This is a genomic window from Variovorax sp. FG153 (assembly GCF_057809595.1).
Genome location: NZ_JBMDKG010000026.1, coordinates 57672 through 113415 on the forward strand (window position 1 = coordinate 57672; position 55744 = coordinate 113415).

Annotated in this window: 50 protein-coding genes and 5 tRNA genes (1 of these 55 running past the window's edge); 15 read left to right on the plus strand and 40 right to left on the minus strand. The window is 68.8% G+C overall.

Annotated elements, in window-relative coordinates; genetic code table 11:
• The 3 genes from ACODT0_RS25145 to ACODT0_RS25155 form a co-directional block, all read left to right on the plus strand.
• A protein-coding gene (locus ACODT0_RS25145; protein ID WP_489042575.1) for a malto-oligosyltrehalose synthase crosses the window boundary here: on the plus strand, positions 1-727 show its 3' portion. Its footprint begins 4421 nt before the window's first position; the window shows 727 of its 5148 coding nt (coding positions 4422-5148); its start codon lies off the left edge, out of view; it ends in the stop codon at positions 725-727.
• A gap of 104 nt (positions 728-831) precedes the next feature.
• Positions 832-1284 carry a response regulator gene (locus tag ACODT0_RS25150; RefSeq protein WP_057593221.1) on the plus strand — a complete coding sequence of 151 codons (453 nt, stop codon included), beginning with the start codon at positions 832-834 and terminating at the stop codon, positions 1282-1284.
• Between the two features lie 124 nt (positions 1285-1408).
• A complete protein-coding gene (locus ACODT0_RS25155; protein WP_057593222.1) occupies positions 1409-2389 on the plus strand; it encodes a PA2169 family four-helix-bundle protein in 981 nt (326 codons plus the stop codon).
• A gap of 64 nt (positions 2390-2453) precedes the next feature.
• On the opposite strand, the gene ACODT0_RS25160 is transcribed toward ACODT0_RS25155, so the two are convergent.
• The gene (locus ACODT0_RS25160) at positions 2454-2894 is read right to left on the minus strand and encodes a beta/gamma crystallin domain-containing protein (RefSeq protein WP_057593223.1); all 441 of its coding nucleotides are present in this window, start codon (positions 2892-2894) and stop codon (positions 2454-2456) included.
• Between the two features lie 237 nt (positions 2895-3131).
• Between ACODT0_RS25160 and ACODT0_RS25165 the strand changes: the two genes are divergently transcribed.
• From ACODT0_RS25165 to ACODT0_RS25175, 3 genes are all read left to right on the plus strand, one after another.
• Positions 3132-3608, plus strand: coding sequence for a MarR family winged helix-turn-helix transcriptional regulator (locus ACODT0_RS25165; protein ID WP_261216417.1), 477 nt, complete (start codon positions 3132-3134; stop codon positions 3606-3608).
• Between the two features lie 132 nt (positions 3609-3740).
• Positions 3741-4721: an alpha/beta fold hydrolase gene (locus tag ACODT0_RS25170; RefSeq protein ID WP_489042576.1), complete on the plus strand. Its 981-nt coding sequence runs from the start codon at positions 3741-3743 to the stop codon at positions 4719-4721.
• Positions 4722-4810: 89 nt separating this feature from the next.
• Positions 4811-5239 (plus strand): DUF1810 domain-containing protein, encoded by a 429-nt coding sequence (locus tag ACODT0_RS25175; RefSeq protein ID WP_489042577.1) that lies wholly within the window; start codon positions 4811-4813, stop codon positions 5237-5239.
• Position 5240: 1 nt separating this feature from the next.
• Here the strand turns inward: ACODT0_RS25175 and chrA are convergent, their stop codons facing one another.
• Positions 5241-6485, minus strand: coding sequence for a chromate efflux transporter (gene chrA, locus ACODT0_RS25180; RefSeq protein WP_489042578.1), 1245 nt, complete (start codon positions 6483-6485; stop codon positions 5241-5243).
• Positions 6486-6750: 265 nt separating this feature from the next.
• On the opposite strand from chrA, the gene ACODT0_RS25185 reads away from it, so the two are divergent.
• The gene (locus ACODT0_RS25185; RefSeq protein ID WP_057593228.1) at positions 6751-7041 is read left to right on the plus strand and encodes a hypothetical protein; all 291 of its coding nucleotides are present in this window, start codon (positions 6751-6753) and stop codon (positions 7039-7041) included.
• A gap of 66 nt (positions 7042-7107) precedes the next feature.
• Here ACODT0_RS25185 and ACODT0_RS25190 read toward each other — a convergent pair.
• The 27 genes from ACODT0_RS25190 to trpE all read right to left on the minus strand — a co-directional run bounded on the left by ACODT0_RS25190 (position 7108) and on the right by trpE (position 34280).
• Positions 7108-7183 (minus strand) — tRNA-Phe (locus ACODT0_RS25190).
• Between the two features lie 83 nt (positions 7184-7266).
• Positions 7267-7968: a response regulator gene (locus tag ACODT0_RS25195; RefSeq protein ID WP_489042579.1), complete on the minus strand. Its 702-nt coding sequence runs from the start codon at positions 7966-7968 to the stop codon at positions 7267-7269.
• Between the two features lie 72 nt (positions 7969-8040).
• Positions 8041-10356, minus strand: a complete 2316-nt coding sequence (locus ACODT0_RS25200; RefSeq protein ID WP_296725601.1) for a sensor histidine kinase — start codon at positions 10354-10356, stop codon at positions 8041-8043.
• Complete coding sequence (locus tag ACODT0_RS25205; RefSeq protein WP_057596624.1) at positions 10353-10991, minus strand: DUF4390 domain-containing protein; 639 nt, start codon at positions 10989-10991, stop codon at positions 10353-10355. The genes ACODT0_RS25200 and ACODT0_RS25205 overlap by 4 nt, the downstream gene beginning before the upstream one ends.
• A complete protein-coding gene (gene rsmB / locus ACODT0_RS25210; RefSeq protein ID WP_489042580.1) occupies positions 10972-12342 on the minus strand; it encodes a 16S rRNA (cytosine(967)-C(5))-methyltransferase RsmB in 1371 nt (456 codons plus the stop codon). The genes ACODT0_RS25205 and rsmB overlap by 20 nt, the downstream gene beginning before the upstream one ends.
• Before the next feature lie 71 nt (positions 12343-12413).
• Positions 12414-13034 (minus strand): LemA family protein, encoded by a 621-nt coding sequence (locus ACODT0_RS25215; RefSeq protein ID WP_489042581.1) that lies wholly within the window; start codon positions 13032-13034, stop codon positions 12414-12416.
• Positions 13035-13170: 136 nt separating this feature from the next.
• Positions 13171-17400: a DNA-directed RNA polymerase subunit beta' gene (gene rpoC, locus ACODT0_RS25220; RefSeq protein ID WP_057596626.1), complete on the minus strand. Its 4230-nt coding sequence runs from the start codon at positions 17398-17400 to the stop codon at positions 13171-13173.
• A gap of 19 nt (positions 17401-17419) precedes the next feature.
• Positions 17420-21544: a DNA-directed RNA polymerase subunit beta gene (gene rpoB, locus ACODT0_RS25225; RefSeq protein ID WP_057596627.1), complete on the minus strand. Its 4125-nt coding sequence runs from the start codon at positions 21542-21544 to the stop codon at positions 17420-17422.
• Between the two features lie 301 nt (positions 21545-21845).
• A complete protein-coding gene (rplL, locus tag ACODT0_RS25230; RefSeq protein ID WP_057596628.1) occupies positions 21846-22223 on the minus strand; it encodes a 50S ribosomal protein L7/L12 in 378 nt (125 codons plus the stop codon).
• A 50-nt stretch (positions 22224-22273) separates the two neighbouring features.
• Entirely contained in the window at positions 22274-22807 is a 534-nt protein-coding gene (gene rplJ, locus ACODT0_RS25235; protein WP_057596629.1) for a 50S ribosomal protein L10, read from the minus strand.
• Between the two features lie 299 nt (positions 22808-23106).
• Positions 23107-23805, minus strand: coding sequence for a 50S ribosomal protein L1 (gene rplA, locus ACODT0_RS25240; RefSeq protein WP_057596630.1), 699 nt, complete (start codon positions 23803-23805; stop codon positions 23107-23109).
• A complete protein-coding gene (gene rplK, locus ACODT0_RS25245; protein WP_479671539.1) occupies positions 23806-24237 on the minus strand; it encodes a 50S ribosomal protein L11 in 432 nt (143 codons plus the stop codon).
• A 137-nt stretch (positions 24238-24374) separates the two neighbouring features.
• Complete coding sequence (gene nusG / locus ACODT0_RS25250) at positions 24375-24977, minus strand: transcription termination/antitermination protein NusG (protein WP_064262260.1); 603 nt, start codon at positions 24975-24977, stop codon at positions 24375-24377.
• Between the two features lie 6 nt (positions 24978-24983).
• Positions 24984-25367 (minus strand): preprotein translocase subunit SecE, encoded by a 384-nt coding sequence (secE, locus tag ACODT0_RS25255; RefSeq protein WP_057596631.1) that lies wholly within the window; start codon positions 25365-25367, stop codon positions 24984-24986.
• A gap of 135 nt (positions 25368-25502) precedes the next feature.
• Positions 25503-25578, minus strand: a tRNA-Trp gene (locus tag ACODT0_RS25260).
• Between the two features lie 18 nt (positions 25579-25596).
• Complete coding sequence (gene tuf / locus ACODT0_RS25265) at positions 25597-26790, minus strand: elongation factor Tu (RefSeq protein ID WP_093356177.1); 1194 nt, start codon at positions 26788-26790, stop codon at positions 25597-25599.
• A gap of 77 nt (positions 26791-26867) precedes the next feature.
• Positions 26868-26942, minus strand: a tRNA-Thr gene (locus ACODT0_RS25270).
• Between the two features lie 31 nt (positions 26943-26973).
• Positions 26974-27047: transfer RNA gene (locus ACODT0_RS25275), tRNA-Gly, on the minus strand.
• Positions 27048-27112: 65 nt separating this feature from the next.
• Positions 27113-27198, minus strand: a tRNA-Tyr gene (locus ACODT0_RS25280).
• Between the two features lie 110 nt (positions 27199-27308).
• Positions 27309-28016, minus strand: a complete 708-nt coding sequence (locus ACODT0_RS25285; protein ID WP_057597588.1) for a uracil-DNA glycosylase — start codon at positions 28014-28016, stop codon at positions 27309-27311.
• Positions 28013-28813, minus strand: a complete 801-nt coding sequence (gene trpC / locus ACODT0_RS25290; protein WP_057597585.1) for an indole-3-glycerol phosphate synthase TrpC — start codon at positions 28811-28813, stop codon at positions 28013-28015. Before trpC ends, ACODT0_RS25285 begins: the two co-directional genes overlap by 4 nt.
• A gap of 32 nt (positions 28814-28845) precedes the next feature.
• Positions 28846-29868 carry an anthranilate phosphoribosyltransferase gene (gene trpD / locus ACODT0_RS25295; RefSeq protein WP_261217018.1) on the minus strand — a complete coding sequence of 341 codons (1023 nt, stop codon included), beginning with the start codon at positions 29866-29868 and terminating at the stop codon, positions 28846-28848.
• A 22-nt stretch (positions 29869-29890) separates the two neighbouring features.
• Positions 29891-30550 carry a LysE family translocator gene (locus ACODT0_RS25300; protein ID WP_489042583.1) on the minus strand — a complete coding sequence of 220 codons (660 nt, stop codon included), beginning with the start codon at positions 30548-30550 and terminating at the stop codon, positions 29891-29893.
• 27 nt (positions 30551-30577) lie between these two features.
• Positions 30578-31636, minus strand: a complete 1059-nt coding sequence (ltaE, locus tag ACODT0_RS25305; RefSeq protein ID WP_296725665.1) for a low-specificity L-threonine aldolase — start codon at positions 31634-31636, stop codon at positions 30578-30580.
• Between the two features lie 4 nt (positions 31637-31640).
• Complete coding sequence (locus ACODT0_RS25310; protein WP_057597579.1) at positions 31641-32225, minus strand: anthranilate synthase component II; 585 nt, start codon at positions 32223-32225, stop codon at positions 31641-31643.
• A gap of 106 nt (positions 32226-32331) precedes the next feature.
• On the minus strand, positions 32332-32781 hold the full coding sequence (locus ACODT0_RS25315) for a GxxExxY protein (protein ID WP_082322075.1): 450 nt from the start codon (positions 32779-32781) through the stop codon (positions 32332-32334).
• Positions 32778-34280 carry an anthranilate synthase component I gene (trpE, locus tag ACODT0_RS25320; RefSeq protein ID WP_057597578.1) on the minus strand — a complete coding sequence of 501 codons (1503 nt, stop codon included), beginning with the start codon at positions 34278-34280 and terminating at the stop codon, positions 32778-32780. Before trpE ends, ACODT0_RS25315 begins: the two co-directional genes overlap by 4 nt.
• A gap of 370 nt (positions 34281-34650) precedes the next feature.
• On the opposite strand from trpE, the gene ACODT0_RS25325 reads away from it, so the two are divergent.
• Positions 34651-35250 carry a chalcone isomerase family protein gene (locus ACODT0_RS25325; protein WP_489042584.1) on the plus strand — a complete coding sequence of 200 codons (600 nt, stop codon included), beginning with the start codon at positions 34651-34653 and terminating at the stop codon, positions 35248-35250.
• Between the two features lie 15 nt (positions 35251-35265).
• On the opposite strand, the gene ACODT0_RS25330 is transcribed toward ACODT0_RS25325, so the two are convergent.
• Together ACODT0_RS25330 and ACODT0_RS25335 are read right to left on the minus strand one after the other, a co-directional pair.
• Positions 35266-35994 (minus strand): phosphoglycolate phosphatase, encoded by a 729-nt coding sequence (locus ACODT0_RS25330; protein WP_489042585.1) that lies wholly within the window; start codon positions 35992-35994, stop codon positions 35266-35268.
• Between the two features lie 55 nt (positions 35995-36049).
• On the minus strand, positions 36050-37039 hold the full coding sequence (locus tag ACODT0_RS25335; RefSeq protein ID WP_489042586.1) for an ornithine cyclodeaminase family protein: 990 nt from the start codon (positions 37037-37039) through the stop codon (positions 36050-36052).
• A 109-nt stretch (positions 37040-37148) separates the two neighbouring features.
• Between ACODT0_RS25335 and ACODT0_RS25340 the strand changes: the two genes are divergently transcribed.
• Complete coding sequence (locus tag ACODT0_RS25340) at positions 37149-38042, plus strand: LysR substrate-binding domain-containing protein (protein WP_261217053.1); 894 nt, start codon at positions 37149-37151, stop codon at positions 38040-38042.
• Between the two features lie 16 nt (positions 38043-38058).
• On the opposite strand, the gene ACODT0_RS25345 is transcribed toward ACODT0_RS25340, so the two are convergent.
• The 7 genes from ACODT0_RS25345 to ACODT0_RS25375 form a co-directional block, all read right to left on the minus strand.
• Entirely contained in the window at positions 38059-38835 is a 777-nt protein-coding gene (locus tag ACODT0_RS25345) for an enoyl-CoA hydratase/isomerase family protein (RefSeq protein ID WP_261217059.1), read from the minus strand.
• On the minus strand, positions 38832-40805 hold the full coding sequence (locus tag ACODT0_RS25350; protein ID WP_489042587.1) for an acetyl/propionyl/methylcrotonyl-CoA carboxylase subunit alpha: 1974 nt from the start codon (positions 40803-40805) through the stop codon (positions 38832-38834). Before ACODT0_RS25350 ends, ACODT0_RS25345 begins: the two co-directional genes overlap by 4 nt.
• A gap of 17 nt (positions 40806-40822) precedes the next feature.
• A complete protein-coding gene (locus ACODT0_RS25355) occupies positions 40823-42445 on the minus strand; it encodes an acyl-CoA carboxylase subunit beta (protein WP_057596801.1) in 1623 nt (540 codons plus the stop codon).
• 69 nt (positions 42446-42514) lie between these two features.
• The gene (locus ACODT0_RS25360) at positions 42515-43423 is read right to left on the minus strand and encodes an amidohydrolase family protein (RefSeq protein ID WP_489042588.1); all 909 of its coding nucleotides are present in this window, start codon (positions 43421-43423) and stop codon (positions 42515-42517) included.
• 67 nt (positions 43424-43490) lie between these two features.
• Positions 43491-44384, minus strand: a complete 894-nt coding sequence (locus tag ACODT0_RS25365; RefSeq protein ID WP_296725694.1) for a phosphatidylglycerol lysyltransferase domain-containing protein — start codon at positions 44382-44384, stop codon at positions 43491-43493.
• Positions 44381-45214, minus strand: a complete 834-nt coding sequence (locus ACODT0_RS25370) for a TIGR03084 family metal-binding protein (protein WP_489042589.1) — start codon at positions 45212-45214, stop codon at positions 44381-44383. Before ACODT0_RS25370 ends, ACODT0_RS25365 begins: the two co-directional genes overlap by 4 nt.
• 24 nt (positions 45215-45238) lie before the next feature.
• Positions 45239-46414: an acyl-CoA dehydrogenase family protein gene (locus ACODT0_RS25375; RefSeq protein WP_489042590.1), complete on the minus strand. Its 1176-nt coding sequence runs from the start codon at positions 46412-46414 to the stop codon at positions 45239-45241.
• 154 nt (positions 46415-46568) lie between these two features.
• Between ACODT0_RS25375 and ACODT0_RS25380 the strand changes: the two genes are divergently transcribed.
• Positions 46569-48380 (plus strand): acyclic terpene utilization AtuA family protein, encoded by a 1812-nt coding sequence (locus ACODT0_RS25380; RefSeq protein WP_489042591.1) that lies wholly within the window; start codon positions 46569-46571, stop codon positions 48378-48380.
• A gap of 36 nt (positions 48381-48416) precedes the next feature.
• Here the strand turns inward: ACODT0_RS25380 and ACODT0_RS25385 are convergent, their stop codons facing one another.
• On the minus strand, positions 48417-49106 hold the full coding sequence (locus ACODT0_RS25385) for a response regulator transcription factor (RefSeq protein ID WP_057596795.1): 690 nt from the start codon (positions 49104-49106) through the stop codon (positions 48417-48419).
• A 248-nt stretch (positions 49107-49354) separates the two neighbouring features.
• Here ACODT0_RS25385 and ACODT0_RS25390 point away from each other — a divergent pair, with 248 nt between their 5' ends.
• Positions 49355-50686 (plus strand): DotU family type IV/VI secretion system protein, encoded by a 1332-nt coding sequence (locus ACODT0_RS25390; RefSeq protein ID WP_489042592.1) that lies wholly within the window; start codon positions 49355-49357, stop codon positions 50684-50686.
• 16 nt (positions 50687-50702) lie between these two features.
• Entirely contained in the window at positions 50703-51899 is a 1197-nt protein-coding gene (locus ACODT0_RS25395) for a type VI secretion protein IcmF/TssM N-terminal domain-containing protein (RefSeq protein ID WP_296725711.1), read from the plus strand.
• 29 nt (positions 51900-51928) lie between these two features.
• Here ACODT0_RS25395 and tssJ read toward each other — a convergent pair whose 3' ends face one another.
• Positions 51929-52429 carry a type VI secretion system lipoprotein TssJ gene (gene tssJ / locus ACODT0_RS25400; RefSeq protein WP_261217082.1) on the minus strand — a complete coding sequence of 167 codons (501 nt, stop codon included), beginning with the start codon at positions 52427-52429 and terminating at the stop codon, positions 51929-51931.
• Positions 52430-52542: 113 nt separating this feature from the next.
• On the opposite strand from tssJ, the gene tssA reads away from it, so the two are divergent.
• From tssA to tssC, 3 genes are all read left to right on the plus strand, one after another.
• Positions 52543-53577 (plus strand): type VI secretion system protein TssA, encoded by a 1035-nt coding sequence (tssA, locus tag ACODT0_RS25405; protein ID WP_057596791.1) that lies wholly within the window; start codon positions 52543-52545, stop codon positions 53575-53577.
• Between the two features lie 83 nt (positions 53578-53660).
• Positions 53661-54179, plus strand: coding sequence for a type VI secretion system contractile sheath small subunit (gene tssB / locus ACODT0_RS25410; RefSeq protein ID WP_489042593.1), 519 nt, complete (start codon positions 53661-53663; stop codon positions 54177-54179).
• Between the two features lie 50 nt (positions 54180-54229).
• A complete protein-coding gene (tssC, locus tag ACODT0_RS25415; RefSeq protein WP_057596789.1) occupies positions 54230-55723 on the plus strand; it encodes a type VI secretion system contractile sheath large subunit in 1494 nt (497 codons plus the stop codon).
• Positions 55724-55744: the final 21 nt, after the last annotated feature.

Sequence of the window (55744 nt, forward strand, 5' to 3'; positions counted from 1 at the left end):
GCGGCGCTTCGTGGCGCTGACGCTGGATGCGGCGCAGCCGGCCGCCTGGTGGGCGGACCTGCGGGCCTTCGCGTCGCGCATCGCGCTGTTCGGGGCCTGGAACAGCCTCTCGCTGACCTTGCTGAAGTTCGCCTCGCCGGGCGTGCCCGATGTCTACCAGGGCACCGAGCTGATGCCGCTGACGCTGGTGGACCCCGACAACCGGCGGCCCGTGGACTATGGGTGCCGCGAAGACCTGCTCGAGGACTTCGAGCAGCGCGCGGCGGGCGCGCGGTCCGCCGAGAGCGTGGACGCGTTCGCGCGCGCACCGCACGACGGCCGCGCCAAGCTCTGGTTCGCCTGGCGGCTGCTGGCGCTGCGCCGCGCGCAGGACGCGTTCTTCCGCGATGCCGGCTACCGCGGGCTGCGCGTGGAAGGACCGCTCGCGCGCCACGTGGTCGCGTTCGAGCGGCGCCACGAGGGACGCACGCTGGTGATGGTGGCCACGCGCTTCTTCGCGGGGCTGTGCGGCGGCATGGCCGACGAGGCCGCGCCGGAGCTGCCGGTGGGCGAGGCCTGGCGCGGCACGCGGGTGTGGCTGTCCGATGAAGGCGCGGCCGATGCGGGCGCGGGCTTCACCGAGCTGCTGACCGATGCGCCGTTCGACTCGGACAGCGAGGTCGACCTCGCGCTGCTGTTCGCGCGCCTGCCATGGGCCGCGCTGTGGCGCGGCGCACCGGGCGACTGAGGCGCGCGCGGCGGCGCGGTCCTACGTGCTGTCGCGACGAAGGGCTTGTCGTTGCGCGGGGGCGCGGCCGCACAGTGCCATCACACCGCTCCACGCCCTTCGCCATGCCCACCGCACCCGATACGACTCGCCGCGCGCGCCCGCCGCGCGGCCCGATCTCCATCTTCATGGTGGAGGACGAGCCGCTGGTGCAGGACAGTCTGCGCGTGGTGCTCGGCGGTTTCCTCGGCGCCGAGGTGGTGGGGTCGGCGAACAGCGAGGCCGAGGCGATCTCGTGGCTGCAGGCGCACGACGATGCCTGGCGGCTCGCCGTGGTGGACCTGTTCCTGCAACAAGGCACCGGACTGGGCGTGCTGTCGTGGCTCGCGCCGCTGAAGAACGGCCGCACGGTGATCGCGCTGACCAACGCGGCCACGCGCGCGAACCGCGCGCAATGCCTGCAGCTCGGCGCCGACGCGGTGTTCGACAAGTCAGAAGAGATCAACGAGTTCCTGAGCTTCTGCGAGAACGCGTCGATGGGCTCGCCCGCGGCGCTGCCCGCGGCCAAACGCGCCTGAGCGGCGCGCGCCATCGCCTACAGCGATGCAGGTGGCGCACCGACGATGCGCGCCCGGTGCAGTCCCAGGATGAAGTTTCTTTCCCACTTCATCCACACACCTCACTCACCGAAAGGAGTCAGACATGGCCAAGGAAAAGCATCTGCTCGACACGAACAACAACCTGCACCGCGACCCGATCACCGGCGAGCCCGGCTCGCACCCGGTGGGCACCGGCGTCGGCGCCACCGGTGGCGCGCTGGCCGGCGCGGCGGTCGGTGCGGTCGGTGGCCCCGCGGGCGCGGCGGCCGGCCTGATCGCCGGCGCCGTGCTCGGCGGCATGGGCGGCAAGGCCGTCGCGGAACGCGTGAACCCGAGCGTCGAGCGCGCGCACTGGGCATCGGCCTATGAGCGCGAGCCCTACTACGAGGCGGGCCGCAGCTACGACGACTATGCGCCGGCCTACGAGCTGGGCTGGAGCGGGCGTGCCGCGGGCCACGACGAGTTCGCGTCCGTCGAGCCCACGCTCGCACGCGAATGGGAAGCGCGCCGCGGTGCTTCGACGCTCGACTGGACGCGTGCCCGGCCCGCGTCGCAGGCTGCCTGGGAACGCGCCGACCGCCTCTACTACAGCGACGAGGACAGCGCGATTCCCGCGGTGGACGGCCCGCCGCTGGCCAACGACGACGTGGTCGACGTGATCAACGACCTGCTCGAGACCAGCCGCGACGGCGAATACGGCTTCCGTGTCTGCGCCGAGGAGATCGAGGATGCGCAGCTCCAGCGGATGTTCGCGGCGCGCTCCGCCGAGTGCGCCAGCGCGGCGGCGCAACTGGTGCGCATCGTCGAGTCCTATGGCGGGCAACCGGCCGCCGGCGGCACGGCCAGCGGCGCGATGCATCGCGGCTGGGTGCATGTGAAGGGCGCGGTCGGCGCCAACAGCCGGCTCTCGATCCTCGAGGAAAGCGAGCGCGGCGAGGACACGGCCGTGGCGCGCTACCGCAAGGCGCTCAAGCAGATGTTGCCGGCCGGCGTGCGCGAGATCGTCGAGGCGCAGGCGCGCGGGGCGCAGCGCAACCATGACCAGATCCGCGACCTGCGCAACGCGGAGCGCGCGGCGCGTTGATCGCGGTGCCCTGAACGACGAAGAGCCCGGCATGCCGGGCTCTTTTTTTGCGACCGCGTGGCGGCTACTTGCAGTTGAGCTTCATCGCCTCGATGCGGCCGCCGAAGCCGAGCCGGCTGATCAGCCCGCCTTCGCGGCTGTTGGCCGGGAAGCTCACGGTGCGGTCGCGGAACATCGCGTGCTGGTAGACCTCGAGCGTGGCGCGCGGGCCCACGGTCACGCTGTCGATGTCGCGCTGCAGCTGGCGCGCCGTGCCCTTGTCGAGGCTCTGCAGGGTGGCGGGGCCGACCAGCGTCACGACATCGCCCTGGAAGTCGCGCTTCGAATAGAACTGGGCCCAGCAGCCGGAGCCGTGCGCCGGGTCCTCGACGCGCAGCGGCACGAGCAGCACGGTGGGCTCGGCCTGGTTGTCGACGGCCGAGACCTTGGGCGTGCCGGTGGAACAGGCGCCGAGCGCGAGCGCGGCGGCGAGGCCCAGGGGCCAGAGGGTGCGGGAAGTCTTCATGATGGATGCAAAGGCTGGGATCGGGGAATGGCGCCGGCGGGCGGATCGAGGATCCGCCTGGCTCGAAGGGCCGAAGGCCTGCGCCGCGAAGCTTCAAGATAGCGGCCGAGCGGCGCGATGCCGTAGGAGAAAGGCGCGCGGCGCCGTCGCAGGCGGGCGTGCCTGTTCGTGGACTGCGTCGCACTCCGGCAAATAAAGCGCTTGCAATTGAATCGCATGCGATCTAATATTCTGCCCATGCCAGCCAAGAGAAGCACCTCCGCCCGAACCGTCGCCCCCAGTGCCGACCGGCTCACGCTGGACGAACAGCTGTGCTTCTCCGTCTACTCGACCATGCTGAGCCTCAACAAGGTCTACCGCGGCCTGCTGCGCGACCTCGATCTCACCTACCTGCAGTACCTCGTGATGCTGGTGCTGTGGGAGCGCGACGGCCTCAACGTGTCCGAGATCTGCACCCGCCTCTCGCTCGAGACCACCACGCTCACGCCGCTGCTCAAGCGGCTCGAGGCCCGCGGGCTCATCGCGCGTGCACGCTCGGCCCTCGACGAGCGCCAGGTCATCGTGTCGCTCACGGCCGAAGGGCGCGCGCTGCGCGCCAAGGCCAAGGCCATACCGGCCTGCGTCGCGCAGGCGATGGAGCTGTCGGGCGACGAGATCGACGGCCTGCGCGAACAACTGCAGACGCTGCGTGCCAGCCTCGACAGGAACGCATGACCTCCACCGTCTCTCGCGAGGCAGTCGTTGCCGGCTGCCTTTTTTCAAGGCATTTATATCGCATGCGATATTCATTCATACGCTAGTTCTCCCGTCCACCCGTTCCCTCCCCTCCAGCCAAAGGAAATCACCATGTCCTCGAACCAGACCCCCTCTTCTTCCACCACGCGCCGCGGCCTGCTGACCGGCAGCGCCGCCACGCTCGCGACCGGTGCCCTCGCCGGCGCGGGCCTCGCGCGCAGCGCCGAGGCCGCGCCCGCGCGCGCGGCCAAGGGCCAGCGCAGCTCGGGCAACACCATCGTCACCAAGGACGGCACGCAGCTCTACTTCAAGGACTGGGGCAGCGGGCAGCCCGTGGTCTTCAGCCATGGCTGGCCGCTGAATTCCGACAGCTGGGAATCGCAGATGCTGTTCCTCGCCTCGCAGGGCTTCCGCGCCGTGGCGCACGACCGCCGCGGCCATGGCCGCTCGAGCCAGCCGTGGAACGGCAACGACATGGACACCTATGCCGACGACCTCGCCACCGTCATCGAGACGCTGGACCTGAAGAACGTGGTGCTGGTCGGCTTCTCGACCGGCGGCGGCGAAGTCGCGCGCTACATCGGCCGCCATGGCACGAAGCGCGTGGCCAAGGCCGCGCTGATCTCGGCCGTGCCGCCGCTGATGCTCAAGACGGCCGCCAACCCCGGTGGCCTGCCGATCGAGGTGTTCGACGGCCTGCGCGCGGCGCAGCTCGCGAACCGTTCGCAGTTCTACAAGGACGTGCCCTCGGGTCCCTTCTTCGGCTTCAACCGGCCCGGTGCCAAGCCCTCGCAGGGCCTGATCGATTCGTGGTGGGCGCAGGGCATGCAAGGGGGCCACAAGAACACCTACGACTCGATCAAGGCCTTCTCGGAAACCGACTTCACCGAGGACCTGAAGAAGTTCGACGTGCCCACGCTGATCGTGCACGGCGACGACGACCAGATCGTGCCGATCGGCGCCGCCGGCCTGGCCTCGGCCAGCCTCGTGAAGAACAACAAGCTGATCGTCTATCCCGGCGCGCCGCACGGCCTGACCGACACGCACAAGGATCGCTTCAACGCGGACCTGCTCGCGTTCATCAAGTCCTGAGCGGGACATCCGGCGCGCGGGGTTGACGCGCGCGCCGGGCTTGCGTCTGATGCGGGCATGCACACGCCGCATCCACCAAGGACCTCGAGATGACATCGACCCCCTGGGACCTCGAACGCTTCGTGAGCGCGCAGGACCCGGTGTACGCCGAGGTCTGCGCCGAACTCGCCGCGGGGCGCAAGCGCAGCCACTGGATCTGGTTCGTGTTCCCGCAGCTCGCGGCGCTGGGCCGCAGTTCGACGGCGCGCTTCTTCGGGCTCGAGGGCATCGATGAGGCAGCGGCCTATTGGGCGCATCCGGTGCTCTCGCAACGGTTGCGACAGTGCACGCAGCTCGTGCTCGACGTGCAAGGCAAGAGCGCGCACCAGATCTTCGGCTCGCCCGACGATCTGAAGCTGTGTTCGTGCATGACGCTGTTCGAGATCGCCGCGCAGGACGAGCCGGTCTTCGGCGAGGTGCTGGCGCGCTACTACGGCGGGGTGCGCGACGAAGCGACGCTCGCGCTGCTCGGCGCCTGACTCAGAGCGCCATCAACCCGCCGGCGACAGCCGCCAGCACGACCACCAGCACCGGCGACATGCGCGCCCAGACCAGCAACCCGAAGGCCGCGAGCGCCAATCCGAAATCGGCGCGCGCGTGGATGGCGCTGGTCCACGCCGGATCGTAGAGCGCGGCCAGCAGCACGCCGACCACGGCCGCATTGACACCGGCCATCGCGCGCTGCACGCCCTCGCGCTGGCGCAGCGTCTCCCAGAACGGCAGCGCCCCCGCGACCAGCAGGAACGCGGGCAGGAAGATCGCGAGCAGCAAGGCCAGTCCGCCGAGCCAGCCGCCGAAGGGGGCGGGCATGACGGCGCCGAGGAATGCGGCGAAGGTGAACAAGGGCCCCGGCACCGCCTGCGCGGCGCCGTAGCCCGCGAGGAAGACATCGTTCGAGACCAGCCCGCTTGGCACCACCCCAGCCTGCAGCAGAGGGAGCACGACGTGCCCGCCGCCGAACACCAGAGCACCGGCCCGGTAGAAGTCGGCAACGACGGCAAGCCCTGGCAAGTGCCATGCGGCGGCCACGAAGGGCAGCACCACGAGCAGCACGACGAACAGCCCGAGCAGCACGGCACCGGTCGTCTTGCCCACGCCGTAATCGCGATGCCGGGCCGCGGGCAGAGGACCGAGCTGCAGCGCCCATCGGCCCACCACGCCACCCGCGACGATCGCCGCGATCTGCCCCCATGCCGAGGGCACCGCGAGCACCAGCAGCGCCGCGACGATCGCGACGCCCGCGCGCAAGCGATCGGGACACAAAGTCCTGGCCATCCCCCAGACGGCCTGCGCGACCACGGCCACCGCGACCACCTTGAGCCCATGCACGGCGCCCGACTGCGAGAGCGCGGACCATTGCGTGACGCCGGCCGCGAACAGCACGAGCGCCACGGCCGAAGGCAGCGTGAAGCCGATCCACGCCGCGATCGCCCCACCCCAGCCCGCGCGCCCCAGGCCCAGCGCGATGCCCACCTGGCTGCTCGCGGGCCCGGGCAGGAACTGGCACAGCGCCACCAGGTCCGAATAGCTCCTGTCGTCGAGCCAGCCACGGCGCTCGACGAAGGCCGCGCGGAAGTAGCCGAGATGGGCCACCGGGCCGCCGAAGGACGTGAGGCCGAGCTGGAGGAAGGCGAGAAAGACCTCGAGCACCGAGCCGCGTGCGCGGGCGGTGTCGTGGCCTTCGTCGGCGCGAAGGTCGGGGTCGGGTGGCTGCTGGGCGTTCATGGCGGCGCGGCAGTATCGGTCACGGCCGTGCAAGTTCGACGCGTCTCGCAACGACAAGATGTCTCCCAGATCGCCCGCCAGAATCCGCCTGCCCACCTCTCTCTCCTCCTCCCTCGGGGTGGGCTTTCCTCCCGGTCCGATGCGAGTACGGACCCTTCGGCCCGCCTCGTGCGGGCTTTTTTTTCGGCCCGCGCGCCCCTGCCGCCCCGGGGCCTGAAAGCGCGCGCGACAACGCCGACGGAATTCCGTAGGCAAAATCCGGGGCATGCGAAACGTAGAGGGACTGTCCGACCGCGAGCTCGAGGAGCTGGCCCGTGTCTGGCGCAAGCGCGCGCTGGAGGGCGAGCTGCACGCCAGGGGCACGGCCCATCTGCTCGAGACCGAGGCTCGGCGCCGCGTCGGCCTGGCGCGTTTCGATCCCGAAGCCCTGGACCTGCGTTCGCTGGCGGACCGGCAGTTTCTGCCGCACCAGGGGCTGGGCGCCCGACTGCTGAAGGCCGGCATGCTCGCCGCGGGGCTGACGCTGGTTCTGCTGCTGCTCGTGGCCTATCGCTGAACCACCTCGGGCGACGGCCCAAAGCAAAAGGCGCTGCAACCTGGAAAGTTGCAGCGCCTTGCAGTTTGGTGGCCTGGGGCGGAATCGAACCACCGACACGCGGATTTTCAATCCGCTGCTCTACCAACTGAGCTACCGGGCCTGGGATGGCACCTCACCGATTCACCGGAAGAACCTGGCCTTGAAGGCCTGTTCAACCACTGTGTTGCAGTGTGGAGCCTGCGATTATACAGCGCTTCTGCGGCCTCGCGAAAGATCCACACCAAGTTGTTTGAGCTTTCGGTACAGATGGGTGCGTTCGAGGCCGGTCTTCTCGGCCACGCGTGTCATCGAACCGTTCTCCATCGCGAGGTGGAACTCGAAGTAGGCCTTCTCGAAACCGTCGCGCGCATCGCGCAGCGGACGATCGAGATCGAAGCTCTGCGTGGACTGCGGGCCCTGGTCGGGCACGGGCACCGACGCGAGCGAGGCCATCAGCAGGCTGCCGCCCGTGGTGGTGATGGCGCTGGGCTGGCCATGGCCGGTGGGCGTGGGCACGACACCGGCCGCGGCGCGGCGTGCGCTCTCGCGCGCGAGGCCCTGCTCGACGGCCTTCAGCAGCTTCTGCAGGGTGATCGGCTTCTCGAGGAAGGCGAAGGCACCGATGCGCGTGGCATCGACGGCGGTGTCGATGGTGGCGTGGCCGCTCATCATGATGACGGGCATCGTGAGCAGGCCCGCGGTGGACCACTCCTTGAGCAGGGTCACGCCATCGGTGTCGGGCATCCAGATGTCGAGCAGCACGAGGTCGGGACGCGCACGCTGGCGCGCGGCACGTGCCTCGGCCGCGTTCTCCGCGAGTTCGACGTTGTGGCCTTCGTCATTGAGAATTTCGAAGAGCAGGTCCCTGATGCCCAGCTCGTCATCGACCACGAGAATGTTTGCCATGAGTGCTGCTTGTTGTGTGCGCTGGTGTGTTGGTGCGACGGCCTCTTTCGGTCGCGCCGCGCGGCGGAAGACTTACTTGGAATCTTCGGTGTGAGCGGCCGCTGCCTGCGGCTCGCCTGCCAGCGCGAATGATAGCGAGACTTGCGCCCCCGCTATAGCCCCGTCGACGACGCGGTTGGACAGCTCGATGCGCGCGCCATGCTCGTCGGCGATCTTCTTGACGACCGCGAGGCCCAAACCTGTACCTTTTGTTTTCGTCGTGACGTAGGGCTCGAACGCGCGCTTGAGAATGTTCTCGGCGAAGCCCGGTCCGCTGTCCTGCACGGTGAGCCGCACGCGCTGTCCCGAATCGCCGAGCCGCGTGCGGATCACGACCTCGCCGCGCTGCCCGGTGGCGCCGGCCGCGGCCTCGGCGGCATCCTGCGCGTTCTGCAGCAGGTTGTGGATGACCTGCCGCAGCTGCTGCGCGTCGCCACGGATCGGACGGCAGCGCTCGTCGGGCTCGAAGCGCAGCGCGATCGGCATGGTCTCGGCGTTGTAGAGATGGAGCACGTCGACCAGCAGCGCATTGAGATCGACGGGCTTGAGGTCGGCGGCCGGCAGCCGCGCGTAGTCGCGGAATTCGTTGACCAGCCGCTTCATCGCATCGACCTGGTCGACGATGGTCTTCACCGACTTGACCAGCACCGCCTGCTCGGGCGCGGCGACCTTGCCCGAAAGCTTCATCTCGAGCCGCTCGGCCGAGAGCTGGATCGGCGTGAGAGGGTTCTTGATCTCGTGCGCGAGGCGCCGCGCGACCTCGCCCCAGGCCTGCGCGCGCTGCGCCGAGACGATCTCGGAGATGTCGTCGAACACCAGCAGCCGCGCGGCCCCGGGCAGCTCGGCGCCGCGCGCCACGATGTTGATGGCGCCCTCCTGCTGCGGCAGGTCGGTGCCGGTGGCATGCAGCTCGAAGGCATGCTGCCAGTGGTCGAGGCCATGCTGCATGCGCTCGACGAGGAAGTCCTCGAACTGCTGCTGCACGGCCGCGCCGAAGTCGGCCAGGCCCGGGACCTCGGCGAGCGGCTGGCCTTCGTAGGCGGCCAGCGGCGCGCGCAGCACGCGCGTGGCGCCGGGGTTGGTCGACAGCACGGTGCCGGCCGCATCGAGCACGATCACGCCCGAGGTCAGGTTGTCGAGGATGGTCTGCAGGTTGGCGCGCGCGGCATCGAGCTGGCCCATGGTCTTCTCGACCGCGGTGCGCGCCTCGGCCAGCTGCTGCGTCATGACGGCGAACGAGCGCGTGAGGCCGCCGAGCTCGTCCTTGCCCTGCGACACGGCCGTGGGCCGCAGGTCGCCCGCGGCCACCTGGCGCACGCCGTCGGCCAGCACCAGCAGCGGCCGTGCGAGCTGGTTGCCGAACAGCACCGCGAGCAGCACGGCACCGAACACGGCGAGGAACAGGCTCAGCGTGAGCGTGCCGATGTACATGCGGCGCAGGCCCACGCGCCCGAGCGCGCGCTCCTGGTACTCGCGGTTGGCCTTGTCGACCGCGAGCGCGTTGGCCACCACGTTGGGCGGCAGCGGCCGCGTGACCTGCAGGAAGCGCGGCGCGGCATCGAGGTCGAAGCCCGGGCGCTGCACCATCGCGAGCGCGCGCACGGTGGCCGGCGGCAGCAGGATGCCCGGTGGCGGCTCGTCGAGTCCCTCGACATGGGCGATGGCGCGGTCGGCGCGCACCTGGCGCAGCTGCTGCGGCGTGGGCCGCTCGGGATTGAGCTGGAAGCGCGACGCGCCCGCGGTGGCGATGAGCTGGCCCGCGTTGGTCCACAGCACCACGTCGGTCGCCTCGAGCTGGTCGCGGATGCGTTCGAGCGCGAGGCCCGCGCTCGCATCGGACACCTGCGCGAGCTGGCCGCCGGCCGCGCGCGTCTTGGCCGCGAGATCGTCGGACAGCGCGTCGAGCGTGGCGCGCCCGAGGTTCAGGCCCGAGTTCAGCGCGCCCTCGACCTTGACGTCGAACCAGCTCTCGATCGAGCGCTCGACGAACTGGTAGGACACGACGTAGACCAGCGCGCCCGGCACCACGCCCACCAGCGCGAAGATGGCGGCGAGCTTGATCAGCAGGCGGCTGCCGAACTTGCCCTGCCGCAACCGGCGCAGCAGCCGGAACGCGACCCAGCCGATCACCAGCACCAGCACCACCGCCACCACGACGTTGATGCCGAACAGGCGCACGTAGTAGCGCTCGTAGAGCTCGCGGTTGTTGGTGGCCTGGGCCAGCAGGAACATCAGCACCAGGCCGATGGCGGTGACCAGCGCGGCGCCGACGCCCACGGCCCAGCGCATCGCGCGCGAGCGGCGCGCGGCGGGCGTGGCCGCGGCACCGCTGCGCGGCTTGGAACTCACCGCTGCTTCTCCACCGCCAGGCGCGCGCTGCGCTCGGCGGAGATGTTCCAGTCGGCCTGGCCGGCCACGCCGATCTGGAACGGCCGCGGCAGCTGCGAGGTGTCGAGCCGGAAGCGGAAGGTGACCTGGTGCAGCGGATCGTCGCCGATCTCGGCCGAGTCGCCCATGCGCAGCCGGCCCACGCGCCGCACGGCCTCGAGCGCATCGGCGAGGCTGTCGAAGTTCTGGTTCAGCGACAGGCTGAAGCTGGCCGAGCCCGACAGCGGCAGGGGCGAGACGTTGAGCCGCCAGCGGCGGGTCAGCGGCTGGTAGGCCAGCCGCATGTGGCGCGTGGCCTGCGCGACCTTGCGGTCGGTCCAGTACCAGCGCTCCTGGAACATCTCGGCCTCGGCCACGAAGTAGATCGCGATGCCCTTGTCGAGCACGTCCTCGACCAGCGCGGGCAGCTCGAACTGCACGGCGGCATTGAGGTAGACGGCATCGTCGGACTGCTCGAGCCGCATCTGGGTGACGGCGGCGGCATTGCGCGTCTGGGCCAGCACGGGCGGCGCCAGCACCGTGACGAGCAGCACGACCACCAGCGCCAGCAGCACCAGCCACCGGGGCTTGCGCGGTTCAACCCGGGTGCTTTTCAAGCAGGGCGTAGAAAAAGCCGTCGTGGTCACCCAGGGGATTGTCCTGGACGGCACGGGCATTCGCCCCGCTTTGAGGCAGCAAATGCCCCGGCGATGGCCGCAATCGGGCGTCGGTGTTGTGTGCAAGAAACGCATCGATCTGTTGCGAACCCTCTTCCCGAAACACCGAACAGGTGCAGTAAAGCAGCCGTCCGCCGGGCTGCACCAGGGGCCAGAGCGCCGCCAGCAGCGCGGCCTGCTGCAGCGCCAGCTGGGCGGTGTCGCTCTCGCGGCGCAGCCAGCGCACGTCCGGATGGCGGCGCACGATGCCCGAGGCGGTGCAGGGGGCATCGAGCAGGATGGCGTCGAACGGCGTCCGGTCCCACCAGTCGGCGGGCCGCGCCGCGTCGGCCACCACCACCTTGGCTCGCAGGTCGAGGCGCGTCAGGGTCTCGTCGATGCGGCGGCTGCGCACGGCGTCGACCTCGAGCGCGGTCAGCTCGAGGGCATCGGGGCCCGCGAACTCGAGCAGGTGGGCGGTCTTGCCGCCGGGCGCGGCGCAGGCGTCGAGCACGCGCAGCCGCCGGCCGGACGGCGCCGCGAGCCCGTCGAGCAGCAGCGGCGCCGCGAGCTGGGCGGCGGCGTCCTGCACCGAGCAGGCGCCATCGGCGAAACCGGGCAGTTGCTGCACCGGCCGCGCGCGCGCGAGCTGCAGCCCGTTGAGGGCGACCGGCGTGGCCGGCATGTCGAGCGCCGAAAGCTCGTTGCGATAGGGGCCGGCGGCGGTCTTGCGCACGTTCACGCGCAGGGTCATCGGCGCCTGGGCGTTGTCGGCCTGCAGCACGCGCTGCCAGTCGCGCGGATGGTCGCGCTTGAGCTTCTCGATCCACCAGCGCGGATGGTTCCAGTGCGCCACCGGTTCGGCGTCGGTGGCGGCCACGAGCTCGTCGCGCTCGCGCAGGAAGCGCCGCAGGCAGGCATTGATGAAGCTGGCCTGCGCGCGCGTGGCCGGGTTGCGCTTGGCGGCCTCCACGGTCTGGTCGACCAGCGTGAAAGGCTCGTAGGGCGACTGCGCCGCGTCCCAGGCCAGGCCGAGCGCGGTGCACAGCAGCGCATCGGGCAGCGGCGGCGGCGTGCGCTTGGCGAGATGGCGGCGCAGGGCTTCGGCGCGGCCGAGCCAGCGCAGCACCTGGAAGCCCAGCGCCTGGACGCCGGGACGCAACGCCGGCTCGACGGCCTCGAAAGCGACCGAGCCCGAGGTGCCGGCGCGGATCGACGCCAGCGCCCCCGCGGTCAATTGCAGTTGGCGCCAGAGCGGCGGTTGCAGCGGCGAAGCGCCGCCGTGCGAGGGGTCAGAAGGAAGAGCAGGCAATGCGGGCGATGTTAAAGGGCCCGGATGTCCGCCACCCGGGCAATATGAAGAACGAAACGGGCGGCCGAAGTTCAGTGCAGCGGCGCCGCGGGCCTCAGACGCACGGCCCATGCCACCAGCAGCGCCGGGAACTGGGCGATCGCCGCGTTGTAGCTGGCGACCGCGAGGTTGAACTGGGTGCGCGCGATCTCGGCGGCGGCCGACGGCTCGGGCCAGGCCATCGGCTCGACCGCGATCGCGCCCGCGGCCGCCACCGGCACCAGCGCGTTCGCCGTCGAGGCCTGCCCCGCGGGACGCGACAGCGTGCCGTCGGGATGGAAGGAGGTCACCGCATCCGGATGCCGGCGCTGCCAGGCGGTCAGCAGCACCTGCAGCGCGGTCGCGAGCGCCGACATGCTGCCGGCCTCGAGCGGGCGCTGCCGGGTCGCGCCGAGCAGGGTGGCCATCTGCGTGGTCGCGGCCTGCAGCGATGCGGCGCCCGCCGCAGTATCGGCCGATTCCTCGGCGGCCGACGGCGCGCTCAGGCTGGTCTGCACGAAGTCGAGCTGGCGCGCCAGCGCGGCGTCCAGCGTGGCATAGGCCTGCAGGACCGCGGCCCGCAGCCGCACCAGCCGGTTGTAAGCGCCGACAAACCAGAACAGCAGCACGGCCACGACGACCCAGCCGGCCAGCGAATCGGGCAACACGCTCATCGACGGCACTCCAGGAAAAGCGGAAACGAAGGACGGGAGGGCCGGCGGAAAACCGGCGCCCCCATGAAAAAACGCCTCCCGACCGCGAGGGCCGGGAGGCGTTCACGACCGGTCATGGCCGGGCGATGCTAACCAGTTATTCGGTCGCGGCGCCTTCGCTGGCGTCGGCCGTGGTGGTGGCATCGCTGGACGAACCAGCCAGTTCGGCGGCTTCGGACTCGGCGATGGCGCGGCGCTCGGCCTCGTCCATCTCGTCCTTGGCCTTGCGTGCCTGGTGGTACGCCATGCCGGTGCCCGCGGGAATCAGGCGGCCGACGATGACGTTTTCCTTCAGGCCGCGCAGCTCGTCGCGCTTGCCCATGATCGCGGCCTCGGTCAGCACGCGCGTCGTTTCCTGGAACGAAGCGGCGGAGATGAACGAGTCGGTCGACAGCGAGGCCTTCGTGATACCGAGCAGCAGGTTGGTGTACGTCGCGGGGATCTTGCCGTCGGCGCGCAGGGCGTCGTTGGTGTTGAGCATTTCGCTGCGTTCGACCTGTTCGCCCGAGATGTAGTTGGTGTCGCCGACGTTGTCGACCACGACGCGGCGCAGCATCTGGCGAACGATCACCTCGATGTGCTTGTCGTTGATCTTCACGCCCTGCAGGCGGTACACGTCCTGCACCTCGTCCACGATGTAGCGCGCGAGTTCTTCCGAACCCAGCAGGCGCAGGATGTCCTGCGGGTCCGCCGGACCGTCGACCACGCTCTCGCCCTTGTTCACCACCTGGCCTTCGTGCACCAGGATGTTCTTTTCCTTCGGCACGAGCTCTTCCCAGACCTTGCCTTCCGGGTCGGTGATCTGCAGGCGGATCTTGCCCTTCGTCTCCTTGCCGAACGACACGGTGCCGGTCATCTCGGCCAGCATGCCCTTGTCCTTCGGCGAACGGGCTTCGAACAGCTCGGCCACGCGCGGCAGACCGCCGGTGATGTCGCGGGTCTTCTGGCCTTCGACCGGAATACGCGCCAGCACTTCGCCGGGGCCCACGTCCTGGCCGTCGCGCACCTGGATCAGCGCGCCGATCGGGAAGCCGATCGTCACCGAGTGGTCGGTGCCGGGGATCTTCACCTCGGCGCCCGAGGCGTCGATCAGCTTGACCTGCGGACGCACGACCTTGGCGGCGCCGCGGCGCTTCGGGTCGATCACGACCAGGGTCGACAGACCGGTCACGTCGTCCACCTGCTTGGCGACCGTGAGGCCTTCCTCGACGTTCTCGAACTGGGTCTTGCCGGCGAATTCCGTGATGATCGGACGCGTCAGCGGGTCCCAGTTGGCGAGCACGTGGCCGGCCTTGATCTGCTGGTCGGCCTTGACCGTCAGCGTCGCACCGTACGGCACCTTGTGGCGCTCGCGCTCGCGGCCGTGCTCGTCATGGATGACGATCTCGCCCGAACGTGCGATCACCACCAGCTCGTTCTTGCTGTTGGTCACGTAGCGCATCGTGGCGTTGAAGCCGATCACGCCGTTGGACTTGGCCTCGACGCTCGAAGCGACAGCCGCGCGCGAAGCCGCACCACCGATGTGGAAGGTACGCATCGTGAGCTGCGTGCCCGGTTCGCCGATCGACTGCGCCGCTATCACGCCGACCGCTTCGCCGTTGTTCACCAGACCGCCGCGGCCGAGGTCGCGGCCGTAGCACTTGGCGCAGATGCCGAAGCGCGTGGCGCAGGTCAGCGCGGTGCGGACCTTGACTTCGTCCACGCCGTCGGCCTCGATGGCCTCGATCGTGTCCTCGTCGAGCATGTCGCCGGCCTTGACCAGCACGGCGCGCGTCTCGGGGTGCACCACGTCTTCGGCCGCGGTACGGCCGAGGATACGGTCGCGCAGCGATTCGATGACTTCACCGCCCTCGACGATCGCGCGCATCAGCGCGCCGTCGTGCGTGCCGCAGTCCTGCTCGATCACGACCAGATCCTGCGTCACGTCGACCAGACGGCGGGTCAGGTAGCCCGAGTTCGCCGTCTTCAGCGCCGTGTCGGCCAGACCCTTTCGGGCACCGTGGGTGGAGATGAAGTACTCCAGCACGTTCAGGCCTTCGCGGAAGTTCGCGGTGATGGGCGTCTCGATGATCGAGCCGTCCGGCTTGGCCATCAGGCCGCGCATGCCGGCCACCTGGCGGATCTGGGCCGCGGAACCGCGGGCACCCGAGTCGGCCATCATGTAGATCGAGTTGAAGGACTCCTGCTCGACTTCCTTGCCGTGGCGGTCGATGACCTTCTGCTTCGACAGCTTGGCCATCATCACCTTCGACACTTCGTCGCCGGCCTTGCCCCAGATGTCCACCACCTTGTTGTAGCGCTCGCCGGAGGTCACGAGACCGGAGACGTACTGCTGCTCGATCTCCTTCACTTCCTTGGCCGAGCGGTCGATGATGCCGTGCTTCTCGGCCGGCACCAGCATGTCGTCGATGGCGATCGAGATGCCGGCCTTGGTCGCGAGGCGGAAACCGTTCTGCAGCAGCTTGTCGGCGAAGACCACGGTCTCCTTCAGGCCGCACTTGCGGAAGCTCACGTTGATGAGCTTGGAGATTTCCTTCTTCTTCAGCGCCTTGTTGATGTTCGAGAACGGCAGGCCCTTGGGCAGGATCTCGGACAGCAGGGCACGGCCCACGGTGGTGTCCACGAGCGAGGTCGACGGCACGAATTCGCCGGTTTCCTTGTTCTTGGTGTACTCCGTGATGCGCACGGCGACCTTGGCGGTCAGCTCGACCACGTTGGCGTCGAGCGCGCGCTGCACTTCACCGATGTCCGAGAACATCAGGCCTTCGCCCTTGCCGTTGATGCGGTCGCGGGTCGTGTAGTACAGACCCAGCACCACGTCCTGCGAGGGAACGATCGAGGGTTCGCCCGAAGCGGGGAACAGCACGTTGTTGGAGGCCAGCATCAGCGTGCGGGCTTCCATCTGCGCTTCCACCGACAGCGGCACGTGGACGGCCATCTGGTCGCCGTCGAAGTCGGCGTTGAAGGCCGCGCAGACCAGCGGGTGCAGCTGGATCGCCTTGCCTTCGATCAGGATCGGCTCGAAGGCCTGGATGCCCAGGCGGTGCAGCGTCGGTGCGCGGTTCAGCATCACCGGGTGCTCCTTGATCACCTCTTCCAGGATGTCCCAGACCACCGGCGTGCCCGATTCGACTTCCTTCTTGGCAGCCTTGATCGTGGTCGCGATGCCCATGGCTTCGAGGCGCGAGAAGATGAAGGGCTTGAACAGCTCGAGCGCCATCAGCTTCGGCAGGCCGCACTGGTGCAGCTTGAGCGTCGGGCCCACCACGATGACCGAACGGCCCGAGTAGTCGACGCGCTTGCCCAGCAGGTTCTGGCGGAAGCGACCGCTCTTGCCCTTGATCATGTCGGCCAGCGACTTGAGCGCGCGCTTGTTGGCGCCCGTCATGGCCTTGCCGCGGCGGCCGTTGTCCAGCAGCGAGTCGACGGCTTCCTGCAGCATCCGCTTTTCGTTGCGCGCGATGATTTCCGGAGCCTTGAGCTCCAGCAGGCGGCGCAGACGCGAGTTGCGGTTGATGACGCGGCGGTACAGGTCGTTCAGGTCGGAGGTCGCGAAGCGGCCGCCGTCCAGCGGCACCAGCGGACGCAGGTCCGGCGGCAGCACGGGCAGCACGTCGAGCACCATCCAGTTGGGCTTGATGCCCGACTTGCGGAAGGCCTCGAGCACCTTCAGGCGCTTGGAGTTCTTCTTGACCTTGACTTCGGAACCGGTCAGGTCGCCGCGCAGCTTCTCGATCTCGCTGTCGAGCTCGATGCCCTCCAGCAGGTCCTTGATGCCTTCGGCGCCCATCTTGGCGATGAACTCGTCACCGTATTCCTTGCGCTTCGTGTCGTAGTCGTCCTCGGACATGATGCTGAACTTCTTCAGCGGGGTCATGCCGGGGTCGGTCACCACGTAGGCTTCGAAGTACAGCACGCGCTCGATGTCGCGCAGCGTCATGTCGAGCACCAGGCCCAGGCGCGACGGCAGCGACTTCAGGAACCAGATGTGCGCGCAGGGAGCGGCCAGGTCGATGTGACCCATGCGCTCGCGGCGAACCTTGGTCTGCGTGACTTCGACGCCGCACTTCTCGCAGATCACGCCGCGGTGCTTGAGGCGCTTGTACTTGCCGCACAGGCACTCGTAGTCCTTGATCGGGCCGAAGATCTTGGCGCAGAACAGGCCGTCGCGTTCGGGCTTGAACGTGCGGTAGTTGATCGTCTCGGGCTTCTTCACCTCGCCGAAAGACCACGAGCGGATCTTTTCGGGCGAAGCCATGCCGATCTTGATGGCATCGAAATGCTCATCCGGGGTGAACTGCTTGAACAGGTCGAGTAGCGATTTCATAAGACTCTATCCCCTTCGTTTACGAACGCTCGAGCTCGATGTCGAGACCCAGCGAACGGATTTCCTTGACCAGCACGTTGAACGATTCCGGCATGCCGGCTTCGATCGAGTGCTCGCCCTTGACGATGCTTTCGTAGACCTTGGTCCGGCCCTGCACGTCGTCGGACTTCACGGTCAGCATTTCCTGCAGGACGTAGGCAGCGCCGTAGGCTTCCAGCGCCCACACTTCCATTTCCCCGAAACGCTGGCCGCCGAATTGCGCCTTGCCGCCCAGCGGCTGCTGCGTGACCAGCGAGTACGGGCCGGTCGAGCGCGCGTGCATCTTGTCGTCCACCAGGTGATGCAGCTTCAGGAAGTGCATGTAGCCGACGGTGACGGGACGCTCGAACTGGTCGCCGGTGCGGCCGTCGAACAGATAGGCCTGCGTGCGGCTCTCGGTCAGGCCCTTGGCCTTGGCGATGTCGTCCGGGTAGGCGAGCTTCAGCATGCCGCGGATTTCCTCTTCCGAGGCCCCGTCGAACACGGGGGTCGCGAAGGTCGCGCCGTTCTGCAGGTTCGCCGCCATCTCGAGCACGTCGGCGTCGCTCAGCGAGGCGATGTTCTCCTCGCGGCCCGAGCCGTTGTACAGCTGCTCCATGAACTGGCGCAGCTCGGCCGCCTTGGCCTCCTGCTGCAGCAGGTCGCCGATGCGCTGGCCGATGCCCTTGCCGGCCCAGCCCAGATGCACCTCGAGCACCTGACCCACGTTCATCCGCGAGGGCACGCCCAGCGGGTTCAGGCAGATGTCGCACGGCGTGCCGTCGGCCATGTGCGGCATGTCCTCGATCGGAACGATCTTCGACACCACGCCCTTGTTGCCGTGGCGGCCGGCCATCTTGTCGCCGGGTTGCAGGCGGCGCTTGACGGCCAGGTAGACCTTGACCATCTTGAGCACGCCCGCGGGCAGCTCGTCGCCCTGCGTGAGCTTCTTGCGCTTTTCTTCGAACGCGAGGTCGAAGCTGTGGCGCGTCTGCTCGAGCGAGTTCTTGATCGACTCCAGCTGCGAGGCCACTTCCTCGTCGGCCGGACGGATGTCGAACCAGTGGAACTTCTCGACCGACGACAGGTAGGCCTTGTCGAGCTTGGTGCCCTTGGCGAGCTTGTTCGGGCCGCCGTTGGCGACCTTGCCGGTCAGCAGCTTCTCGATCCGGTCGAAGGCGTCGGCCTCGACGATGCGAAGCTGGTCGTTCAGGTCGAGGCGGAAGCGCTTGAGCTCGTCGTCGATGATCTGCTGGGCGCGCTTGTCGCGCTGGATGCCTTCGCGGGTGAACACCTGCACGTCGATCACGGTGCCTTGCGAGCCCTGGTCCACGCGCAGCGAGGTGTCCTTCACGTCCGAAGCCTTCTCGCCGAAGATGGCGCGCAGCAGCTTCTCTTCCGGCGTCAGCGTGGTCTCGCCCTTCGGCGTGACCTTGCCCACCAGCGTGTCGCCGGGCATGACTTCGGCACCCACGTAGATGATGCCGGACTCGTCGAGGCGGTTGAGCTGCTGTTCGGCCAGGTTCGGGATGTCGCGCGTGATTTCCTCGGCGCCGAGCTTGGTGTCGCGGGCCATCACCACCAGTTCCTCGATGTGGATCGAGGTGTAGCGGTCGTCGGCCACGATGCGTTCGGAGATCAGGATCGAGTCTTCGAAGTTGTAGCCGTTCCAGGGCATGAACGCGATCAGCATGTTCTGGCCCAGGGCCAGTTCGCCGAGGTCGGTCGATGCACCGTCGGCCACCACGTCGCCCTTGGCGATCTTGTCGCCGCGCTTGACGATCGGACGCTGGTGGATGTTGGTGTTCTGGTTCGAACGCTGATACTTGATCAGGTTGTAGATGTCCACGCCGACTTCGCCGGCCGCGGCCTCGTCGTCGTTCACGCGCACCACGACACGGGTCGCGTCGACGTAGTCGACGATACCGCCGCGGGTGGCCGTGACCACGGTGCCGGAGTCGACCGCGGAGACGCGCTCGATGCCGGTGCCGACCATCGGCTTCTCGGGACGCAGCACGGGCACGGCCTGGCGCTGCATGTTGGCGCCCATCAGCGCGCGGTTCGCGTCGTCGTGCTCGAGGAACGGAACCAGCGAAGCGGCCACCGACACGATCTGCGCGGGCGACACGTCCATGTACTGGATGCGCTCGGCGCCGACCAGGATCGATTCGCCGGCTTCACGCGCCGACACCAGGTCGCCGGTCAGCTTGCCATCCTTGTCCAGGGCCGCGTTGGCCTGGGCGATGACGTACTTGCCTTCCTCGATGGCCGACAGGTAGTCGATCTCGTTCGTGACCTTGCTGTCGACCACGCGGCGGTACGGCGTCTCGATGAAGCCGTACTCGTTGAGGCGGGCATACAGGGCCAGCGAGTTGATCAGGCCGATGTTCGGGCCTTCGGGCGTTTCGATCGGGCACACGCGGCCGTAATGGGTCACGTGCACGTCGCGCACTTCGAAGCCGGCACGCTCGCGCGTCAGACCGCCCGGGCCAAGGGCCGACACGCGGCGCTTGTGGGTGATCTCGGACAGCGGGTTCGTCTGGTCCATGAACTGCGACAGCTGCGAGGCGCCGAAGAACTCCTTCAGCGCGGCCGAGATCGGCTTGCTGTTGATCAGGTCGTGCGGCATCAGCGGCTCTTGCTCCGCCTGGCCCAGACGCTCCTTCACGGCCTTCTCGATACGGGCCAGGCCGGTGCGGTACTGGTTCTCGGCCAGTTCGCCGACGCAACGCACGCGGCGGTTGCCGAGGTGGTCGATGTCGTCGACTTCGCCGTTGCCGTTGCGCAGGTCCACCAGGATCTTGACGACCGCCAGGATGTCCTCGTTGGTCAGCACCATCGGGCCGGTCGACTCGTCGCGGCCGACCTTGGCGTTGAACTTCATGCGGCCCACACGCGACAGGTCGTACGTGTCCGGGTTGTAGAACAGGCGCTGGAACAGGGCCTGCACCGCGTCTTCCGTCGGCGGCTCGCCGGGGCGCATCATGCGGTAGATCGCCACGCGCGCGGCGAACTCGTCCACCGTCTCGTCGATGCGCAGGGTCTGCGAGATGTACGCGCCCTGGTCGAGTTCGTTGGTGTAGATGACCTGGATGTCCTGCACGCCGGCGCCGCGCAGCTTCTTCAGCAGCGATTCGGTCAGCTCGTCGTTGGCCTTCGACAGGATCTCGCCCGAGTCGGGGTCGACGATGTTGCGCGCGATCACGCGGCCGATCAGGAAGTCTTCCGGCACGCTGATGTGCGTGGTGCCGCCCTGCTCGAGTTCACGCGTGTGGCGCGCGGTGACCCGCTTGTCCTTGGCGACCACGACCTTGCCCGACTTGTCGGTGATGTCGAAGCGCGCGACTTCGCCGCGCAGGCGCTCGGAGACGAACTCCATCTGCGCGCCGCTGTCCATGAGGCGGAAGTTGTCGTTGACGAAGAAGTTCGCGAGGATCGATTCCGGGTTCAGGCCGATGGCCTTCAGCAGGATCGTGACCGGCATCTTGCGGCGACGGTCGACGCGGAAGTACAGCATGTCCTTCGGGTCGAACTCGAAGTCGAGCCACGAACCGCGGTAGGGAATCACGCGGGCCGAGAACAGCAGCTTGCCCGAGCTGTGCGTCTTGCCCTTGTCGTGTTCGAAGAACACGCCCGGCGAACGGTGCAGCTGCGAAACGATCACGCGTTCCGTGCCGTTGATGATGAACGAGCCCTTCTCGGTCATGAGCGGCACTTCGCCCATGTAGACCTCTTGCTCCTTCACTTCCTTGACCACCTTCGACTGCGAGGTCGACGACTCGCGGTCATAGATGATGAGCTGGACCTTGGCGCGCACCGCCGAGGCGAAGGTCAGACCACGGGTCTGGCACTCGCGCACGTCGAACGCCGGCTTCGCCAGGTTGTACTCGAGGAACTTCATCTCGACGAAACCGTTGTGCGAGACGATCGGGAAGGCGGCGTCGAACGCGGCCTGCAGGCCTTCGACAGTGCGTTTTTGCGGAGCGATGCCCGCTTGCAGGAACGCGGTGTACGCGTCCTTCTGCATCTGCAGCAGGTAGGGAATTTCGACGACGCTGTCGCGGCTGCCGAAACTTTTTCGGATGCGCTTGCGTTCGGTGTAACTGTACGCGGACGATTGGGCCATGAGAGCTCCGGTGCTTGAGATCTTCAGCGACTTGTCAGCAATGCCGGGACGAACGGCACCACTGCTTGGCGGCTGGCCACTACCAGCCGTTGGCGGACAGCGATGCGTTGCACATCGCCCGAACCAAGGGGTCTTCTGCAGTCGGGGTCAGAAGACACTCAAAAAACGTCTTGATCTGGCATTTCCCTCGACCTCCTGGTCTTCGGGAAAGCCGGCATCGAGCCGACTTTTGAGTGCGCTCTGAAAGCGGCAAAGGCTGGAGGGCCTTTTCAGGCACCTCCAGCCCTCGAGGGGGACCGAATTACTTCAGTTCCACCTTGGCGCCGGCTTCTTCCAGCTTCTTCTTGGCAGCGTCGGCGTCAGCCTTCGACAGGCCTTCCTTGACGGCCTTGGGAGCGGCTTCCACCAGGTCCTTGGCTTCCTTGAGGCCCAGGCCGGTGATTTCGCGCACGGCCTTGATGACCGACACCTTGTTCGCGCCGACGTCAGCCAGCACGACGTTGAATTCGGTCTTCTCTTCGACCGCAGCAGCGGCGGCACCGCCACCACCGGCAGCCGGAGCAGCCATTGCAGCGGCGCTCACGCCGAACTTCTCTTCGATGGCCTTGACCAGGTCGTTGAGCTCGAGGACCGTCATGCTGTCCAGCGCGGTCAGAAATGCGTCTTTATCGAATGCCATTTTGGTTTCCTAACAATTGGGTTGAATTTTTCAAACGCAAGGCTTGGCGATCAAGCCGCTTGCGCTTCTGCCGGTGCATCGGCGGGTGCAGCTTCGCCACCACCGCGCTTCTCGGCCAGCGCCGCGAGCACGCGGGCGGTACGAGAGATCGGCGATTGCATCAAGCCCAGCAGTTGCGCCAGCAGCACTTCCTTGGAAGGGATGTTGGCCAGTTGCTTCACGCCGTCGACGTCCAGGGCCTTGCCACCGAATGCGCCACCGCGAATCACCAGCTTGTCGTTGGTTTTCGCGAAATCGGCCACCACCTTCGCGGCGGCCACGGCGTCTTCGGAGAAGCCATAGATCAGCGGACCGGTCATCTGGTCGCCGACGATCTCAAACGCGCTGCCAGCCACAGCACGGCGGGCCAGGGTGTTCTTCAGAACACTCAGGCTCACACCCTTGCTGCGAGCTTCGCTGCGCAGTTTGGTCATGTCGGCCACCGTGATGCCACGGTATTCCGCCATCACGAGCGTTTGAGCTTTTGCGGCGAGGCTGGTCACTTCATTGATGACCGCTTCTTTCTCACTGCGATTCAGACTCAAGGTCTACTCCTTTTCAATGCGGTCTTCGGCTGTTTCATGAACCTCGGACCGCGCCTCATGCAGCGACCAACTGTTCGGAACCCATTCGTCGGAAAACTCGAATTCCTTGCAGCGGGATCGCCATCTGCGCTGGCTGCCCGGCGGGGGCCGGGCGATTAAGTGCAGGCGACCTGCACACCAGCGGTCTTGGATGGCCCGCGGCAACCGAAGCCGCCGCGACCCACCACATTCGCCCTGCCCCGTTCCTTGCGGAACCGGAGCCGGGCCAATCTACTTTTTGCCTTCGCTCCTGCCTGGGATCAGGCAGCGGCGATGGTCTGCGTGTCCACGCGGACACCCACGCCCATCGTCGACGACACGGCCACCTTGCGCAGGTAGACACCCTTGCTCGAGGCCGGCTTGGCCTTGACCAGGGCATCGATCAGCGCGGCGAGGTTGCCTTGCAGCTTGTCGCTGTCGAACGAACGGCGACCGATCGTGCCGTGCACGATACCGGCCTTGTCGACGCGGAACTGCACCTGGCCGGCCTTGGCGTTCTTCACGGCGGTCGCGACGTCGGGCGTCACGGTGCCGACCTTCGGGTTCGGCATCAGGCCGCGCGGGCCGAGGATCTGGCCGAGCGTACCGACCACGCGCATCGCGTCGGGAGCGGCGATCACGACGTCGAAGGGCATGTCGCCCGCCTTGACCATGGCAGCCAGGTCGTCCATGCCGACGATGTCGGCGCCGGCGGCCTTGGCTTCTTCAGCCTTGGCGCCTTGGGCGAACACGGCCACGCGCTTGGTCTTGCCGGTGCCGTTGGGCAGCACGACGGCGCCACGCACAACCTGGTCCGACTTCTTCGCGTCGATGCCGAGCTGCACGGCCACGTCGATCGATTCGTCGAACTTGGCGGTGGCGGCTTCCTTGACGATGGTGATCGCGTCAGTCAGCGGGTACAGCTTGGTGCTGTCGACCTTGCCTTCGAGCGACTTCTGCTTCTTGGTGATCTTGGCCATTTACACGCCCTCCACATTCACGCCCATGGAACGGGCCGTACCAGCGATGGTGCGAACCGCGGCGTCCATGTCGGCAGCGGTCAGGTCCTTCATCTTGGTCTTTGCGATCTCTTCGAGCTGGGCGCGCGTGATCTTGCCGACCTTCTCGGTGTTCGGGCGCTTGGAGCCCTTGTCGAGCTTGATGGCCTTCTTGATCAGCACGCCAGCGGGCGGCGACTTGATGATGAAGGTGAAGCTCTTGTCGGCGAAAGCGGTGATGACCACCGGCAGCGCCAGACCCGGCTCGTAGCTCTGCGTCTGGGCGTTGAACGCCTTGCAGAACTCCATGATGTTCAGACCGCGCTGACCGAGTGCGGGACCGATCGGCGGGGACGGGTTGGCCTTACCAGCTGGCACTTGCAGCTTGATGAAGCCGACGATTTTTTTCGCCATGCTTTGCTCCTTGCGGGTGATATCGCCGAGGCCTGTGGCCTGGGCTCCCCGGGGTGAACGACTCTTCGATCAAGGCCGCGCGCCGAGTCGGATAGCGCGCTGCCGGAATATGGCCCGATCCGAAGACCGGGCGGGCATCAGGTCTTTTCGACCTGGCTGAATTCGAGTTCCACCGGGGTGGCGCGGCCGAAGATCATGACCGAGACGCGCACCTTGCTCTTCTCGTAGTTGACTTCCTCGACCGAGCCGTTGAAGTCGGTGAACGGACCTTCCTTGACGCGCACGAGTTCGCCCACGGTGAACTCGACCTTGTGGCGCGGCTTCTCGGTGCCCTGCTGCATCTGGCTGACGATGTCCTCGACCTCTTTCTGCGAGATCGGGGCCGGACGGTTCTTGGCGCCGCCCACGAAGCCCGTCACCTTGTTGGTGTGCTTCACCAGGTGCCAGCTCTCGTCGTCCATGATCATTTCGACCAGCACGTAGCCCGGGAAGAAGCGGCGCTCGGTGGTGCGCTTCTGGCCGTTCTTGATCTCGACCACTTCCTCGGTCGGAACCAGGATGCGGCCGAACTTGTCCTGCATGCCGGCGCGGTTGATGCGCTCGGTGATGTTCCGCTCGACGGCCTTCTCCATGCCCGAATAGGCATGCACCACATACCAACGCAGATCGGGATTGGCAGCAGGCGCAAGGACGGAGGCGTTTTCCTCCGGCGGCGTGGTTTCAACAGCGTCGTCGGTCATTGGTTCTTACTTTTTCCAGCCCAGGATGAGGTCAAAAAACACCCATTCGAGCGTTTTGTCGGTGAGCCAGAGGAAGACGGACATGATCGCCACGAAGGCGAACACATAAGCCGTCATCTGCATCGCTTCCTTGCGGGTCGGCCAGACGACCTTCTTGACCTCGCGCCACGAATCGCGGCCGAAGGCCCAGAGCTGACGGCCGTTCTCGGAACTGCCGAAGGTCGCCACGGCGGCGGCCAGGCCCACGAGCAGCGCGGCCCACTGCACCAGCGAGCCCTGGCGCGCCAGCAGGTAGAACGCCACGATGGCGCCCACGGCCAGCAGCGCCGCCACGGCCAGCTTGGCCTTGTCGGCACCGGTGCTCACGGTTTCGATTTGAGAAGTGGCCATGTTCGGCTGATTTCCTGCGGCCCTTCGGCCTCAATTCATGTCGCCGCGTTGAGACGGCGAAGCCCGTCGGGTCTCGACGGGCTTTTTTGCCTTCCCGCCGGAGGCCGGCGGGTCGTTTTCGGAGGCCACCCTAGGTGGCAGGGGCAGTAGGAATCGAACCTACAACCTTCGGTTTTGGAGACCGACGCTCTGCCAATTGAGCTATACCCCTCCGCTACTCTTGCCCGACTTAGATGTCGAGGATCTTGGCCACGACGCCCGAACCCACGGTACGGCCGCCTTCGCGGATGGCGAAGCGCAGGCCTTCTTCCATCGCGATCGGGTTGATCAGCTTCACGGTGATGCTGACGTTGTCGCCAGGCATGACCATTTCCTTGTCCTTCGGCAGCTCGATCGCGCCGGTCACGTCCGTCGTGCGGAAGTAGAACTGCGGACGGTAGTTGTTGAAGAACGGCGTGTGACGGCCGCCTTCGTCCTTCGACAGCACGTACACCTCGGCGGTGAAGTGCGTGTGCGGCTTGATCGAACCGGGCTTGCACAGCACCTGGCCGCGCTCGACTTCTTCGCGCTTCGTGCCGCGCAGCAGCACGCCCACGTTGTCGCCGGCTTGACCCTGGTCCAGCAGCTTGCGGAACATTTCCACGCCGGTGCAGGTGGTCTTGACCGTCGGGCGGATGCCCACGATTTCGATTTCTTCACCGACCTTGATCACGCCGCGCTCGACGGCGCCGGTCACCACCGTGCCGCGACCCGAGATCGAGAACACGTCTTCCACGGGCATCAGGAACGTGCCGTCCACGGCGCGCTCGGGCGTCGGGATGTACGTGTCCAGCGCTTCGGCCAGCTTCATGATCGCGCCTTCGCCGAGCTCGCCCTTGTCGCCTTCCAGGGCCAGCTTCGCCGAGCCGTGGATGATCGGGGTGTCGTCGCCGGGGAATTCGTACTTGTCGAGGAGTTCGCGAACTTCCATCTCGACCAGCTCGAGCAGTTCCTTGTCGTCGACCATGTCGCACTTGTTCAGGAACACGATGATGTAGCCCACACCCACCTGGCGAGCCAGCAGGATGTGCTCGCGCGTCTGGGGCATCGGGCCGTCGGCGGCCGAGCACACCAGGATCGCGCCGTCCATCTGGGCGGCGCCGGTGATCATGTTCTTCACGTAGTCGGCGTGGCCGGGGCAGTCGACGTGTGCATAGTGGCGATTGGCCGTTTCGTACTCGACGTGCGCGGTGTTGATCGTGATGCCGCGGGCCTTTTCTTCGGGCGCAGCGTCGATCTGGTCGTAGGCCTTCGCTTCGCCGCCGAACTTCGACGACAGCACCGTCGCGATCGCGGCCGTCAGCGTCGTCTTGCCATGGTCAACGTGACCGATCGTGCCCACGTTCACGTGCGGCTTCGTGCGGGTGAATTTACCTTTTGCCATTTTTCGACTCCGAAAAAAACGATATCAACGTACGCAGATAAGGTCGCAACGCTGCTCTTGCAACCCCTGGGAAAAACTGGTGCCCTTTGCGGGAATCGGACCCGCGACCTCTCCCTTACCAAGGGAGTGCTCTACCACTGAGCCAAAAGGGCATTTGCCATAACCTGCATCAAACTCGGTCTCTGGAGCGGGAGACGGGAATCGAACCCGCGTCATCAGCTTGGAAGGCTGGGGTTCTACCATTGAACTACTCCCGCATCGGGGGCACTTCAAGGCACCCAAAGCGCTAGATCCAATCGCTCTTAGAAACCAAATTCATCGCTGGTGGAGAGGGCTGGATTCGAACCAGCGTACTCGTTAGAGGGCAGATTTACAGTCTGCTGCCATTAACCACTCGGCCACCTCTCCGGCGAACCTCGAAATATAGCACGGTTTTGTGACTATGCAGAAACCCGAGCACCGAAAGGAGCGAAGGAAACCGTTCGAGGAATGAACTGCGGGCGATTATCCGCGAATTTTCAGGCCCCCTTCTGGTGCGCCTCGCGCCAGGCGCGCGCTTCGCCGAAATGTCCGCATCCGATGAACGGAACGGGCGGGCGCAAGGCCGAGAGCGGCGACGGATGATTCGACATCAGCACCTTATGGCGGCCAACGTCGATCAACGCACGCTTACTCTGAGCGTGCGAGCCCCATAGCATGAAAACAACAGGCTTCGGGCCGTCGGAGACATGGCGGATCACGGCGTCCGTCAGCACCTCCCAGCCGCGCCCCGAATGGCTGGCCGGCTGGGCCTCCTCGACCGTGAGGCAGGTGTTGAGCAGCAGCACGCCATGCGTCGCCCACTTCACCAGGCTGCCGCCCGGGTTCGGGAACGGCGGCGGCGGCGTGCCGAGGTCGCGCTGAAGCTCCTTGAAGATGTTGCGCAACGAGGGTGGCAGCGCCACGCCGGGCGCCACGGAGAAGGCCAGCCCCTCGGCCTGGCCGCGCCCGTGGTACGGGTCCTGCCCCAGGATCACGACACGCACGTCCTCGGGCGGCGTGAGCTCCAGCGCGCGCAGCGGCTGCGGCGGGAAGATCACGGTGCCCGCGTCGAGACGCTCGCGCAGGAAGGCCTGCAGCTTCTGCCCCACGGCACCGCCGAAGAAGCCATCGACCAGCGGCTGCCAGCCCGGCGCCACCGGCCAGTCGGCGGGATCGCTGCTCGACAGCTGATCCGCGCGGCTCATTTGAACAACGCCGCGAGGGCCTCGCCAGGCTCCTCGGCACGCATGAAGGCCTCGCCGACCAGGAAGGCATGCACGCCCGCGGCGCGCAGCGTGGCGACGTCCTCGCGCGTGGCGATGCCCGATTCGGTCACCGCGAGGCGCTCCTTCGGCAGGCCCGGCAGCAGGCCGATGGTGGCCTGGATCGAGACCTCGAAATTGCGCAGGTTGCGGTTGTTCACGCCCACCAGCGGGGTCTTGAGGCGCAGCGCGCGCTCGAGCTCGGCCGCGTCGTGCACCTCGACCAGCACAGCCATGCCCAGCCCGTGCGCGATGGCCTCGAAATCCTTCATCTGCGCGTCGTCGAGGCAGGCGGCGATCAGCAGGATCGCATCGGCGCCGATCGCGCGCGATTCGTACACCTGGTAGGCATCGACGATGAAGTCCTTGCGCAACACCGGCAGCTCGCACGAGGCGCGCGCCTGCTTCAGGTAGTCGATGCCGCCCTGGAAGAACTGCTTGTCGGTCAGCACCGAGAGGCAGGCCGCGCTGATCTTGCCGTCGCCTTCGGCATAGCTCTGCGCGATGTCGGCCGGAATGAAATCGGCGCGCAGCACGCCCTTGCTCGGGCTGGCCTTCTTGACTTCGGCGATCACGGCGGCCTGGCCGGCCGCGATCCTGGCGCGCAGCGCGCCTTCGAAATCGCGCGTCAGCACGCGGCTTTCGGCGTCGAAGCGAACCGCCTCCAGCGGGCTGCGCTGCTTCGCGGCGGCCACCTCCTGGTGCTTGACGGCGACGATCTTGTCGAGGATGTCGGACATGGCTTCTCTCTTGCTCCTGCTGGATTCCTGGCTCAGACCGACGTGGTGACCCGCACCAGTTCGGCGAGCTTCGCCTTGGCCGCGCCCGAGGCGATGGCCTCGCGCGAACGCGTCACGCCCGCCGCCACCGAGTCGACCACGTTGGCCGCGTACAGCGCCGCGCCGGCGTTGAGCAGCACGATGTCGAGCGCCGGGCCGGCCTGATTGTCGAGCACGCCGAGCAGCATCGCCTTCGACTGCTCGGGCGTCTCCACGCGCAGCGCGCGGTTGCTCGACATCTGGAAGCCGAAGTCCTCGGGGTGCAGCTCGTACTCGCTGATCTCGCCGTTCTTGAGCTCGCCCACCATCGTGGCCGCGCCCAGCGAGATCTCGTCCATGCCGTCGCGGCCGTAGACCACCATCGCATGCTCGGTGCCCAGGCGCTGCAGCGCGCGCACCTGGATGCCCACCAGGTCGGGATGGAACACGCCCATCAGGATGTTGGGGGCGCCGGCCGGGTTGGTCAGCGGGCCCAGGATGTTGAAGATGGTCTTGATGCCGAGTTCCTTGCGCACCGGCGCCACGTTCTTCATGGCCGGATGGTGGTTCGGCGCGAACATGAAACCGATGCCCGACTGCTCGATCGAGCGCGCGATCTGCTCGGGCTTGAGGTTGATGTTCACGCCCAGCGACTCCAGCACGTCGGCGCTGCCCGACTTGCTCGACACGCTGCGCCCGCCATGCTTGCTGACCTTGGCGCCGGCCGCGGCCGCGACGAACATCGAGCAGGTCGAGATGTTGAAGGTGTGCGAACCGTCGCCACCGGTGCCCACGATGTCGACCAGGTTCGTGCTGTCGGACACCGGCACCTTGGTCGACACCTCGCGCATCACCTGTGCGGCGGCGGTGATCTCGCCGATGGTCTCCTTCTTCACGCGCAGCCCGGTGATCAGCGCGGCCATCATCACGGGCGAGCACTCGCCGCTCATGATGAGCCGCACGATGTGCAGCATCTCGTCGTGGAAGACCTCGCGGTGCTCGATGGTGCGCTGCAGCGCTTCCTGGGGGGTGATCATGGAAAGTCTCCTCGGGATTGAATCAGCGGCCGATGCGCGCCGCGGGGGCGTCGGTGAACGCGAGCTTGAGGCCGAAGCCGATGAAAAGAACGCCGGCGGCGCGGTCGAGCCAGTGCATGCCCTTCTGCACGGCACCGCGGCGCGCCATCCAGCCCGCCGCCAGCGCCCAGCCCACGTTGACGGGGATCGCGTTGAGGTTGAACAGCACGCCGAGCAGCACGAAATACAGCGCCTTGTTTTCCGCCCCGGGCGCGATGAACTGCGGCACGAAGGCCAGGAAGAACAGCGCCACCTTGGGGTTGAGCACATTGGTCCAGAAGCCGCCGAGGAAGATCGCCTTGAGGCTGCGCGCCCCGGTGGCCGCCGCGGCCTGCGCCAGGTCGGTCGGCGGCGCGGCGCGCGACAGCAGCATGCGCACGCCCAGGTACAGCAGGTAGGCCGCGCCGATGTACTTGAGCACCGCGAAGGCCGCGGCCGAGGTCGCCATCAGCGTGCCGACGCCAATGGCCGCCGCGAAGATGTGGACGAAGCAGCCGGCGGTGATGCCGAGCCCGGCGACGGTGCCGGCGCGCACGCCCGAGCGCAGCGAGTTGGTGACCACGTAGAGCACGTCGGGCCCCGGCGTCAGGTTCAGCAGCCAGCCGGCGGCGATGAAGGCCAGCAGATGGGGAAGATCGGGCATGGCGTTCTCCTCTCCTCGAACGACGGATCAGGCGGCGAAGTAGGCCCGGATCGCGGCCACCGCGCGGTCGACACCGGCGGCATCGACATCGAGGTGCGTCACGAAGCGCAGCCGGTACAGGCCCGTGGCCAGGATGCCCTGGCGCTCGAGGCTCTCGATCAGCCCCGCCGAGCGCGCCCTGGCCTCGCCCTCGAGGTCGACGAAGACGATGTTGGTGTGCGGCATCTCGAGCTTCAGCCCCTCGATGCCCGCGAGCCCCTGCGCGAGGCGCAGCGCCAGCGCATGGTCGTCGGCCAGCCGGTCGACGTGGTGCTCGAGCGCGTGCGCGGCCGCGGCCGCGAGCAGCCCGGCCTGGCGCATGCCGCCGCCCGCCATCTTGCGGATGCGGTGGGCGCGCGCGATGAAGTCGCGCGAACCGACCAGCGCCGAGCCGATCGGCGCGCCCAGGCCCTTGCTGAAGCACACCGACACGCTGTCGAAGCATTGCGCGATGCGGCGCGCCTCGGCGCGCACGTCGGTGCTTCCGTTCTTCGCCGCCTGCGCGGTCGCCGCGTTGAAGAGCCGCGCGCCGTCCAGGTGTCGCTGCAACCCGTGGCGCGCGGCGAGTTCGGTCGCCGCCTGCACGTAGTCGAAGGGCAGCAGCTTGCCGCCCAGCGTGTTCTCGAGCGCCAGCAGCCGGGTGCGCGCGAAGTGCGCGTCGTCGGGCTTGATCGCCGCCTCGATCTGCGCGAGCGGCAACGTGCCGTCGGCCGCGTGGTCCAGCGGCTGCGGCTGCACGCTGCCGAACACCGCCGCGCCGCCGCCTTCCCAGCGGTAGCAGTGCGCCATCTGGCCGACGATGTATTCGTCGCCACGGCCGCAGTGCGAAAGGATCGCGCTGAGATTGCTCTGCGTGCCGGTCGGCACGAACAGCGCCGCCTCGAAGCCCAGCAGCGCCGCGATCTTCTCCTGCAGCGCGTTCACGCTCGGATCGGTGCCGAAGACGTCGTCGCCCAGCGGCGCCGCCATCATGGCCTCGCGCATCGCCGGCGTGGGTTGGGTGACGGTGTCGCTGCGAAGGTCGACGATGGCGCTGCGGTCGGTCATGGCTTCAGTCCAGGAAGTTCTTGAGCATGGCGTGGCCGTGCTCGGTGAGTATCGATTCGGGGTGGAACTGCACGCCTTCGATGCGCACGTCGTGCGCGTACCCGGTGTGCCGCACCCCCATGATCTCGCCGTCGTCGGTCCAGGCCGTGACGGCCAGCGCCTCGGGGCAGCTCGCGCGCTCGATCGACAGCGAGTGGTAGCGGTTGACGACGAAGGTCTTCGGCAGCCCCGCGAACACGCCCTCCTGCGTGGTCGTGATCTCGCTGGTCTTGCCGTGCATGAGCTGCTGCGCGCGCACGATCCTGCCGCCGAAGGCCGCGCCGATGGCCTGGTGGCCGAGGCACACGCCGAGAATGGGCAGCTTGCCCGCGAAGGCCTCGATGGCCGCCACCGACACGCCCGCTTCCGCCGGCGAGCACGGCCCGGGCGACACCACCAGCCGCGTCACGCCCGAGGCGATCAGCTCGCCGATCTGCGCGACCGTGATCTCGTCGTTGCGATGCACCTGCACGTCGGCACCCAGCTCGCCGAAGTACTGGACGATGTTGTAGGTGAAGCTGTCGTAGTTGTCGATCATGAGGAGCTTCATGACTGGCCTTTCGAATACGGACTTCCGGACGCAGAGGACGCGAAGGATTCGCGAAGGACGCGAAAGGAATTCAAGGAAAAATGAAAAAGGAAGTTGAGAGCGCCACTCATAGCTTGTTCACCATTCTCTGAATGCCCTTGACGACGGGGAACGCATGGAAGTTGATCAGCAGCCCCAGCTTCAATCCCGACAAGCGCAGGTAGGACAGCAGTTGGGCGCGATGCAGGTCTGCCAGGACATCGATGGCCTTGAGCTCCACGATCACGGAGTCCTCGACCACGAAATCTGCGCGATACGCAACGCCCACGTTGCGGCCCTTGTAGTACGCGGTGATGGGCACCTCGCGCTCGAACCGAAGCTCTCGCTCGTTCAACTCGACCGCCAGTGCCGCGGCGTAGGCGCTCTCAAGCAAGCCCACACCCAGCACCCGTTGCACCTCGACCGCCGCCCCGATGATGTCGTGCGAGAAGTCATCCGCAAAACTCTTGTCTTCCTTTTGCGTCCTTCGCGAATCCTTCGCGTCCTCTGCGTCCGGCTGCCCGTATTCGGAATTCATTCCAACCCCTCCTCAACAAGCTCCGCCGCCCGCAGCAGCGCGCGCGCCTTGGCCTCGGTCTCCTTCCACTCGAGCTCGGGCACCGAATCGGCCACCACGCCGGCCGCGGCCTGCACGTGCAGCACCTGGTCCTTCACGATGCCGGTGCGGATCGCGATCGCGACGTCCATGTCGCCCGCGTAGCTGATGTAGCCGCAGGCGCCGCCGTACAGGCCGCGCTTGGTGGGCTCGAGCTGGTCGATCAGCTCCATCGCATGCACCTTGGGCGCGCCAGTCAGCGTGCCGGCCGGGAAGGTGGCCTTGAGCACGTCGATGGCGGTCATGCCGTCCTTCAGCGTGCCCTCGACGTTGCTCACGATGTGCATCACGTGGCTGTAGCGCTCCACCGCGAAGGCTTCCGTCACCTTCACCGTGCCGGTCTTGGCGATGCGGCCGATGTCGTTGCGCGCGAGGTCGATCAGCATCACGTGCTCGGCGCGTTCCTTCGGGTCGTTGATCAGTTCGACCTCGGCCGCCTTGTCGAGCTCGATCGAGGCACCGCGCGGGCGCGTGCCGGCCAGCGGGCGGATGGTGATCTTCTGCTCGCCCTCGCCGGTGTGCTCCTGGCGCACCAGGATCTCGGGCGACGCGCCCACCACGTGGAAGTCGCCCAGGTGGTAGTAGTACATGTAGGGCGAGGGATTGAGCGAGCGCAGCGCGCGGTACAGCGACAGCGGCGACTCGGTGTAGCGCTTGCTGATGCGCTGGCCCACCTGCACCTGCATGAAGTCGCCGGCGGCGATCATCTCCTTGGCGCGTTCCACCGCCGCGAGGTAGTCGGCCTTGGCGAAGCTGCGCTCGGCCGGATGCGGCTGCGTGGGCTTCACGATCGGCGCGCTCACCGAGTACTTGAGCTTCTCCTTGAGCTCGCGCAGCCGGCGCTTGGCGTTGGCATAGGCCTCGGGCTGCTTGGGATCGGCATAGACGATCAGGTAGAGCTTGCCCGAGAGGTTGTCGATGACCGCCAGTTCCTCGCACTGCAGCAGCAGGATGTCGGGGCAGCCCAGCGTGTCGGGCGGGCAGCTCTGCTCGAGCTTGCGCTCGATGTGGCGCACGGTGTCGTAGCCGAAATAGCCCGCCAGGCCGCCGCAGAAGCGCGGCAGCCCGGGCCGCAGCGCGACCTTGAAGCGCTTCTGGTACTGCGCCACGAAGTCGAGCGGATTGCCCGCGGCGGTCTCGACCACCTGGCCGTCGGTCACGACTTCGGTGACGGCCTCGGCACCGAAGCCGCTGGCACGCAGCAGGGTGCGCGCCGGCAGGCCGATGAAGCTGTAGCGGCCGAAGCGCTCGCCGCCCACGACCGATTCGAGCAGGAAGCTGTGCTTGCCGCCGCCCTGCGAATGGGCCAGCTTGAGATACAGGGACAGGGGGGTTTCGAGGTCGGCAAAGGCCTCGGCCATCAGCGGGATGCGGTTGTAGCCCTGGGCGCTGAGGCTCTTGAATTCGAGTTCGGTGATCACGTGTCGTTCTCCGGAAAGCCGGCCCGGCGCGCTTTCATCGGCCGGGAGCGGTCTCATTCACAAACAGAGGAGGTGGTTCGGCGTCGATGCGTCCGGAACCGCGGGCGCACGGCGTGCGCCGTGCAATCAAACAGGCAGCGTCGATGGCGTACGCCAGGGCCAGGCTCCCCGGCTGCCTTCACCTGTTTGATGGATGTGATGAACGAACATGAGGGCCGGAGTTTAGCCCACGAAAACGACAGCACGCGCAAGGCCGGGCTTCAGGGTTCCCCCGAAGCCGAAGCGATAAAACGAAAAGATACATTCGCACGACCGTTCGCAAATTCCAGAGGAGGCCGCCTTGTCCGCACGCTCGACCGCACTTCCGCTCGTGTCACGACCGCTCGCGCGCCTGTGCCTGCTGGCCGGTCTCGCCGCGGCGCTGGCCATCGCCTCTCCGGCGCGCGCCGCCCCGGTCGATGTCGCGGGCGTCAAGCTCGAGGACAGCCTCGATCTGCGCGGCACGCCGCTGCAGCTCAATGGCGCTGGCGTGCGCTACAAGGCCATCCTCAAGGTCTACACGGCCGGCCTCTACATGGGCCGCAAGGCCTCGACCCCCGAGGAAGCGCTGGCCGTGCCCGGCCCGAAGCGCGTGGCGATCACCATGCTGCGCGACATCGACGCCAACGAACTCGGCAAGCTCTTCATCAAGGGCGTGGAGGACAACTCGCCCAAGAGCGAGATGGGCCAGCTGATCCCCGGCCTCTTGCGCATGGGCCAGATGTTCGCCGACCAGAAGCAGCTCAAGGCCGGCGACACCTTCACCATCGACTGGCTGCCCGGCACCGGCACGCTGATCACGGTGCGCGGCGTGCCGCAGCCCGATCCCGTGAAGGAGCCCGCTTTCTTCAACGCGCTGCTGCGCATCTGGCTCGGCCCGAGCCCGGCCGACTGGAAGCTCAAGGAGGCGCTGCTCGGCAAGCCGTCCTGAGCGGCGGTCGAAGCCTCAACGGCGCGGCGCCGCCAGTTCGGCCAGCGAATCGACGAAGCCGTCGGCATCGACCGCGCGCACCGGCTCGCCGTGGTTGTAGCCGTAGGTGACCAGCACCACCAGGCAGCCGGCCGCGCGCGCGGCCCGCGCATCGTTGCTGGAGTCGCCGATCATCAGCGTGCGCGCGGGCTGCGTGCCCAGGGCCTCGCAGGTCTTCAGCAGCGGCAGCGGATCGGGCTTCTTGCGCTCGAAGGCATCGCCGCCGAACACGAGTTCGAAGAAGCCATCGAGCCCCTTCTGGGCCAGCAGCGGCTTCGCGAAGGCCGTCGGCTTGTTCGTGAGGCAGGCCAGCTTCAGCCCCCGGTCGCGCAGCGCCCGCAGCCCCTCGACCACGCCCGGATACACCGCCGCATGCTGGCCGTTGATCGCGAGGTAGTGGTGCTGGTAGCGCTCCCAGCCGCGCTCGAACTGCGCCTGCGCGCGTGCCAGGGCGGCGGGTGCGTCGGCACCGTCCGCCGCGGCCACGTATTGCAGCGCCGACAGGATCAGGTGCTCCGAACCCTTGCCGATCATCAGCTCGATGCGCTCGCGCGGCAGCGTGGCGAGGCCGAGGTCCTCGAGCATGCGGTTCAGGGCCACGGCGAAATCGCCGAGCGTGTCGATGGTGGTGCCGTCGAGGTCGACGATGGCGGCGTCGAAGCGGGTGGGGTCGAAATCGATGGAGTTCAAGGAAGAGGGGCTCATGGCGTTGCGAAGACTGCCCGCGACTTTACAGAGCCCCGCTGGCGGATGACGTGGCTCACCACGTCATCGCCGCGCCGCCGCCTTCGCGCAGCGCGGCCGCATGGGCCAGGTTGGCCGCCACCATGTCCTCCATCGCGATGCCCATGGCCTTGTAGACCGTGATCTCGCGCGCATCGCGCCGGCCCGGCGAAGTGCCGAGCACCACTTCGCCGAGCGTGGTCGCGCGCCGGCGGTCGCAGCCCGCGAGCTCGGCGCAACCCACGGGCACCGGTTCGAAGGCATCGAGCGTCTCCACGAACAGGCGTGCCTCGCGCGCGAGCGCCACCGGCAGTTCGCCCGCCGGCGGGTGGTAGCCGACCGAGGACACGTGGGCCCCGGGCTTGAGCCACTCGGGGCGGATCACGGGCTGGGCGCTGTGGCTCGCGAGGCAGACGATGTCCGAGCCGCGCACGGCCGCCTCGATGTCCTCGCCGGCCCGCGCGAGCGGATGCCGCGCCGCGAGCCGCCGCGCCTCCTCGGGATGCAGCGCGCAGACATGGACGCGCTCGAGGTCGCGGACCAGCGGCAGCAGCCGCAGGTGCTCGCGCGCCTGCACGCCCGCGCCCACGATGGTCGCGACGCGCGCGTCCGGGCGCGCCAAGAGCCGCGCCGACAGCACCGCCGAAGCGGCCGTGCGGATGCCGGTGATGAAGGTGCCGTCCATCACGCACGAGGCCATGCCCGTCTCGGGCTCGAACAGCAGGATCATCGCGAGGTGGTTCGGCAGCCCGAGCGCGAGGTTGCCGTCGAAGACGTTGACCACCTTGATGGCCATCTGCATCCCCGGGCGCCACGCGGGCATCGCGAGCGAGAAGCCCTGGCCCGGCACCGTGAGCTCGGGCCGCGCCGGCGACTGCACCTCGCCGCGCGCGAGCGCACGAAAGCCATCCTCGAGGCCGTCGAGCAGTGCGCGCGGATCGAGAAGGCGCGCCACCTCGGCTTCGCTCAGCGTCATGACGCGGCGCGGTCCCTTTGCGATCTCGAACGCCGCAGGCTGGTTGCTCATGTGAATCTCCTTCATTGATGTGAAGGGGAATTCTGCGAAGCCGCCTTGCTTCGTTCAATTGATTCGTTCTGCGTTGACGTGAAGCAAACTCACTTCTAGGATCGCCCGCATGCCGCTGCCCCTGTTCCTGCTCACGAAGCTGCGCGCCTTCGAGTCGGTGGCTCGCCACGGCAGTTTCAAGCGCGCGGCCGAGGAGCTGCACGTCACGCAGTCGGCCCTGAGCCACCACGTGCGCCATCTCGAGACCGAGCTCGGCATGCCGCTGGTGCTGCGCTCGCACCGCCGCATCGAGCTCACGGCCGAGGGACGCCAGCTCTGCGCCGATTGCGCCCAGGGCTTCCAGGGCCTCGAGGCCGCGATCGACCGGCTGCGCCGCGCCGCGCGGCCCGACACGCTGACCTTGAGCGTCGCCCCGTACTTCTCGGCGCGCTGGCTCACGCCGCGCCTCGGGCGGCTCTGGGCGCGACATCCACGGCTGCACCTGCAGTTGCACCATGCCTACCAGCCCGCCGATTTCCTGCGCGATCCGGTCGATGCCGGCATCGGCTGGGGCGACGGGCGCTGGCCCGGCGTCGAGGCCCGGCTGGTCGTGCCGGGCACGCTCGCGCCCGTGTGCAGCCCTGCCCTCCTGGCCACGCTGCCGCGCAAGCCCAGGCCGCGCGACCTGCGCGGCCGCCGCCTGTTCCACGAGTTCGATGCCGCGCACTGGAGCGCCTGGTTCGCAACGGCGGGAGTGGAGGCTGGCCCGCTCGACACCACCCGCATCGACGACTCCCACGCGCTGCGCCGCACCGCGCTCGACGGCCATGGCTTCGCGCTGTTCTTCACGGCCCTGGTGCGCGAGGACCTCGATGCCGGACTGCTGGTGGCGCCGTTCGCGCACACCGTCGATCCGGGAAGCGCCTACTACCTCGTGCGTCCCGCGGACCGCGCGCCGAGCGCGGCGTTGCAGTCGTTCACGCAGTGGCTCATGGACGAAGTGACCAGCGCGCCCTTCGCCTGAGCGCGGCGTGCCGCGCTCAGCGCCCGGTCCAGACCGGCCTGCGCTTCTCGTTGAACGAGGCCAACCCTTCCTTCGCATCCTGCGTGCCGGCGAGCAGCGCGATCTGCCCCTCGGTGAACGCGATGCCTTCGTCGAAGGACATGGCCTCGAGCGCGCGCATCGCGTACTTGCCGCGGCGGATCGCGGTCGGCGACTTGTCGGTCAGGCGCTCGAGCAGCCATTGCGTCTTCGCATCGAGTGCGTCGGCCGGCACCACGTGGTTCAGCAGACCGGCATCCTTCGCCTCGGCCGCGCCGAAGGGCTCGCCGCTCAGGCACCACTCGCGCAGGGTGCGGCGCGGCACGATGCGCTGCAGCAGGCTCAGCACCTGCATCGGGAACAGGCCGATCTTCACTTCGGGCAGGCCGAACTGCACCGTGTCCGCGGCCACCGCGAGGTCGGTCATGCACAGGAGGCCGATGCCGCCGGCCATGCAGGTGCCGTTGATGCGCGCGATGCTCGGCAGGGTGCCGGCCTGCGTCTCGCGCAGCAGGTCGGCGTAGTCCAGCGTGGGCTGCGCGAGGTCGAACGCGAAACCCGCGCCGGGCTGCAGGTCGCCGCCGGCGCAGAAGGCCTTCTCGCCCGCGCCGGTCAGCACGATGGCGCGCACCTCGGGATCGGCATGCGCGAGGCGCCAGCCTTCGCGCAGGCCAGCCACCACCTCGGCGTTGAGCGCATTGCGCTTGTCGGGGCGGTTGATGGTGATCCAGAAGGCGCGGTCGCGCTTCTCGTGCAATACGGCGGCGGTGCTCATGGCGCGACTCCTTCGGCAACGGGGGCATCGACCTCGATCTCGGCCACGACACGGCGTGCCTCGACCTGGTCGCCGATGCGCACATGCAGCGCGGCCAGCCGGCCGCTCACCGGCGCGGCATGCACGTGCTCCATCTTCATGGCCTCGAGCGTGAGCAGCGGCTGCCCCGCGCGCACGACCTGGCCGGGCTCGGCCAGCACCGCGACCACGCGGCCGTTCATCGAGGCGCGCAGCTTGCCGTCGCCGCCGCCCGCGCCGCCCTGGCGCGCGGAGGCCGCGCGCGTGGTGTCCTCGATGCGCAGCGCGCGGTCGCGGTACTGCAGCCACAGCAGCGTGCCGTCGCGCCAGTACGCGGCACTCTCGTGCACGCCATCGCAGGCGAAGCGCACGCCGTCGTCGCCGTGCTCGATCAGTTCGATCGCAAAGGGCTGCGCATCGAGCGTGACCTGGAACTGGCGCGACCCGGTAAGCACCACGCTCGCATGCCGCGTCTGCCCCGCGAGCTCGAAGCGCAGCGAGATCGGCAGCTTGTGCGGCAGCCGCCGCGCCTGCGTGTCGTCGGCGCGTTCGTAGAGCAGCACCGCCGCGAGCGCCGCCGCGCGTGCGGCCGCGGCCTCGTCGGCCTGCAGCAGCGCCGCCTGATGCTCGCCGATGAAGGCGGTGGTGGCACCGCCCGCCGCGAACACCGGATGCACGAGGCAGGCGCGCAGGAAGGCCTGGTTGGTCGTCACGCCCAGCGCCACCGCATCCTCGAGCCCCGTGGCCAGCTTGCGCCGCGCCTCCTCGCGCGTGCGGCCATGGGCCACGAGCTTGGCGATCATCGAGTCGTAATACGGCGGCACCTCGGCGCCCGAATACAGCGCATGCTCGGCGCGCAGTCGCGGCGGCATCCGCCACAGCGCGAGCGTGCCGCTCTGCGGCACGAAGCCCTGCGCCGCATCTTCCGCGCACAGCCGCACCTCGATCGCATGGCCCTCGAAGCGCACGTCCTGCTGCGCGAGAGGCAGCGGCTCGCCCGCGGCCACGCGCAGCTGCAGTTCCACCAGGTCGAGGCCGGTCACGGCCTCGGTCACCGGATGCTCGACCTGCAGCCGCGTGTTCATCTCCATGAAGTAGAAGTTGCCGCCGCCGTCGAGCAGGAACTCGAGCGTGCCCGCGCCCTCGTAGCGGATCGCCTTCACGGCCGCCACCGCGGCCGCGCCCATGCGCTCGCGCAGCGCGGCGTCCACCGCCGGCGAAGGCGCCTCCTCGATCAGCTTCTGGTGCCGCCGCTGCACCGAGCAGTCGCGCTCGCCGAGGTGGATGGCATGGCCGTGGCGGTCGGCGAAGACCTGGATCTCGATGTGCCGCGGCTGCGCGATCGCGCGCTCGAGGATCACCTCGGGATCGCCGAAGGCGCTCTGTGCCTCCGAACGCGCGCTGCGCAGCAGGGGTGCGAACTCCTCGGCCGACGGCACCAGCCGCATGCCGCGCCCGCCGCCGCCGGCCGTGGCCTTGATCATCACCGGGAAGCCGATGCGCGCAGCCTCCTGCGCGAGCCGCTCCTCGCCTTGATCCTCGCCCTGGTAGCCCGGAATGCAGGGCACGCCCGCGGCCTGCATCAGCGCCTTGGCGCCGGCCTTGTGGCCCATGGCCTCGATGGCCTCGGCCGAGGGGCCGATGAAGACCAGACCGGCCTCCTCGCAGGCGCGCGCGAAGGCGGCGTTCTCGGCCAGGAAGCCATAGCCCGGGTGCACCGCGTCGGCGCCGGTGCGGCGCGCGGCCTCGACGATGGCCTCGATGCGCAGGTAGGACTGCGCGGGCAGCGCCTCGCCGATGCACACGGCCTGGTCGGCCTCGCGCACGTGGCGCGCGCCGGCATCGGCGCTCGAATACACCGCCACCGTGCGGTAGCCGAGGGCGCGCGCGCTGCGCATCACGCGCAGCGCGATCTCGCCGCGGTTGGCGATCAGGATCTTGTGGAAGGTCATGGACTGCGTCCCCTCGCTCATGGCCGCGCCACCGAGAACTGCATCGGCTGCGGCTCGCGCAGCTCGGCCTCGCGGCACACCGCCAGCAGCTTCGCGAGCACGGCGCGCGTGTCGCGCGGATCGATCACGCCGTCGTCGAGCACGTGCGCGCTGGTGGTGAACACGCTCATCTGGCTGTCGAAGCGCTCGACGATGCGGCGCTCCATCTCGGCAAGCTTCGCGCGGTCGACCTCGCCGCCCTTGCGCCGCATCGCGGCCTCGGTCACGTTGACCATGGTCTGCGCCGCCTGCTCGCCGCCCATCACCGCGGTGCGCGCGTTGGGCCACGAGAAGCAGAAGCGCGGATGGAAGCCGCGCCCGCACATGCCGTAGTTGCCGGCGCCGAACGATGCGCCGCAATGGATGGTGATCTGCGGCACGGTCGCATTGGTCACGGCCTGGATCATCTTCGAGCCGTGCTTGATCATTCCGCCCTCCTCGTGCGCGCGCCCGACCATGAAGCCGGTGGTGTTCTGCAGGTAGAGGATCGGCGTGCGCGACTGGCAGCAGGCCTGGATGAAGTGCGCGGCCTTGGTGGCGCCCGCGTTGTCGATCGGGCCGTTGTTGGTGACCACGCCCACGGGCAGCCCTTCGATCTTGAAGTGGCCGACCACGGTGGCGCTGCCGTAGCCGGCGCCGAACTCGAGGAACTCGGAGTCGTCGGCGATGCGCGCGATCACCTGCTTCATGTCGACCGGCCGCTTGAGGTCGGCCGGCATGATGCCCAGCAGTTCCTCGGCGTCGAAGCGCGGCGGCTTGAAGCGACGCGGCGGCGCTGCCGGCAGCTCGCGGTTCCAGTCGATGTGGGCGAGGATCTCGCGCGCGATGCGGATCGCGTCGCGGTCGTCCTCGGCCAGGTAGTCGCCGAGCCCCGACACCGAGCTGTGCATGAGCGCGCCGCCCAGTTCCTCCTCGGTCGCGATCTCGCCCGTGGCGGCCTTCAAGAGCGGCGGCCCCGCGAGGAAGGCGCGCGAGCGGTCGCGCACCATCACGATGTAGTCCGACAAGCCGGTCTGGTAGGCACCGCCCGCGGTCGAGGAACCGTGCGTGACGGTCAGCACCGGCAGGCCGGCGGCCGACAGCCGCGCGAGGTTGCGGAACAGGCTGCCGCCGGTCACGAATTCCTCGACCTTGTAGGTCATGAGGTTGGCGCCCGCGCTCTCGACCAGCTGCACGTAGGGCAGCCGGTTCTCGAGCGCGAGCTCCTGGATGCGCAGCTGCTTCGGAATGCCCATGGGCTGCAGCGCGCCGGCGTCGATGCCCGAGTCGGAGGCATTGACCATCACGCGCAGGCCCGAGACCTGGCCGATGCCCGCGATCACGCCGCCGCCGGGCACGCTCTTGTCGAGGTCGGGGTTGTCCAGGCCGAGCCCGGCGAGCGAGCAGAGTTCGAGGAAGGGCGTGCCGGGGTCGAGCAGCAGCGACAGCCGCTCGCGCGGCAGCAGCTGGCCGCGTTTCTCGAAGCGTTCGCGCGAGCGCTCCGAGGTGGCGGCGGCGCGCTGCTCGCAGCCGCGTACGCGCTCGAGCAGCGCGAGCATGTGGGCGCGATTGGCCTGGAAGGCTTCGCCGTGGGGGGAGAGGGTCGATTCGATGGTGGCCATGGTCTGCGGAAGAGTCCATGGCAGCTTAGGCAGCGCCTCCCGGGGCGTCTTGTGCCCAGTGGCTGGGGATCAGCGCACGCCGAACAGCCCGGCCGCGTTGTCCCACGCCACGCGCTGCGCCACCGCGGGCGGCAGCTCGCCGAGCCAGCCGCGGTAGCCGCGCATCAGCTCGTCGTAGGCGCTCCAGCGCTGGTTGACCCAGGTGTCGGAGCCGATCAGGAAGCGGTCGGGAAAGGCCAGGATCAGCTCGCGCCACGGCGCGCACAGCGTGCCGCCCTCGCAGACCAGGCCCGGGCGGTACGACAGCTCGCCCATCAGCTTCGGATAGCGCTCGAGCATCTGGCGCACGCGCGCCACCGGCGTGCCGCCGATGCCGGTGTGGGCCCAGATCAGCCGCGTGTCGCGGCCCTGGCTCGGCGTGTTGGCCATCAGCAGGTCGACCGCCTCGTCGTCCACGTGCGCGAGCACCGCGAGCTGCCTGCGCTCGGCCAGCGCCATCAGCTTCCTGGCCACCGGGCCGTTGGCATTGGCGCTCTCGTAGAGATGGAACTCGCCGATGCCGCGGTAGGGCCCGCTCGCGGTGCCGCGCTCGAGTTCGGCCAGCACCATCTCGTGGATGCTCTCGTCGCGGAACCAGTTGTTGTAGTCGGCGCGGTTGCGGTACAGACGCACGAAGGGCACCACGGTGACGCCGGCCTCGCGGGTCTCGCGCAGCGCCGCGAGCGTGCGCGTGCCGTCGTTGGGCCGCGAGTTGCCGACGATGGCGCGCACGCCGTTGCGCTGCATGCGCGCGAGCGCCTCGGCCGGCGGGAACGGGCCGCTGCTGCCGTTCCAGGCCTCTTCGTTGTAGTGCAGATGGGTGTCGAACAGCGGGCCGGTGTAGTCGGCCGCGTGGGCCGCGGATGCGAGGCCGGCTGCGACAGCGACCAGCGCGGCGCGCGTCCAGCGTCGATGAAGGGAATCGGTGGTCCGGGTCATGCGGGCTCCTCGCGGCGGATGCGGTCGGTACGGTGGGCGGCGGAAGAATACCCGCCGCCACGCCGGCTCAGCGCAATAACCGTGCCCTGAACTTCTGCACCATCGCCGCCGGCGCGTACGAGCGCTTGCTGCGCCGGAAGCCCGCGATGCCCATGTCCTGCTCGAAGTTGAGCCAGCGCACCGGCCGGCCGAACCGGGCCTCGAACTGCCGGCAGAAGTGCTGGAACATGTGCGGGTAGATGCCCGCGTGGCTGTCGAGCCCCTTGGCGAAGCGCATCGCGAACACGCCGGGCTGCAGTTCCTGCGCGAGCACGAAGCCCAGCGGCTCGTCGTGCGCGAAGTGCACGAAGCCCTCGAGCCCGAGCGCCGCCGCATCGGCGATGGCTGCGCGGCATGGCGCCTCGTCGGCTTCGCCCGCGGCCTTGCCCTTCTGCGCCATCCAGGCCTCGAGCACGCGCAGCGCGGCGCCGGCCGAGGCGGGACCGAAGGTCTCGGCGCGCGGCGTGCATTGCGCGAGCAGCTGCCGCACCTGGCTGCGCTTCCAGGCCAGCGCGCGGCCGGCGTAGTCGGCGAAGCGGCTGGCGTCGTAGAGGTAGTCGGCGTCGTCGGGCGAGGCGCTCAGCGCGAAGCGGCCGGCGCTCAGGCCTTCGATGTCGCGCCGCGACAGCGGGTAGAAGCAGTCGTGGTCCTCGAGCATCGTGGCCAGCGCCTCGGGCGGCGCCTGCGGCAGCGCGAACAGCGGGACCAGGTGACGCGTGCCGTCGTAGGTACGGCCCGAAATGCGCGGCCAGCCGTCGTCTTCGGGCCCGATGTAGCGGTAGTCGTGGGCCTCGCGGAACAGCCAGAGGTTCGAGAACGTCAGGTCCGACAGGCAACCCTCGGCGCTGCCCGCGCGCAGCCGCGCGAGCGCCGGTTCGATCGCCTCGCGCAGCGCCAGCGACAGCGGCTGCCCGGCGCTCATTCCGCGTCGTAGGCCACCGCGCGCACGCCCGGCGCCGGCGGATCGGCCGGCGGCCCCGCGAAGCACTGGGCGATCGACAGCCACTGGGTGGCGCTGCCCGGCGTGCAGCGCAGCGCGGTGTCGGCGAGGTGGCGGCGCTGGGTCACGACCAGGCAGAAGTCGAGCGCATCGCCGCGCACCGATTCCGCCGAGGCCGGATCGCCCCAGCGCCAGGTCTGGCCGTCGGGCGCGTCGAGCTCGATGAAGGGCGCGGGCTCGGGCACCGGCAGCTGGCGGTTGACGAAGGTCCAGCCGAAGGTGGTGGCGCCGATGTGGGCGATGTGGCGCAGCCGCGCATTGGCGGGTCGGCGCCGGCGCATCAGGTCCCAGATGTCCTGGCCATGGGCCCAGGTCTCCATCAGCCGCGCGGTCGCGAACGAACGCGCGCTCATCATCGGCCCGTACCAGGGCAGCCGCGCCTTCGGGTCGAGCGCCGCGAGCGCGTCGGCCAGCTGCATCGAGATCGGCTGCCACAGCGCGAGCATCGCGGGGCCGTCGAGCGCGCCGTATTTCTCGCGCGCCAGCGAGCTGATCTCGCGGCCCTGCGCGAACTGCGCATTGAGCGCCGCGGCATCGCGCACGAAGGCCTCGGGATCGTTCAGCGCGAGCATCGAGGTCTGGTCGAAGAAGCACAGGTGGGCGATCTCGTCCCAGGGCGACCAGCCGTAGAACACGCTGGGCGCGCGCCACTGCTCGGGCGTGAGCGTGGCGCACAGCGCGGCGAGCTCGGTGTATTCGTCGCGCAGGTCGCGCGCGGTCTCCGCGTTGGGGCCGTTCGTCGAATCGTTCATCGTGGGTGTCGTCCTTCTCGTTCTTCAGAGCCCGAGCTGCCGGGCCGCCAGGTCCTTCATGATCTCTTCCGATCCGCCGCCGATCATCATCACCTTGACCTCGCGGTAGATGCGTTCGCTGCGCGTGCCGCGCATGAAGCCCATGCCGCCCAGCAACTGCACCGCCTGGTCGGCGCAGAACTGCATGGCCTGGGTGGCCTGCACCTTCGCGAGGCACACGCGCGCCACGAGTTTCGCCGGATCGGCCAGCCCGTGCTCGATGCGGTAGGCCAGGTCGTAGACCAGGGTGCGCGCGGCATCGACGCGCAGGGTCATGTCCATGAGCTTGTGGCGCACCACCTGGCGCTCGGCCAGCGGCACGCCGAAGGTGACGCGCTGCCGCGCCCAGTCCACCGCCTCCTCGAGGCAGACCTCGGCGAAGCCGCAGGCCAGCGCCGACATCAGCAGGCGCTCGCCGTTGAAGTTGTTCATCACCAGCTTGAAGCCCTGGTTCTCCGTGCCCACCAGGTTGCGCGCGGGAACGCGGCAGTTCTCGAAATGCAGGTGCGCGGTGTCGGAGCTCCACCAGCCCATCTTCTTGAGCGAGGTGCGCGCGAGCCCCGGCGTGTCGCCCTCGATCACCAGCAGCGAGATGCCGCCCGCCCCCTTGTTCGCGGGATCGGTGCGCACGGCGGTGGTGATGAAGTCGGCGCGCACGCCCGAGGTGATGAAGGTCTTCTCGCCGTTCACCACGTAGTGGTCGCCGTCGCGCACCGCGGTGGTCCGAAGCGCCGCGACGTCGGAGCCGCCCGAGGGCTCGGTGATCGCGAGCGCGGCGATCTTCTCGCCGGCCAGCACCGGCGGGATCACGCGCTGCTTGAGTTCCTCGCTGCCGGCCTTGAGGATCGGTGGCAGCGCGATGCTGTGCGAGTTCAGCGAGGCCTGCACGCCGCCCGCGCCGCAGCGCGCGAATTCCTCAGCCACGATCAATTGATAGAACAGGTCGGCCGGCGTGCCGCCGAGCGCCTCGGGATAACCCAGGCCCAGCACGCCGAGCCCGGCCGCGCGCCGGTAGAGCTCGCGCGGGAAGGTCTCGGCCTCGTCCCATTCGCTCACGAAGGGCGCGATCTCGCGTGCCACGAAGGCGCGCAGGCCGGCACGGAAGGCTTCGTGCTCGGCGGAGAAGTAGAAGGGCAGCGGTGGGGCGTCGAGGAATTCCATGGTGTCTCCTTGGCGCACGAGGCTAGCGGCGGGCGCCGGTCGGGTCTTGCGCCAACAGGCTGCGCCCGGCGACGCGAGGCGCAGCGACTCGACGCAAGCCGCGCCGCGGCCGCCTCGCTAAGCTGGCCCTTCCATCCGCCACCCGAGGACCGCCATGCCTTCATCCACCGCCGCACCGACCAAGACCGTCCGCATCGGCGGCGCCTCGGGCTTCTGGGGCGACAGCATGGTGGCCGCGCCGCAGCTCGTGCAACACGGCCGGCTCGACTACCTGGTGTTCGACTACCTGGCCGAGACCACGATGGCGATCCTGGCCGCGGCGCGCGCGAAGAAGCCCGAGCAGGGCTATGCCACCGACTTCGTCGAGATCGCGATGAAGCCGGTGCTCGCCGAGATCAAGCGCCAGGGCATCAAGGTGGTGAGCAACGCGGGCGGCATCCATCCGCAGGGCTGCGCCGCCGCGCTGCGCGCGCTGGCCGAGGCCCAGGGCGTGCCGCTGCGCATCGCGGTGGTCGAGGGCGACGACCTCGGCGCGCGCATGGCCGAACTGCGTGCCGCCGGCACGCGCGACATGTTCACGGGCGAGGCCCTGCCCGAGAAGGTGCTGAGCGCCAACGCCTACCTGGGCGCGCTGCCGATCGCCGCCGCGCTGGCCGCGGGCGCCGACGTGGTGATCACGGGCCGCTGCGTCGACAGCGCGGTCACGCTCGGCCCGCTGATGCACGAGTTCGGCTGGCAGCCCGGCGACTTCGACCGGCTGGCCTCGGGCAGCCTCGCGGGCCACATCATCGAATGCGGCTGCCAGGCCACGGGCGGCCTGCACACCGACTGGGAAGACATCCCCGACTGGGCGAACATCGGCTACCCGATCGTCGAATGCCAGGCCGACGGCAGCTTCGTCGTGACCAAGCCCGAGGGCACGGGCGGCAAGGTGATCCGCGCCGCGGTGGCCGAGCAGCTGCTCTACGAGATCGGCGACCCGGGCGCCTACCTGCTGCCCGACGTGAGCTGCGACTTCCGCGCCGTGACGATCGAGCAGGAGGGCCCCGACCGCGTGCGCGTGAGCCCCGCGCGCGGCCGCGCGCCGACGCCGGCCTACAAGGTCTCGGCCACCCAGCTCGACGGCTTCCGCTGCGCGGGCAGCCTGGTGATCGTGGGCATCGATGCCGAGCGCAAGGCGCGGCGCACGGCCGAGGCGATCCTCGAGCGCACCGGCGGCATCCTCGCGCGCCTGGGCCTCGCGCCCTTCACGCGCAGCCACATCGAGGCGATCGGCGCCGAGACGCTCTACGGCCCGCATGCGCGCACCCATGGCGTGCGCGAGGCGATGATGCGCGTGGCGGTCGACCATCCGCAGAAGGCCGCGCTCGAGATCTTCGCGCGCGAGATCGCGCCCGCGGGCACCTCGTGGTCGCCGGGCACCACCGGCCCCGGGGGTGGCCGGCCCTCGGTGTCGCCGCTGGTCAAGCCCTTCGCCTTCCTGCTCGCCAAGGCGCAGGTGCCGGTGTCCTTCGTGATCGACGGCGAGCGGCGGGCGGTGGCGATCCCGTCCGGCGAGGGCGATGGCACCGCGCCGCCGGTGGCGGAACCGCCGCCCTTCGCCGACGACGGCGGCGAACAGGTCGAGCTGCGGCTCATCGACCTGGCCTGGGCGCGCAGCGGCGACAAGGGCGACCTCTCGAACATCGGCCTGGTGGCGCGCCGGCCCGAGTGGCTGCCGCTGCTGTGGTCGCGCGTCACGCCCGAGGCGGTGGGCGCCTACTTCGCGGACCTGGTGCACGGCAAGGTCGAACGCTTCCACCTGCCGGGCATCGCGGCGATGAACCTGCTGCTGCACGGGGCGCTCGACGGCGGCGGGCCCTCGTCGATGCGCATGGACCCGCTGGGCAAGGGCATGGGGCAGATGCTGCTCGACATGCGGGTGAAGGTGCCGCGCGCGGTGGCGCAGGCGGCGCAACGACGCTGAAACGAGAGGGGCGGCCCGAACGGTCTCGGGCCTGGGTCAGGCCTGCGCTTCGGTCAAGGCCTGCGCCGCCACCACCGCCTCGGTGCGGTTGCGCACGTTGAGCGCGCGGAAGATCGCCGCGAGGTGGATCTTGACCGTGCCCTCGCTGATGCCGAGGCTGCGGCCGATCAGCTTGTTGGGCTTGCCCTGCGACAGCAGTTGCAGCACCTCGACCTGCCGTTCGGTCAGCACGTTGCGCAGGTGCTCGAGCGTCTGCGAGGCGGCCGGGGCACCGGGCGCGCGCGCGGCGTCGGCGCCGGGCTGCGGCGCCACGCCGGCCACGATGCCGGGCGGCAGCGCGGTCAGCATCATCGGCGGCACGTAGACGCCGCCGGCCAGCACCAGCCGCACGGCCGACAGCATGACCTCGGGCGAATAGGCCTTGGGAATGAAGCCGAGCACGCCGCGCTCGAGGGCGGCGCGCATGATGGCCGGATCCTCGTAGCCCGACAGCACGATCACCGGCACGGCCGGGTGGCGGCGGCGGATCTCGTCGATGTGGGCCTGCCCGTCGGCGCCGGGCATGTTGAGGTCGATCAATGCCAGGTCGAGGTCGTCGGTGGCACCGGCCAGCAGCTCGTCCACGCTCATGACCAGCACGAACTCGATGCCGGGCTCCAGCTCGGACAACTTGGCCTTGACCGCCTCGATGACGAGCCGGTGGTCGTCGGCGATCAGAATTTTCATGGCTTAACCCCAGCGTGCATTGACTCAGCGACCGCCGACGATACCGGCGAATGCCCCGCGCAGCAAGGCTGGCGCGCTGCCCGAACGGCATAGGCCCCAAGCGATATGGCGCGCCCCGGGGCCGCTGAGAAGAATGATCGCCAACCCGAAGGAAGCGAGACATGGGCATGTGCCAACGAAGCAGGCGCCGGTGCAGGGCAGCTCTCGCGCGGCGGCTCGCCGCGGCCTGAGCCGGCGCGCGTGTCTTCATGGCCCGCCTGATCGACTGCCATTCGGCCTTCGTCTCGTTCGGGCTCGCGCTCGATGCCGCGATCGCCGCGAACCGCCCCACGCTCGACCACGACGCCGCGCAGCGCCAGGCCCGCCTGCTGCTCGACGAGGCGCGCGCATGCGCGCGGGCGAACGCGACACCGCTGTCGCCCGCGCAACTCGAATCGGCCGCCTTCGCGATGGTCGCCTGGATCGACGAGATCCTCGCGCGCCACCCGGGCGCGGCCCGGGGCGCGGCGCCGCTGCAGGTGCAGCTGTTCGCCTCGAACAACGCCCACAGCGAGTTCTTCCACCACCTGTCGGCGCTGGGCGCGCGCGAAGACGAGGTGCGCGAGGTCTACTGGCATGCGCTGGCGCTGGGCTTCAAGGGCCAGTACTACTTCGAGCACGGCGACCGCGGCGAGCTCGGCAAGCTCAAGGAGCTGCACGGGCGCCAGCTGCGGCTTGCGCCGCTCGCGCTCGGCAGCCTCGCGCAGCAGCGCATCACGCCGCAGCCCTATGCCGAGCCCGATCCGCCCGCCCCGATCGACATGCGGCGGCGCGACCGCTCGCTGCTGCGCGCGAGCGCGGCGCTGGCGCTGCTGGTGCCGCTGCTCTACCTGCTGTGGGCCTGGCTGGCCGGCGCGCCGCGGCCCGAGGCCGACCTCGCGCAGCGCGTCGAGCAGCAGCTCCAGAGCTACGCCTGCGCCGACCTCGCGGTGACGGTCGATGCCGAGGGCGCGCTCAAGGTCAGCGGCTTCGTCTCGCTGCCGGCCGACGTCGCCAACGTGCAGCACGACGTGGGCCGGCTGCCGGGCGTGAAGGCGCCGCGCTTCGAGCTCGGCGTGCGCGTGTGGCCGCACTGCGAGGTGTTCGCGATCCTCAAGCCCTACCAGGCGCGCAATGCCGACAAGGCCTACGGCCTCGGGCTGGCCCTGCCCTCCGCACGGCAGGGCCGCCTGCGCGAGGGCGACGCCGTGCGCGTGGAGGTGACGGCGCCGCGCCACGACAGCGTGCTGTGGGTCGACTACTACACCGCCGACGGCTCGGTGATGCACCTCAACGCGGGCCAGGCGCCGACCCGGCTGCGCGCCGGCGAGAAGCTGGAGCTCGGGCGCGACATCCCCTCGAGCTGGCTCGTGAGCCCGCCCTTCGGCAGCGTGCTGGTGACCGTGATCTCCTCGCCGATGCCTTTCCACGAGACCGCCGACCGGCCCCCGTTCGAACTGGCCTCGGCCTACCTGCTGCAGCTGCGCGAGGCGCTCGCGGCCAACAAGGGCGGCGAGCGGCTGATCGCCGACTTCGTGTTCCTCGAGACCGAGGCGCGCTGAGGACCGCGCCGCCGCCATGCACACCCTGCCGCCCGCCCACCTCTTCTGGCCGCTGCTCGCGCTGTGCGCGCTCGGCTTCGCGGTGCTCTGCGCCGTGGTGCGCGACGCCGGGCGCGGCGCGCGGCAGCGTGCGCTGAAGCAGCGCATCGCCACCTTGCGGCCGCCCGCGCGCGCGGCCGATGCGCAGGCCGTCGAGCGCCTGCACGAGGCGATGGCGCGCGCGCAGCAGCGGCTGCGGCTGGCGCCGCGCCCGCGTGCCGCCGGCGAGAACGCCGACGACGGGGACTTCGGCGGCGGCACGGCGCCGAGAGCGCCGTGGCTGCTGTTCCTCGGCGATGCGGCCGCCGGGCTGCCGGGGCTGCTCGCGGCGTCGCCGCTCGATGCGGACCCGTCGGACGACGCACCCGCCGGCCCGGTGCGCGACGGCTGGCGCTGGTGGACCGGCGGCGCGATGGCCGCCATCGAGATCGACGCACGCGTGCTCGAGGACGTGGCCGACGCGCCGCAGGCCCGCGCGCTGTGGCTCGCGTCGCTGCTCGCGCTGGCCGAGCGCCGCGAACGCATTCCACTGCACGGCATCGTGGCCTGCATCGGCGCGCAGGCGCTGCGCGAGGCCCCGACCGACGCGGTCGCCTTCCGCATGCGCATCGCGCGGCTGCGCCGGCTGGTCGAGGAGATCGGCCGCACGCTGCGGCTGCAGTTGCCGTTCTACCTCGTGGTCACGGGCCTCGAAGGACTCGAAGGCTATGGCGCGCTGCGCGGCGCGCTGCCGCCCGAGGTGCTGGCGCAGGCATTGGGCCACCGGCTGCCGCTGGAGAACGCGGCACCCGAGGCCGACGGCGGCGCCAGGCTCGACGCGGTGTTCGAGCCGATCGCCACCCGGTTGCATGCGCTGCGCATGGGATTGCAGCGCGAGCAGCCCGGCGCGGCGGGCCGGCTCGCGGTGCATGCATTCGTGGAGGGGGTGCGCTCGCTGCGGCCGGGCCTGCGGCTCGCGGCCGAGGCCCTGTTCGAAAGCCATGGCCGCAAGGCGCGCGAAGCGAGGGGATTGCGCTGGCGCGGCCTCTACCTGAGCGCGGCGGCCGGCACGTCGGGCGGCAACGGGGCCTTCGTCGCAGATCTGTTCGATCGCTTCCTGCCGGCGGACCAGTCGCTCGCGCGGCCGGGGCGGCTGCCGCCGGAGGACCGCGACGCGGGACTGGAAGCGATGTGAACGCCGCCCGCGCGCACGGTGCGCGACGGCTATTCCTTCTTGATCGGCTCCGCCTTCTGGTCGATGCGGATCTGGCGCGCGCCGTAGGTCACGGTGATGGTGTTGATCTTGCCGACCTCGAGCGGCCGCACCTCGCGCCAGCGCGCGCGGTCGAGGTCGCGGAACGCGCCCATCACGCCGATCGTCTTGGCGTCGGGCTGCAGCACGAAATCGAACTTGCGGCTCTCGCCGGGGCGCAGCAGCGCTTCCTCGCGCTGCACCATCTCGGCGCCGAGCGTGGCCTGGTCCTTCTCGAACAGCGAGAAGAAGTCGGCGCCCTCGAAGGCGCCTGGCGTCTTGAGGATGTAGGCCCGCACCGTGAGCGGCGATGCGCGGCCGCGCGCGTCGGGATTGGCATCGGGCCCCGCCACCAGCGTCAGGGACACCGGCGTCTTCACCTCGGGTGGCGGCTTGCTCGCGCAGCCCGCGAGAAAGAGCCCCGCGGCAGCGAGGCCGAAGGCCGCCACGTGCCGGCGCGAAGCCGTGGCCAACAGGCCTCCATAGGACGAATGGTGTGTACCGAGCGCTCGCATGCTATTCCCTTCGTTGCATTGACCGGTTGAGAGGCATCTTTGATTATCACCAGCCACATTCAACAGGCAACATGCTCACCAACGAACTCGCAGATGCACTGCTCACACCGATCGGCGACAGCGCGCCGAGCGGAGCCGACCTCGAGTACGACGCGGACTTCACCGCGCTCGTGACCGCGTCGCAGGGCAAGCCCGAACAGCAGTTCGGCGACACCGTCATTCCCGCGGTGGAGCCGGAATGGCGGGAGGTGGCCGAGCAGTCCGACGCGATCCTGCGCCGCAGCAAGGACGTGCGCGCGGCGGTGCTGCTGCTGCGCGCCTCCACGCGCTTGCAGGGCGTGACGGGCTTCGTCGCCGGCCTGCGCCTGCTGACCGGATTGCTCGACCGCTTCTGGGACGGCATACATCCAATGCTCGATGCCGACGACGACAACGACCCGACGATGCGCCTGAACGCGCTCGCGCCGTTGAGCGACGAAAGCATGGTGCTGCGCGACCTCTACGACGCCCAGGTCGGCATGGCGCCGGGCGTCGGCCCGATCCGCGTGCGCGATATCGCGGTGGCCACCGGCGCGCTCGCCGCCAGCGGCGATCCCGCCTACTCCACGGCGCAGATCCAGGGCGGCCTCGAGGCGCTGCAGGCCGAGCAGCCCGAACGCATCGAAGCCGCGATCGGCGCGCCGGCACTGATCGACCAATTGCAGGCGTTGCTGGTGGAACGCACCGGCCGCGCCGACGCCATCGACCTGGCCGCGTTGCGCGGTATCGCCCGCACGCTGCAGAAAGCCTGCAGCGCCGCCCTCGGCGCGCCCGAGGAGGCCGGCGAGGCAGGCACCGAGGAAGGCGTCGACGGCGCCGCGGGCGGCGGCGGCGGGGCGCGTCCCGCGGCGGCGCGCGGCGAGATCCAGACCCGCCAGGACGCGCTGCAGATGCTCGACCGCGTGATCCGCTTCCTCGAGACCACCGAGCCCGGCAATCCCGCTCCGCTTTTGATCGAGCGCGCCAAGAAGCTGATCGGCGTGAGCTTCCTCGAGATCATGGCCAACCTCGCGCCGAACGCGCTCGACACGATCGAGAACGTGACCGGCCGCCGCGCTTCGGAATAAGGCCGCGCCTCTTCTTCCTCGTCCCCTCCCCTTTCCATCCCTGGATCGACCCACCCCGTTTCACCCCCGCAAGGAGCATCGCCATGGCCAAGAGCAGTCAGAAATTCATCGCCCGCAACCGGGCGCCCCGGGTGCAGATCGAATACGACGTCGAACTCTACGGCGCCGAGAAGAAGATCCAGCTGCCCTTCGTGATGGGCGTGCTGGCCGACCTGTCGGGCAAGCCCGCCGACCCGCTGGCGCCCGTGGCCGACCGCAAGTTCCTCGAGTTCGATGTCGACAACTTCGACTCGCGCATGAAGGCCATGAAGCCGCGCGCGGCCTTCGCGGTCGACAACTCGCTGACCGGCGAGGGCGAGCTCAAGGTCGAGCTGACCTTCGAGAACATGGAGGACTTCTCGCCCGCCGCCGTGGCGCGCAAGGTCGGCGCGCTCAACAAGCTGCTCGAGGCGCGCACCCAGCTGTCGAACCTCGTCACCTACATGGACGGCAAGAACGGCGCCGAGGAGCTGCTGGCCAAGGTGCTCGAGGACCCGGCGCTGCTGCAGTCGCTGGCCGCGACCAAGAAGCCCGAGGACGGCACCACCCCGCCGGCCGCCTGACCCCTTCCACACCCCGCCATCCACATCCGGTTCACGAGGAGTAACCCACCATGGCCGAAGCACTCGAACAGAGCGCGTTGAAAGACGTCGCGTACGCGGGCAGCGACTTTTCGTCGCTGCTGCAGAAGGAATTCAAGCCGCGCAGCGACGAAGCCAAGAGCGCGGTCGAAGCCGCCGTGCTCACCCTGGCCCAGCAGGCGCTGGCCAACACCGAGGTCATCGGCAAGGACGTGACCAAGTCGATCCAGTCGATGATCGCGGCGATCGACGCCAAGCTCACCGAGCAGGTCAACAAGATCATCCACCACCCCGACTACCAGAAGCTCGAGAGTGCGTGGCGCGGCCTGCACTACATGGTGAACAACACCGAGACCGACGAGCACCTGAAGATCCGCGTGATGGACATCTCCAAGCAGGAGCTGGCCAAGACGCTGAAGAAGTTCAAGGGCGCGGCCTGGGACCAGAGCCCGATGTTCAAGAAGATCTACGAGCAGGAGTACGGCCAGTTCGGCGGCGAGCCCTTCGGCGCGCTGGTGGGCGACTACCACTTCGACCAGAGCCCGCCCGACGTCGAGCTGCTCGGCGAGATGGCCAAGATCGCCGCTTCGGCCCACGCGCCCTTCATCACGGGCGCGAGCCCGAACCTGATGCAGATGGAGTCGTGGCAGGAGCTCGCCAATCCACGCGACCTCACCAAGATCTTCCTCACGCCCGAATACGCCGGCTGGCGCTCGCTGCGCGACTCGGACGACGCGAAGTACCTGGGCCTGTGCATGCCGCGCTTCCTGGCGCGCACGCCCTACGGCGCCAACACCAACCCGGTGGAGGAGTTCGACTTCGAGGAAGACACCGCCGGTGCCGATCACGGCAAGTACGCCTGGGCCAACGCGGCCTATGCGATGGCCACCAACATCAACCGCTCGTACAAGCTCTACGGCTGGGGTTCGCGCATCCGCGGCATCGAGTCGGGCGGCGCGGTCGAGAACCTGCCGCTGCACACCTTCCCGAGCGACGACGGCGGCGTGGACCAGAAGTGCCCGACCGAGATCGCGATCAGCGACCGGCGCGAGGCCGAACTCTCGAAGGCCGGCCTGCTGTCGCTGATCCACCGCAAGAACTCCGACTTCGCGGCCTTCATCGGCGCCCAGTCGCTGCACAAGCCGGCCGAATACGACGACCCCGACGCCACCGCCAACGCCAACCTGGCCGCGCGCCTGCCCTACCTGTTCGCCTGCAACCGCTTCGCGCACTACCTCAAGTGCATCGTGCGCGACAAGGTCGGCAGCTTCAAGGAGAAGAGCGACATGGAGCGCTGGCTCAACAAATGGATCATGAACTACGTCGACGGCGACCCGGTCAACTCCTCCGAGGAGACCAAGGCGCGCAAGCCGCTGGCGGCCGCCGAGGTGGTCGTCGAGGAAGTCGAGGGCAACCCGGGCTACTACAGCTCGAAGTTCTTCCTGCGCCCGCACTACCAGCTCGAGGGCCTCACGGTCTCGCTGCGGCTGGTGTCGAAGCTGCCGTCCGCCAAGGGCGGCAAGTAAGAAAAAAACGGGTGCGCGGCC

Excerpts from the sequence above, each read along its gene's own strand:
- tssB (WP_489042593.1), top strand. The coding sequence starts at position 53,661 with ATGGCCAAGAGCAGTCAGAAATTCATCGCCCGCAACCGGGCGCCCCGG.
- ACODT0_RS25215 (WP_489042581.1), bottom strand. The coding sequence starts at position 13,034 with ATGAGCGTGTTGCCCGATTCGCTGGCCGGCTGGGTCGTCGTGGCCGTG.
- rplK (WP_479671539.1), bottom strand. The coding sequence starts at position 24,237 with ATGGCGAAAAAAATCGTCGGCTTCATCAAGCTGCAAGTGCCAGCTGGT.
- ACODT0_RS25150 (WP_057593221.1), top strand. The coding sequence starts at position 832 with ATGCCCACCGCACCCGATACGACTCGCCGCGCGCGCCCGCCGCGCGGC.
- ACODT0_RS25345 (WP_261217059.1), bottom strand. The coding sequence starts at position 38,835 with ATGAGCACCGCCGCCGTATTGCACGAGAAGCGCGACCGCGCCTTCTGG.
- ACODT0_RS25340 (WP_261217053.1), top strand. The coding sequence starts at position 37,149 with ATGCCGCTGCCCCTGTTCCTGCTCACGAAGCTGCGCGCCTTCGAGTCG.
- ACODT0_RS25170 (WP_489042576.1), top strand. The coding sequence starts at position 3,741 with ATGTCCTCGAACCAGACCCCCTCTTCTTCCACCACGCGCCGCGGCCTG.
- ACODT0_RS25350 (WP_489042587.1), bottom strand. The coding sequence starts at position 40,805 with ATGACCTTCCACAAGATCCTGATCGCCAACCGCGGCGAGATCGCGCTG.
- ACODT0_RS25335 (WP_489042586.1), bottom strand. The coding sequence starts at position 37,039 with ATGAGCAACCAGCCTGCGGCGTTCGAGATCGCAAAGGGACCGCGCCGC.
- ACODT0_RS25300 (WP_489042583.1), bottom strand. The coding sequence starts at position 30,550 with ATGCCCGATCTTCCCCATCTGCTGGCCTTCATCGCCGCCGGCTGGCTG.
- ACODT0_RS25330 (WP_489042585.1), bottom strand. The coding sequence starts at position 35,994 with ATGAGCCCCTCTTCCTTGAACTCCATCGATTTCGACCCCACCCGCTTC.
- ACODT0_RS25395 (WP_296725711.1), top strand. The coding sequence starts at position 50,703 with ATGCACACCCTGCCGCCCGCCCACCTCTTCTGGCCGCTGCTCGCGCTG.
- ACODT0_RS25185 (WP_057593228.1), top strand. The coding sequence starts at position 6,751 with ATGCGAAACGTAGAGGGACTGTCCGACCGCGAGCTCGAGGAGCTGGCC.
- ACODT0_RS25380 (WP_489042591.1), top strand. The coding sequence starts at position 46,569 with ATGCCTTCATCCACCGCCGCACCGACCAAGACCGTCCGCATCGGCGGC.
- ltaE (WP_296725665.1), bottom strand. The coding sequence starts at position 31,636 with ATGACCGACCGCAGCGCCATCGTCGACCTTCGCAGCGACACCGTCACC.
- ACODT0_RS25195 (WP_489042579.1), bottom strand. The coding sequence starts at position 7,968 with ATGGCAAACATTCTCGTGGTCGATGACGAGCTGGGCATCAGGGACCTG.
- ACODT0_RS25310 (WP_057597579.1), bottom strand. The coding sequence starts at position 32,225 with ATGAAGCTCCTCATGATCGACAACTACGACAGCTTCACCTACAACATC.
- ACODT0_RS25160 (WP_057593223.1), bottom strand. The coding sequence starts at position 2,894 with ATGAAGACTTCCCGCACCCTCTGGCCCCTGGGCCTCGCCGCCGCGCTC.
- ACODT0_RS25285 (WP_057597588.1), bottom strand. The coding sequence starts at position 28,016 with ATGAGCCGCGCGGATCAGCTGTCGAGCAGCGATCCCGCCGACTGGCCG.
- ACODT0_RS25375 (WP_489042590.1), bottom strand. The coding sequence starts at position 46,414 with ATGGAATTCCTCGACGCCCCACCGCTGCCCTTCTACTTCTCCGCCGAG.
- tssC (WP_057596789.1), top strand. The coding sequence starts at position 54,230 with ATGGCCGAAGCACTCGAACAGAGCGCGTTGAAAGACGTCGCGTACGCG.
- ACODT0_RS25175 (WP_489042577.1), top strand. The coding sequence starts at position 4,811 with ATGACATCGACCCCCTGGGACCTCGAACGCTTCGTGAGCGCGCAGGAC.
- trpC (WP_057597585.1), bottom strand. The coding sequence starts at position 28,813 with ATGTCCGACATCCTCGACAAGATCGTCGCCGTCAAGCACCAGGAGGTG.
- ACODT0_RS25390 (WP_489042592.1), top strand. The coding sequence starts at position 49,355 with ATGGCCCGCCTGATCGACTGCCATTCGGCCTTCGTCTCGTTCGGGCTC.
- ACODT0_RS25315 (WP_082322075.1), bottom strand. The coding sequence starts at position 32,781 with ATGAATTCCGAATACGGGCAGCCGGACGCAGAGGACGCGAAGGATTCG.
- rpoC (WP_057596626.1), bottom strand. The coding sequence starts at position 17,400 with ATGAAATCGCTACTCGACCTGTTCAAGCAGTTCACCCCGGATGAGCAT.
- ACODT0_RS25355 (WP_057596801.1), bottom strand. The coding sequence starts at position 42,445 with ATGGCCACCATCGAATCGACCCTCTCCCCCCACGGCGAAGCCTTCCAG.
- tuf (WP_093356177.1), bottom strand. The coding sequence starts at position 26,790 with ATGGCAAAAGGTAAATTCACCCGCACGAAGCCGCACGTGAACGTGGGC.
- rplA (WP_057596630.1), bottom strand. The coding sequence starts at position 23,805 with ATGGCCAAGATCACCAAGAAGCAGAAGTCGCTCGAAGGCAAGGTCGAC.
- secE (WP_057596631.1), bottom strand. The coding sequence starts at position 25,367 with ATGGCCACTTCTCAAATCGAAACCGTGAGCACCGGTGCCGACAAGGCC.
- rpoB (WP_057596627.1), bottom strand. The coding sequence starts at position 21,544 with ATGGCCCAATCGTCCGCGTACAGTTACACCGAACGCAAGCGCATCCGA.
- ACODT0_RS25370 (WP_489042589.1), bottom strand. The coding sequence starts at position 45,214 with ATGAACGATTCGACGAACGGCCCCAACGCGGAGACCGCGCGCGACCTG.
- trpD (WP_261217018.1), bottom strand. The coding sequence starts at position 29,868 with ATGATCACCCCCCAGGAAGCGCTGCAGCGCACCATCGAGCACCGCGAG.
- chrA (WP_489042578.1), bottom strand. The coding sequence starts at position 6,485 with ATGAACGCCCAGCAGCCACCCGACCCCGACCTTCGCGCCGACGAAGGC.
- nusG (WP_064262260.1), bottom strand. The coding sequence starts at position 24,977 with ATGACCGACGACGCTGTTGAAACCACGCCGCCGGAGGAAAACGCCTCC.
- tssA (WP_057596791.1), top strand. The coding sequence starts at position 52,543 with ATGCTCACCAACGAACTCGCAGATGCACTGCTCACACCGATCGGCGAC.
- ACODT0_RS25155 (WP_057593222.1), top strand. The coding sequence starts at position 1,409 with ATGGCCAAGGAAAAGCATCTGCTCGACACGAACAACAACCTGCACCGC.
- ACODT0_RS25365 (WP_296725694.1), bottom strand. The coding sequence starts at position 44,384 with ATGAGCGCCGGGCAGCCGCTGTCGCTGGCGCTGCGCGAGGCGATCGAA.
- ACODT0_RS25360 (WP_489042588.1), bottom strand. The coding sequence starts at position 43,423 with ATGACCCGGACCACCGATTCCCTTCATCGACGCTGGACGCGCGCCGCG.
- ACODT0_RS25165 (WP_261216417.1), top strand. The coding sequence starts at position 3,132 with ATGCCAGCCAAGAGAAGCACCTCCGCCCGAACCGTCGCCCCCAGTGCC.
- rplL (WP_057596628.1), bottom strand. The coding sequence starts at position 22,223 with ATGGCATTCGATAAAGACGCATTTCTGACCGCGCTGGACAGCATGACG.
- ACODT0_RS25385 (WP_057596795.1), bottom strand. The coding sequence starts at position 49,106 with ATGAAAATTCTGATCGCCGACGACCACCGGCTCGTCATCGAGGCGGTC.